General features: G+C 60.5%; 44 protein-coding genes, 1 tRNA gene, 1 other RNA gene and 2 pseudogenes (1 of these 48 running past the window's edge). 12 read left to right on the forward strand and 36 right to left on the reverse strand.

Annotation, left to right across the window (positions count from 1 at the left end):
• Positions 1-153 precede the first annotated feature (153 nt).
• A tRNA-Glu gene (locus tag GT495_RS06525) sits at positions 154-230 on the forward strand.
• A 636-nt stretch (positions 231-866) separates the two neighbouring features.
• Here the strand turns inward: GT495_RS06525 and GT495_RS06530 are convergent.
• The gene (locus GT495_RS06530; RefSeq protein WP_152074705.1) at positions 867-2954 is read right to left on the reverse strand and encodes a glutamine synthetase III; all 2088 of its coding nucleotides are present in this window, start codon (positions 2952-2954) and stop codon (positions 867-869) included.
• Positions 2955-3377: 423 nt separating this feature from the next.
• On the opposite strand from GT495_RS06530, the gene GT495_RS06535 reads away from it, so the two are divergent.
• The 6 genes from GT495_RS06535 (at position 3378) to GT495_RS06560 (ending at position 10759) form a co-directional block, all read left to right on the forward strand.
• The gene (locus GT495_RS06535) at positions 3378-4250 is read left to right on the forward strand and encodes a methylenetetrahydrofolate reductase (protein WP_161145377.1); all 873 of its coding nucleotides are present in this window, start codon (positions 3378-3380) and stop codon (positions 4248-4250) included.
• A complete protein-coding gene (locus GT495_RS06540) occupies positions 4250-5038 on the forward strand; it encodes a vitamin B12 dependent-methionine synthase activation domain-containing protein (RefSeq protein WP_161145376.1) in 789 nt (262 codons plus the stop codon). Before GT495_RS06535 ends, GT495_RS06540 begins: the two co-directional genes overlap by 1 nt.
• An 8-nt stretch (positions 5039-5046) precedes the next feature.
• Entirely contained in the window at positions 5047-7602 is a 2556-nt protein-coding gene (locus GT495_RS06545) for a homocysteine S-methyltransferase family protein (protein ID WP_192924163.1), read from the forward strand.
• Between the two features lie 108 nt (positions 7603-7710).
• The gene (locus GT495_RS06550; RefSeq protein WP_161162059.1) at positions 7711-9075 is read left to right on the forward strand and encodes a PFL family protein; all 1365 of its coding nucleotides are present in this window, start codon (positions 7711-7713) and stop codon (positions 9073-9075) included.
• Positions 9076-9551: 476 nt separating this feature from the next.
• Entirely contained in the window at positions 9552-10277 is a 726-nt protein-coding gene (locus GT495_RS06555; RefSeq protein WP_161162060.1) for a cyclopropane-fatty-acyl-phospholipid synthase family protein, read from the forward strand.
• 182 nt (positions 10278-10459) lie between these two features.
• Positions 10460-10759 carry a YhbY family RNA-binding protein gene (locus GT495_RS06560; RefSeq protein WP_117786383.1) on the forward strand — a complete coding sequence of 100 codons (300 nt, stop codon included), beginning with the start codon at positions 10460-10462 and terminating at the stop codon, positions 10757-10759.
• 69 nt (positions 10760-10828) lie between these two features.
• Here the strand turns inward: GT495_RS06560 and GT495_RS06565 are convergent, their stop codons facing one another.
• From GT495_RS06565 to ssrA, 8 genes are all read right to left on the reverse strand, one after another.
• The gene (locus GT495_RS06565; protein WP_161162061.1) at positions 10829-13828 is read right to left on the reverse strand and encodes a BTAD domain-containing putative transcriptional regulator; all 3000 of its coding nucleotides are present in this window, start codon (positions 13826-13828) and stop codon (positions 10829-10831) included.
• A gap of 444 nt (positions 13829-14272) precedes the next feature.
• Positions 14273-15001, reverse strand: coding sequence for a glucosamine-6-phosphate deaminase (gene nagB / locus GT495_RS06570; RefSeq protein ID WP_156598603.1), 729 nt, complete (start codon positions 14999-15001; stop codon positions 14273-14275).
• Positions 15002-15273: 272 nt separating this feature from the next.
• Entirely contained in the window at positions 15274-15741 is a 468-nt protein-coding gene (locus GT495_RS06575) for a PTS glucose transporter subunit IIA (protein WP_346969702.1), read from the reverse strand.
• A 101-nt stretch (positions 15742-15842) separates the two neighbouring features.
• Positions 15843-17180 carry a phosphoglucosamine mutase gene (glmM, locus tag GT495_RS06580; protein WP_161162062.1) on the reverse strand — a complete coding sequence of 446 codons (1338 nt, stop codon included), beginning with the start codon at positions 17178-17180 and terminating at the stop codon, positions 15843-15845.
• A gap of 122 nt (positions 17181-17302) precedes the next feature.
• Positions 17303-17698, reverse strand: coding sequence for a 30S ribosomal protein S9 (rpsI, locus tag GT495_RS06585; protein ID WP_022094634.1), 396 nt, complete (start codon positions 17696-17698; stop codon positions 17303-17305).
• 2 nt (positions 17699-17700) lie between these two features.
• Positions 17701-18144, reverse strand: coding sequence for a 50S ribosomal protein L13 (gene rplM, locus GT495_RS06590; protein WP_152074713.1), 444 nt, complete (start codon positions 18142-18144; stop codon positions 17701-17703).
• 242 nt (positions 18145-18386) lie between these two features.
• Positions 18387-19265 carry a patatin family protein gene (locus GT495_RS06595; protein WP_152076654.1) on the reverse strand — a complete coding sequence of 293 codons (879 nt, stop codon included), beginning with the start codon at positions 19263-19265 and terminating at the stop codon, positions 18387-18389.
• A gap of 617 nt (positions 19266-19882) precedes the next feature.
• Positions 19883-20246, reverse strand: a transfer-messenger RNA (tmRNA) gene (gene ssrA, locus GT495_RS06600).
• Positions 20247-20483: 237 nt separating this feature from the next.
• Here ssrA and GT495_RS06605 point away from each other — a divergent pair.
• Positions 20484-20924 (forward strand): hypothetical protein, encoded by a 441-nt coding sequence (locus tag GT495_RS06605; RefSeq protein ID WP_161162063.1) that lies wholly within the window; start codon positions 20484-20486, stop codon positions 20922-20924.
• A 57-nt stretch (positions 20925-20981) separates the two neighbouring features.
• Here the strand turns inward: GT495_RS06605 and GT495_RS06610 are convergent, their stop codons facing one another.
• From GT495_RS06610 to GT495_RS06635, 6 genes are all read right to left on the reverse strand, one after another.
• Positions 20982-21473: a PIN domain-containing protein gene (locus tag GT495_RS06610; RefSeq protein WP_161162064.1), complete on the reverse strand. Its 492-nt coding sequence runs from the start codon at positions 21471-21473 to the stop codon at positions 20982-20984.
• Positions 21474-21493: 20 nt separating this feature from the next.
• Positions 21494-21847, reverse strand: a complete 354-nt coding sequence (locus GT495_RS06615) for a hypothetical protein (RefSeq protein WP_161162065.1) — start codon at positions 21845-21847, stop codon at positions 21494-21496.
• A gap of 137 nt (positions 21848-21984) precedes the next feature.
• Positions 21985-24000 carry a heavy metal translocating P-type ATPase gene (locus tag GT495_RS06620; RefSeq protein WP_370457610.1) on the reverse strand — a complete coding sequence of 672 codons (2016 nt, stop codon included), beginning with the start codon at positions 23998-24000 and terminating at the stop codon, positions 21985-21987.
• A 77-nt stretch (positions 24001-24077) separates the two neighbouring features.
• Positions 24078-24323: a DUF6110 family protein gene (locus GT495_RS06625; RefSeq protein WP_156598591.1), complete on the reverse strand. Its 246-nt coding sequence runs from the start codon at positions 24321-24323 to the stop codon at positions 24078-24080.
• Positions 24324-24777: 454 nt separating this feature from the next.
• Positions 24778-26535, reverse strand: a complete 1758-nt coding sequence (locus GT495_RS06630) for an ABC transporter ATP-binding protein (protein WP_161162067.1) — start codon at positions 26533-26535, stop codon at positions 24778-24780.
• Positions 26536-28362, reverse strand: a complete 1827-nt coding sequence (locus GT495_RS06635) for an ABC transporter ATP-binding protein (RefSeq protein ID WP_192924164.1) — start codon at positions 28360-28362, stop codon at positions 26536-26538.
• Between the two features lie 120 nt (positions 28363-28482).
• On the opposite strand from GT495_RS06635, the gene GT495_RS06640 reads away from it, so the two are divergent.
• The gene (locus tag GT495_RS06640) at positions 28483-29481 is read left to right on the forward strand and encodes an AraC family transcriptional regulator (protein WP_161162068.1); all 999 of its coding nucleotides are present in this window, start codon (positions 28483-28485) and stop codon (positions 29479-29481) included.
• Between the two features lie 222 nt (positions 29482-29703).
• On the opposite strand, the gene gatB is transcribed toward GT495_RS06640, so the two are convergent.
• From gatB to GT495_RS10870, 7 genes are all read right to left on the reverse strand, one after another.
• Entirely contained in the window at positions 29704-31380 is a 1677-nt protein-coding gene (gatB, locus tag GT495_RS06645) for an Asp-tRNA(Asn)/Glu-tRNA(Gln) amidotransferase subunit GatB (RefSeq protein ID WP_161162069.1), read from the reverse strand.
• Complete coding sequence (gene gatA, locus GT495_RS06650) at positions 31380-32894, reverse strand: Asp-tRNA(Asn)/Glu-tRNA(Gln) amidotransferase subunit GatA (protein ID WP_161162070.1); 1515 nt, start codon at positions 32892-32894, stop codon at positions 31380-31382. The genes gatB and gatA overlap by 1 nt, the downstream gene beginning before the upstream one ends.
• A complete protein-coding gene (gene gatC / locus GT495_RS06655; RefSeq protein WP_161162071.1) occupies positions 32894-33205 on the reverse strand; it encodes an Asp-tRNA(Asn)/Glu-tRNA(Gln) amidotransferase subunit GatC in 312 nt (103 codons plus the stop codon). Before gatC ends, gatA begins: the two co-directional genes overlap by 1 nt.
• A gap of 208 nt (positions 33206-33413) precedes the next feature.
• Positions 33414-34757 (reverse strand): MFS transporter, encoded by a 1344-nt coding sequence (locus tag GT495_RS06660; protein WP_161162072.1) that lies wholly within the window; start codon positions 34755-34757, stop codon positions 33414-33416.
• Between the two features lie 273 nt (positions 34758-35030).
• Positions 35031-36479 (reverse strand): glycoside hydrolase family 1 protein, encoded by a 1449-nt coding sequence (locus GT495_RS06665; RefSeq protein ID WP_161162073.1) that lies wholly within the window; start codon positions 36477-36479, stop codon positions 35031-35033.
• Between the two features lie 561 nt (positions 36480-37040).
• Positions 37041-38480, reverse strand: coding sequence for a PTS transporter subunit EIIC (locus GT495_RS06670; protein ID WP_152078418.1), 1440 nt, complete (start codon positions 38478-38480; stop codon positions 37041-37043).
• A 118-nt stretch (positions 38481-38598) separates the two neighbouring features.
• Positions 38599-39180 (reverse strand): PRD domain-containing protein, encoded by a 582-nt coding sequence (locus tag GT495_RS10870; RefSeq protein WP_370457613.1) that lies wholly within the window; start codon positions 39178-39180, stop codon positions 38599-38601.
• On the opposite strand from GT495_RS10870, the gene GT495_RS10875 reads away from it, so the two are divergent.
• The gene (locus GT495_RS10875) at positions 39097-39300 is read left to right on the forward strand and encodes a hypothetical protein (RefSeq protein ID WP_240128131.1); all 204 of its coding nucleotides are present in this window, start codon (positions 39097-39099) and stop codon (positions 39298-39300) included. The two genes, GT495_RS10870 and GT495_RS10875, sit on opposite strands and share 84 nt — an antisense overlap.
• Positions 39301-39356: 56 nt before the next feature.
• Here the strand turns inward: GT495_RS10875 and GT495_RS11115 are convergent.
• From GT495_RS11115 to GT495_RS06710, 7 genes and pseudogenes are all read right to left on the reverse strand, one after another.
• A pseudogene (locus tag GT495_RS11115) lies at positions 39357-39443 on the reverse strand (CAT RNA binding domain-containing protein); the annotation flags it as partial.
• A 248-nt stretch (positions 39444-39691) separates the two neighbouring features.
• A complete protein-coding gene (locus GT495_RS06685) occupies positions 39692-40258 on the reverse strand; it encodes a histidine phosphatase family protein (protein WP_161162076.1) in 567 nt (188 codons plus the stop codon).
• Between the two features lie 203 nt (positions 40259-40461).
• Positions 40462-41766 carry a molybdopterin-guanine dinucleotide biosynthesis protein B gene (mobB, locus tag GT495_RS11045; protein ID WP_161162077.1) on the reverse strand — a complete coding sequence of 435 codons (1305 nt, stop codon included), beginning with the start codon at positions 41764-41766 and terminating at the stop codon, positions 40462-40464.
• A gap of 4 nt (positions 41767-41770) precedes the next feature.
• On the reverse strand, positions 41771-42826 hold the full coding sequence (gene moaA, locus GT495_RS06695) for a GTP 3',8-cyclase MoaA (RefSeq protein ID WP_370457611.1): 1056 nt from the start codon (positions 42824-42826) through the stop codon (positions 41771-41773).
• Between the two features lie 233 nt (positions 42827-43059).
• Complete coding sequence (locus GT495_RS06700; RefSeq protein WP_161162078.1) at positions 43060-44097, reverse strand: hypothetical protein; 1038 nt, start codon at positions 44095-44097, stop codon at positions 43060-43062.
• Between the two features lie 215 nt (positions 44098-44312).
• The gene (locus GT495_RS06705; RefSeq protein ID WP_161162079.1) at positions 44313-46211 is read right to left on the reverse strand and encodes an ABC transporter ATP-binding protein; all 1899 of its coding nucleotides are present in this window, start codon (positions 46209-46211) and stop codon (positions 44313-44315) included.
• Positions 46204-48033 carry an ABC transporter ATP-binding protein gene (locus GT495_RS06710; RefSeq protein ID WP_370457612.1) on the reverse strand — a complete coding sequence of 610 codons (1830 nt, stop codon included), beginning with the start codon at positions 48031-48033 and terminating at the stop codon, positions 46204-46206. Before GT495_RS06710 ends, GT495_RS06705 begins: the two co-directional genes overlap by 8 nt.
• Positions 48034-48292: 259 nt before the next feature.
• Here GT495_RS06710 and GT495_RS06715 point away from each other — a divergent pair, with 259 nt between their 5' ends.
• Positions 48293-49021 carry an MATE family efflux transporter gene (locus tag GT495_RS06715; RefSeq protein WP_161162080.1) on the forward strand — a complete coding sequence of 243 codons (729 nt, stop codon included), beginning with the start codon at positions 48293-48295 and terminating at the stop codon, positions 49019-49021.
• A 70-nt stretch (positions 49022-49091) separates the two neighbouring features.
• Positions 49092-49523: pseudogene (locus GT495_RS06720) on the forward strand (GyrI-like domain-containing protein); the annotation flags it as partial.
• Between the two features lie 57 nt (positions 49524-49580).
• Here the strand turns inward: GT495_RS06720 and ligA are convergent.
• From ligA to GT495_RS06755, 7 genes are all read right to left on the reverse strand, one after another.
• Complete coding sequence (gene ligA / locus GT495_RS06725) at positions 49581-51809, reverse strand: NAD-dependent DNA ligase LigA (protein WP_161162082.1); 2229 nt, start codon at positions 51807-51809, stop codon at positions 49581-49583.
• 449 nt (positions 51810-52258) lie between these two features.
• The gene (locus GT495_RS06730) at positions 52259-53725 is read right to left on the reverse strand and encodes a S1C family serine protease (RefSeq protein WP_161162083.1); all 1467 of its coding nucleotides are present in this window, start codon (positions 53723-53725) and stop codon (positions 52259-52261) included.
• 207 nt (positions 53726-53932) lie between these two features.
• Entirely contained in the window at positions 53933-54595 is a 663-nt protein-coding gene (locus tag GT495_RS06735) for a response regulator transcription factor (RefSeq protein ID WP_006234733.1), read from the reverse strand.
• Between the two features lie 50 nt (positions 54596-54645).
• A complete protein-coding gene (locus tag GT495_RS06740; protein ID WP_161162084.1) occupies positions 54646-55983 on the reverse strand; it encodes a glutamine synthetase family protein in 1338 nt (445 codons plus the stop codon).
• Between the two features lie 133 nt (positions 55984-56116).
• The gene (locus GT495_RS06745; protein WP_161162085.1) at positions 56117-56488 is read right to left on the reverse strand and encodes a DUF86 domain-containing protein; all 372 of its coding nucleotides are present in this window, start codon (positions 56486-56488) and stop codon (positions 56117-56119) included.
• A complete protein-coding gene (locus GT495_RS06750) occupies positions 56475-56969 on the reverse strand; it encodes a type II toxin-antitoxin system RelB/DinJ family antitoxin (protein ID WP_161162086.1) in 495 nt (164 codons plus the stop codon). Before GT495_RS06750 ends, GT495_RS06745 begins: the two co-directional genes overlap by 14 nt.
• 42 nt (positions 56970-57011) lie before the next feature.
• Positions 57012-57671: the 3' portion of a LacI family DNA-binding transcriptional regulator gene (locus GT495_RS06755; RefSeq protein ID WP_161162087.1), read on the reverse strand. It continues 363 nt past the right edge of the window; 660 of the gene's 1023 nt are visible here — the last part of the coding sequence; its start codon lies beyond the right edge, outside the window — the gene reads right to left on this strand; its stop codon occupies positions 57012-57014.

The raw sequence follows: 57671 nt of genomic DNA on the forward strand, positions 1-57671 counted from the left end.
CGGATTCGCGCCTCAGGACTCAGCGCAACGCGTTGCGCTGAGTCCTGAGGCTGTTGCAATGAAAATGACAATCAAGGTACTCCTGTGTGGTGGTTTTTCAATCTGCCAACGATATGCGAACAGATAAAAAAGTCTGCTATACTCTTTCCCGCTGTCCCCATCGTCTAGCGGCCAAGGACGCCACCCTTTCAAGGTGGATATCGCGGGTTCGAATCCCGCTGGGGGCACCATTTAAATTAAGCAGCCCGTTACCCCCGCGGTGACGGGCTTTTTTGCTATCCAAGCGCCGGGATTCGAACCCGACAGGGTGCGGAGCTGAGGAAACGCGCAAGCGTTTCCCAGCGCAGCACGCAAGGAGCGAAGCGACGCAGCGAAGGCGGGCGGCGCCAGCCGCACGCGGATATCCCGCTGGGGGCACCATTTAAATCGAGAAGCCCGTTGCCCACGCGGTGGCGGGCTTTTTGCTGCACATGCGCCGGGATTCGAACCCGACAGGGTGCGGATCCCGGCATCATCGCAAGGCCTGTGGGCAAAAAACAGCAAATATGAGTACTGTTACCATTTTAGTAACAGCGATTTCATGCCTTCAGAAGGCGATTTAGACGTCAGGCGTCCTACGGCGGAAGAATTACAGACGTTTATCAGCTAAGTACTTGGACATGTGTTGCGTAACACTGCACATTTTGCAAATTTATAATGCTACAGGAGTTGTGCCAGTACTCATATTTGACGTTTTTTGCCCATAACCCTTTAAACCTAGGCAAATCGGCGGCAAAACGGACTTCAAAGCTTCCTTCGCAAACAAAAACCGAGGCCCACATGAAGCGGACCCCGGCTCAATACCGTGACGATATGTCAGTTACGCTCTACACGTAGAACAGGATGTCGTCGTAGGTCGGGACCGGCCAGTAGTCGGCAGCCACGATCTCCTCCATAGCATCCACAGCGGCGCGCAGCGTAGCCATAGCGGGAGCGACCTCGTGCGCGTACACGTCAGCCTGCTCCTGGCCATCAAGAGCCTCGGCCTTCTGATGCACGGCATCGAGGGCCTTGATGGAGTCGTTGATGGTGGTAATACCGTTGCAGAGCTTGTTGAGCGTGTTCTGCTCGCACTGCATGGCGGCCTCGGCGCCGGCGGCGCGGATAGCCTCAAGGCCCTTAGCGACCTTGGTGGCATAGGCGGTGATGACCGGACGATAGGTACGACGTGCCTCGCGAATCATCGTGGTAGCCTCGATGTTCATGAGCTTGTTGTACTTCTCGAGCTTGCAGTCGTAGCGGCACTGGACCTCGGCCTTGGTCAGAACGCCCATCTCCTCAAAGAGCGCGATGGCCTTATCGGAAACAAAGGCGGGCAGAGCGTCGGCGGTAGTCTTGTTGTTGGCAAGGCCACGCTTCTCGGCCTCGACGGGCCACTCGTCGGAGTAGCCATCGCCGGAGAACAGAATGCGCTGGTGGTCGGTCAGGACCTTCTTGCAGTACTCGAGTGCGGCGTCCTGGAACTCGTCCGCAGGCGTGCCCTCAAGGGCATCGGCGAAGGACTTGAGCGACTTGGCGACAGCAGCGTCGAGGACCATGTTGGGGTCGGAAACGTTCTGCTCGGAGCCGCAGGCACGGAACTCGAACTTGTTGCCGGTAAAGGCAAACGGAGAGGTGCGGTTACGGTCGGTGTTGTCCTGCATGAGCTTGGGCAGGGCATCGGCGCCCAGATCGAGCACGCCGTGGGTGGCATGGACGGAAGCCTTGCCGTCGATAATCTTCTCAACGACCTCGGTGAGCTGGTCGCCCAGGAAGATGGAGACGATCGCCGGAGGAGCCTCGTTGGCGCCCAGACGGTGATCGTTGCCGGCCGAGGCAACGGAAGCACGCAGGAGCTCCTGGTAGTTATCGACGGACTCGATCACCGCGGTGAGGAAGACGATGAACTGCAGGTTGTCGAGCGGGGTATCGCCCGGATCGAGCAGGTTCTCGGACTCGGTACCGATAGACCAGTTGTTGTGCTTACCGGAGCCGTTGATGCCGTCGAAGGGCTTCTCGTGCAGCAGGCAGACCAGGTCGTGACGGGAGGCGATGAGCTTCATCTTCTCCATCATGACGAGGTTCTGGTCGATGGCCTCATTGACCTCCTCATAGACCGGTGCGAGCTCGTGCTGGCAGGGAGCGACCTCGTTGTGCTTGGTCTTGGCGGGAATGCCAAGCGCCCAAAGCTCCTCGTCCAGGTCCTTCATGTAGGCCGAGACGGTGGGACGGATAGCGCCAAAGTAGTGCTCCTCGAGCTCCTGACCCTTGCAGGGGTTGGCGCCAAAGAGGGTACGGCCGGTGATGACCAGATCCTTGCGCTTGCGGTAGGCGTCCTTCTTGATCAGGAAATACTCCTGCTCGTCGCCGACGGAGGGCACGACCTTCCTGGGGGTCTTACCGAAGAGAGCCAGGACGCGCTTGGCCTCGCGATCGAGCGCGGTCATAGAGCGCAGTAGCGGGGTCTTCTTGTCCAGGGCCTCGCCGGTGTAGGAGCAGAAAGCCGTGGGAATGCACAGGACCTCGTCCTTAATGAAGGCGGGGCTGGTGGGGTCCCAAGCGGTGTAGCCGCGGGCCTCGAAGGTGGCACGCAGGCCGCCGTTGGGGAAGCTGGAGGCGTCCGGCTCGCCCTGGATCAGGTTCTTGCCCGTGAACTTGGTAATAGCAGTGCCGTTGTGGTTGGGCTCCAAGAAGCTATCGTGCTTCTCGGAAGTAATGCCCGAAAGCGGCTGGAACCAGTGGGCGTAGTGCGTAGCGCCCTTGGAGATGGCCCAGACCTTCATGGCGTGAGCGACGGCATTGGCCACGTCCAGGTCGAGCGGCTCACCGTCCTCGAGGGTTGCAGCGAGGCGCTTCCAAATGTCCTTGGGGAGGTAGTCCTTCATGACTTCCTCAGAGAACACCATGGTCCCGAAGCGGTCAGTAAGATCGGCCATACGGAACTCCCTTCGTATCGGCACCGCGTGAGATGCGGTGTTGATTACTAACGAACGAGTCATAGATTAGGCTCGTCGTGTTTCCGCAACATTACCGTTATGTTGCTGTCACGAAACCAATCAATGAGGTTACCGCATCGCGGCGGCGTTGCCACCCTCAGCAGCCAATCAACTGTATAAATTGCAGACCTCCCCCCATGGTTTAACGGTCGTCAATCTAGGATGGGGCTCTATTAACTGGTATTTTGCATCAGATACCATTCAATATAGCCCCATCCCAAATTGACTGTTCTGTTATAGGAAATGCCGATAGCAAAACATCTTTGATTGGTATCCCTAAATAGCGAGTAAAACTCCACCGTGGCACAGTGGTGCTGTAGAATCCTTACAACACATTGCACTAAATATCTAAAGGAGCACGATATGCGCGTCGACGAGGTTTTTAAGCAGACAGCATCCCAAGGCACCACACCCGTTTCGTTTGAGATGTTCCCGCCCAAGGGTGAGCTGACCCTCGACACGGCTCGCAAAGTGGCGGGCAACCTGTGCAAGCTTTCACCGAGCTTTGTCTCGGTCACTTGTTCCGCTGGCGGCTCGGGTAACGGTGCCACCACTGCCCCCATCGCGCATATGATTTCGAGCGAATTCGATACGCCCTCGGTAGCGCACCTCACCTGCGTGGGCCGCACCCACGCCGACATCGCCGCCAAGATTGACGAGTATCGCTCGGCCGGCGTGGAAAACGTGCTGGCCCTGCGCGGCGACCTGCCCGCTGGCGCGACTGAGGACGACAAGCCCGCCTCCGACTACGCCTACGCCCGTGACCTCATCCCCGAGCTCGTCGACGCCGGCTTTTGCGTGGGCGCCGCAGCCTACCCCGAGGGCCACATTGCCTGTGAGGACCTCAACGTCTCGATCGAGCACCTCAAGCAAAAGCAAGACGCCGGCGCGAGCTTTTTTGTGACGCAGCTCTTCTTTGATAACGAGTACTTCTACCGTTTTCGCGAGCTTGCCGACAAGGCCGGTATCACCGTGCCCATCACCGCGGGCATCATGCCGTTTATGGGCAAGTCGCAGATCAGCCGCATGGTCTTTATGTGCGGCGCGTCGCTGCCCTCCCCCGTCATCAAGATTCTCGCCAAGTACGAGAACGACCCCGAAAGCCTGCAGGCAGCCGGTGTAGATTATGCCGCCCGTCAGCTTTGCGACCTTAAGGAGCACGGTGCCGACGGCCTGCACCTGTACACTATGAATCGTCCTGCGATCGCCGCAACCATTATGGAGCGCCTGGGATAATGGAAAAACCACACATCGATACAACCGTTATTGAAGTGCCGGCCGACCTTGCGTCGCCGGCGCTCTACCGTATCGATGCTGCCCATCGCCCCCGAGTCGACCGTGCCGAGATGCTGCGCTACCTGGGCTACGGAGGTCAGCGGATTGAGCCCGAGCTAGCGCAGCGTATTGAGCTTGTCGTTGAACGTCTGGAACTGGACATTGAGCCCCGTGGCGTGCGCCGTGTGTTTGCCGTCGATGCCACGGGCGAGGACGAGCAGGGCAAGCCTTGCATTCGCTTGGTCGGCACCAATGTTGAGCTACGGGGTCGCGATATCTATCGTCATCTTAAGGACGCCCGCATGGCCGCGCTGATGGCCTGCACCCTCGGCATGGGCGCCGAGCGCCGTTTGCGCACCACGGGAGCCCAACATCCCCTGGAGGGCGCCGTGCTCGACGCCGCGTGCTCCGCATACGTGGAAGCCGCCGTTGAGCAAATGGACCAGCAGGTCAAGGCTGCGGCGGCCGCATACGGACTCGCCGGTAACTGGCGCTTCAGCCCCGGCTACGGCGACTGCCCGCTTACGGCCCAGCGCTCAATCGTGGCTGCGCTCAACGCCACGCGGCTCATCGGGCTTACCGTCACACCTACCAACCTGCTCATGCCCACCAAGAGCGTGACCGCGGTGATCGGCCTGTTTGACGGCGAAGTCCACGACGCCCAGAGCCGCCCCACCTGCAATATCTGCCGCATGCGCGAGAACTGCCGCTTCCGTGCCGCCCACACCACCTGCTATTCCAGCCATTAGGAGCCCCGATGTTTACTCCGCTTATCACTCATGATCCGGACGGCGCCGCGCTGGCGGCGCCTGTTGATGCCGCACGCCGCAATGGCGCTGCATACAAGACGCGCGCAATCGACGACCTGCGCATTAAGGACGATCGCCTGCGCGCCGCCATCGAGGGCACGGGACACCTGCTGTTCGACGGCGGCATGGGCACCATGTTGCAGGCCGCCGGCATGAAGGCGGGCGCCCTGCCCGAGCTGCTCAACTTTGAGGAGCCCCAGGTTATCACTGATATCCAATGTCAATATGTCGAGGCCGGCTGCGACGTGATTACCGCCAACACCTTTGGCGCCAACGCCCACAAGCTTGACGGTGCCGCCACCGTGGCAGATGTCTTTGCCGCCGCCGTCGCCTGCGCCCGCACGGCCGGCGCCCGCTACGTCGCCGGCGACATCGGCCCCATCGGCGCGCTGCTTCGCCCCTTGGGTACCCTCAGCTTTGACGAGGCCTACGACCTCTTTGCCGAGGAAGTGCGCGCCGGCGTCGACGCGGGCGTGGACCTCTTTATTATCGAAACCATGACCGACCTTGCCGAGATCAAGGCTGCCGTCCTCGCCTGCCGCGAAAACTCAGACCTGCCCGTCTTTGCCACCATGACCTTTGAGGAAGACGGTCGCACCTTCTTGGGCACGAGCCCCGAGGTCGCCGCCATCACCCTCGACGCTATCGGCGCCGACGTTTTGGGCATCAACTGCAGCCAGGGACCGGCCGAGCTCCGAGGACTCGCTGCGCGCATGCTCACCGTTACCGACAAGCCCGTTATGGTGCAGGCCAATGCGGGACTGCCCCACGTGGACGATGACGGCAATACCGTCTTTGATATCCAGGCACCCGAGTACGCCGAGGCCGTCGCCGGCATGATCGAGGACGGCGTGAGCGTCGTCGGCGGATGCTGCGGTACCACGCCCACGCACATGGCGGCACTTCGCACCCTTATCGACAACCACACGCCCAGCCCGCGTCACCGCAAGCCCAGCATGTCGGTCACGAGCGCCCAGACGGTCGTGGACCTCCCCTGCGACGGCCACAAGATCGCCGTCATCGGCGAGCGTATCAACCCCACCGGCAAAAAGCGCCTGAAGCAGGCCCTACGCGACGGCGACCTGGGCTACGTCGTGAGCCAGGGCATCAGCCAGCAGGAGCAGGGCGCCGACATCCTGGATGTCAACGTGGGCCTGCCCGAGATTGACGAGGTCAAGGTCATCCAGCAAGCGACCGAGCAGCTCCAAGGCTCCACGCTGCTGCCGCTGCAGATCGACTCCACCGACCCCGCCGCCGTCGAGGCCGCCGTGCGTCGCTACGCCGGCAAGCCCATCATCAACTCGGTCAATGGCAAGCAGCAGATCATGGATGAGGTCCTTCCGCTGGTCGCCCACTACGGCACCAACGTCGTCGGCCTCACGCTCGACGAAGGCGGCATCCCCGATACCGCCGAAGCTCGCTTCGCCATCGCCGAGCGCATCGTGGCCGAGGCTGCCCGCTACGGCATCGGCCCGGACCGCATCCTCATCGACTGCCTGGTCATGACCGCCTCGACCAATCAACGCCAGGCCGAGCAGATCCTGCGCGCCATGTCCCTTTGCAAGGAGCGCCTAGGCGTCAAATGCGCGCTCGGCGTGTCGAACATCAGCTTTGGCCTGCCTGCCCGCCCGCTGCTGGGCTCGGTCTTTTTGGCCGCCGCCTTTGGCGCGGGCCTGGACGCCCCCATCATGAACCCGGGCTCCAAGCGCTTTATGGACACCGTCTACAGCTATCGCGTCCTGAGCGCCGAGGATGAGGGCTCGACCGGATACATCGAGCGCTACGCCGGCTGGACCGATCCGTACAAGATCGCCGCCAACCCGGCGGCGGCTCAGGCCGCATCGACCGACGCCGTGCCCGCTGTCAGCGCCACCGCAAGCGCCGATGACGACCCCATCCGCCACATGGTCGTCTCGAGCCGCAAGGGCGAAATCGCGGCCGAGACCGAGCGTCTGCTGGCAGACCACGACGCCATGGACCTCATCAACAATCACTTTATCCCCGCCCTCGACGAAGTTGGCGTCCTCTTTGACCAGGGAAAGTTCTTCTTGCCGCAGCTCATGGCCTCGGCCGAGGCGGCACGCGTGGGTTTTGACACCATCAAGCGGCTGATGCCCGCCGGCGAGATTGCCGACAAGGGCAAGATTTGTGTGGCCACCGTCAAGGGCGATATCCACGACATCGGTAAGAACATCGTCAAAATGCTGCTCGACAACTACGGCTACACCGTCTTTGACCTAGGCCGCGACGTCGACCCGCAAGAGGTGCTCAAAACCGTACAGGAACGCGACATTAAGCTCGTCGGCCTCTCGGCGCTTATGACCACCACGGTCGTCGCCATGGAAGAGACCATCAAGCTGCTTCATGCCGAGGTACCGGGCGTCAAGATCATCGTAGGCGGCGCCGTGCTCAACCCCGAATACGCCAAGCAGATCGGCGCGGACTACTACGCCAAGGATGCCGCCGAAAGCGCTCGTATCGCCGAAGAGGTCTTTGGGCAGTAACACAACGGAAACAACCGAGCACCAAAACGTGCCGCATGCGCCACTTGGCACGTGCGGCACGTTAGAATAAATAAGACTATGCTCGTTTTGGCAGATAGGAGCGCAAGGATGGCGATCACGCCCGCAGAAATCGCGGAAACCCGCGGCATGGTTGAGGAGCAGAACCTCGACATCAGAACCATCACTATGGGCATTTCGCTCATGGGTTGCGGCGACGAGAACCTCGACCGCATGTGCACGAAGATCTACGACCACGTGACGCACACGGCTGAGCATCTGGTCGAGACCGCCGAGCACCTCGAGCGCGAGTACGGTATCCCCATCGTCAACAAGCGCGTTTCCGTCACCCCGGTGGCGCAGATCGCGGCGTGCTGCAAGGATGAGGACCTCACCCCCATCGCGCATGCCCTCGACCGCGCGGCCGAGACGCTCGGCATCGATTACCTGGGCGGCTTCTCCGCCCTCGTCCAGAAGGGTATCGGCGACGCCGACCGCCGCGTCATCCAGTCCATCCCCCAGGCGCTCGCTACCACCAGCCGCGTCTGCTCCAGCGTCAATGTCGCCAGCCTGCGCGCTGGCATCAACATGGATGCCGTGCTCATGGCGGCTCAGACCATCATCGATGCCGCTAAACTCACGGCCGACCAGGATTCCGTCGGCGCTTCCAAGTTTGTCTGTTTTGCCAACATGGTCGAAGACTCCCCGTTTATGGCGGGCGCCGTCCACGGCGGTGGCGAGGCCGACGCCGTCATCAACGTGGGTGTCTCGGGCCCCGGCGTTATGGCCGCAGCCCTGGAGACGCTGCCCGATTCCGCATCGATGATGGAAGTCGCCGAGAAGATTAAGCAGACCGCCTTTAAGATCACCCGCGCCGGCGAGCTCATGAGCCGCGAGGCCGCCCATCGCCTGGGTGTCGAGAAGGGCATTGTCGACCTGTCGCTGGCTCCTACGCCTGCCGTCGGCGACTCCGTCGCGCGCATCCTCGAGATCATCGGCGTGGGCACCTGCGGTGGCCCCGGCACGACCTGCGCGCTCGCCATGCTCAACGATGCCGTCAAGAAGGGCGGCGTCATGGCAAGCTCCAGCGTGGGCGGCCTCTCGGGCGCCTTTATCCCCGTGTCCGAGGACGCCGGCATGATTGCCGCCGTCGAGGCCGGCGCGCTTTCGCTCGAGAAGCTCGAGGCCATGACCTGCGTGTGCTCCGTTGGCCTGGACATGATCGCCATCCCCGGTGACACCCCGGTCGAGACCATCGCCGGCATCATCGCCGACGAGATGGCCATCGGCGTCATCAACAATAAGACCACGGCTGTGCGCGTGATTCCCGCCATCGGCAAGGGCGTGGGCGACTGTGTCGAGTATGGCGGCCTGTTCGGCCGTGCGCCCATCATTCCGGTGAACCCCAACGCCGGCACCGTGCTTGCCCACCGCGGCGGACGTTTCCCGGCACCGCTGAACTCGCTGAAGAACTAGCTGAGGGGGACTGGCGAGGAGCCCCGGGGAGGGCAGATATATAAGGTCGCCTGCTCGGACAGTCCTGACTCGCACGGAGAGCACATTACGTGCTCTCCGGCTCGTGCGGAACTCGCGATCGACCTTATATATTTGCCCTCCCCGGGGCTCCCGCACATCTCAACCTTGGCTGGGTTCTGTCCCATGTTGCAGTTGCTTCGCTCCTGCACCACATGGTTGATACGGCGGTTTGGCGTTGGAGCGGTGCTTTCTGATATATGCTGGTTGCGGCTCTTCTTTTGGGAGGAATCGCTTTTTTGCTAGGAGGTTGGCCCGTGGTTGATGGGGATGCTCGCTCTGAGCTTCTTTCTGCTGATTGGAATCAGGAATGGATGCGCCTGCAAGCTGATCGGCGGCGGGCTGATGATCCTTTTGAGTGGGATAAGCGTGCTCGGCATTTTCGGCCGCTTGAGACTGCTCCGTATGCCCGGGACTTTATGAAGCTGTTAGCGTTAAAGCCTGGTGAATCCGTGCTGGATATGGGGTGTGGGGCCGGGTCGATTGCTATTCCGCTTGCTCAGGCTGGACATCCTGTGATTGCTGCTGACTTTTCCCCTGCTATGTTGGACACCCTTGATGCCGGCATTGAGTACTATGGGCTCGAGGACCGCATTACGCCGCTTGAGCTTTCTTGGGATGACGATTGGGATCTGGTTGGGCCGGTTGCCAAGGCTGTAGATGTTGCCTTTGCGAGTCGCTCGGTTACTACGAACGACCTGAAGGGGGCACTTGCCAAGCTTGACCGTACGGCTCGTCGGCGTTGTGCCGTCACGATGGTCGCCAACTCGAGCCCGCGCTATGACCTGCACTTGATGAATGCCATCGGCGCCTCGGTTGCCTGCAGTAATGGCTTTGTATACACCTTTAATATCCTCATTCAGATGGGTGCTCTGCCGCAGGTTGCGTACTTTGAATCGCCTCGTCGCGATACCTTCGATAGCCTTGAAGCGGGCGTGGCGGACTTCTCCCGCATGCTCGAGCACGGTAACGAGGATAAGTTCGACCGTCTGCGCGACTACATCGCTCAACACATGATTGAGAACCCCCATGCCGGTGAGCCGGGGTCCAAAGGGGTGCCGCAGGGACGCTACATACTCGACCACGTCCGCAAGGTCCGTTGGGCGTTTATCGCATGGGAGCCAGTCTCTTCGGGCCGTCCATAGACCGCTTTCGGCCGCCGTACACGTCCGCCTGTAACCCGCGCTGTTCTCCCGCTCGGCATCCGCATTCTTTTTGAACTGGGCAAACACGCCCCACGCCGCGCCGTTCCTGCGCTATCGTGAGACAGCTCACGTAGATTAAGGCCCCATCGCGGGGCGCCCCATAACATAGAAAGCGAGAACCCATGGCACTGACAGGAGCCCAGGTCAAGCAGCTTCGCAGCATGGCCCATCACCTCAACCCCGCCATCATCATCGGCAAGTCTGACATCAACGAGGGCACCGTCGAGCAGACGGTCGCCTACCTGGAGAAGCACGAGCTCGTCAAGTGCTCCGTACTCGATGGTTCCAGCCTTTCCGCCCGCGAGGCCGCCGAAGACCTCGCCGATCGCTGCCATGCCGAGGTCGTCCAGGTTATCGGCCGCAAGTTCTCGCTGTATCGCGAGTCCTCGCGCAAGGATATCGAGAAGATTAAGCTCGTCTAAGAGCCAACGATCCGGCGATCCAACATACATCAAGCTTGTGAGCGTCCGATCAATTCGGACGCTCATTTTTTATCGCTCGACGAGCACGCGGTTAAGCCTGCCCTCCACCAAGCGCTCGTACAGACGCCGCGTCTCGGGCTCGGGCACGCCATTGATCTGCTCCCTCAGGTGATGCATATGTCCACTGTACAGCTCGACGATATCGCGTCTTCGCCCCGCCGCGCCGTAGACGCGCATAGCGCAACGCACCATGTCCTCGCGCGCCGTCTCTTGCCGCAGCCCCGACTCCACCAGCCATACCGCCGACTGCAGGTCGCTTTCTTCTAGGGCGGCATTCGCGCCCCGAATCATGCAGTCGATATACTTCGATTCCATAATGCGCCGCATACGCAAAAAGTAGGTGGGATTACAGCCATTGGGAACATACAACGGGCCGGCGTAGAGCTGCTCGATCTTAAGGCACAGCTCGATCAGATGAGGTCCGCGCGCACCCGTGCGATTTCCCAAAACTTCGCGGCTTATCTGATCAAACAACCGCACGTCGGTCTTGACGTAATCGCCGTTAAGCCCAATGCACTCGTTTTGGATCAGCACACACGATTTGCCGTCCGGTGTCGGCCCCAAGGCCGAACGCAGGCGCGATATCGTCGAGTATAGATTGTTACGAGCGCTATTGAACTCGGCATGGGGCCACAGTTCCATAGCCAGCGTCTCGCGGTCGACCAGGGCATCCATGCCCAGTGCAAGCCGCTCGGCAAGCGTCGCCGCTTTCTTGCGGCGCCACATCTTATCCGTGATGGGAAACCCGTCGCGCTCGGCGCGAAACGCCCCAAACATGCGGATCTCGATATGGTCAACCACATCGACACCCTCGGCATCGCCGGCCTGGAACAGACGCTCGCCTTCGCCCTCAAAGTCGTCACGCAGCGAATACCGCGCCAGCTCGCGCACCGGGAGCTTCTTTCGAATTCTAGCAGCCGGCTCACCCAGACAATGCATCACAAGACGCGCAAACAGCCGATACGACGGATCCAAAATCCCTGGGCGGTTCATAGACATCCAGGCTGCAAGGTCGCTATCGCGGCCCGCGGAGGCCAAATGCAGCGCCACCATCCAAGCCTCGGCACCACCGACCTGCGTCCGACTCAAATCGAGCAGCTCCGCCTCTTCACGCACCGATACCATCGATGTATTGCGTAAGTACGCCGCGCGCTCTAGCAGCAGTGCGTTGTCGCGTATGTATCCAATCGATTCCTCGGCAAGCCTGAGCACCTGCACCGCACGGAATTTGGCATTGACCGGACGCCCCTCAGCCAGCGACTGCCAGCCTTCCAGTATCAAGCCAAATAACTGGACTTGATTGTCACGCACGCGTACGGCAAAACGGTCGAGCTCATTGAATGCCTGCTCGTCGGTCACTGGCATGCCGGCAAGCAGGCGCCGCGCCGATAATACCATGCGCACCCAGATGGCGAGCGCTCGGATTCCACGCGCTTCGAGTGCCTCGAGCTTCAGGGCCATCTCGTCATCACGCTCGTCAGTCCCTGCATATGACCCATCAAATAGCTCCGTCAACATGCGGTCCGCCCGCACAAACGTCCCCGCGACATCGAGCTCACAATCGTAGGCCTTATCCGTTTTGAGCCCCGCGAGGATCTCACCGCCCTTCGCCCGCTCGGTCAGCCCATGCTTTATCTCGACATGTGCGGACAGCATGTCGAGTGCGACACAGGACGCCTCACTTTCCAACGCTGCATGGCTTGCCGGAAGCCCCAGACCACTATCTCCATAACAGGCGGCCGTAAACGCGTGCGCCACCTTCCACGACACGGGATCGAGCTCGCAAATCGCTTGCTCGCCCGCACGCTCGATAATTGAGGCCATATACCGCGCGAGCTTTGTATTGGAGACGCTCACCGCCGCCAGATAGATGCCGAGCGCCTCGTCAGGCGTCGGCTCCGATGCCCGGCCATCTGCCTCGGTCTTTCCCAGCGCCGCGCGGCAGACATCCCCTCCATGCCCCGTCAGGGCCAGATCGACCCCATACTGCCCGGCAAGCTCCAACACCGCACTGCGGTCCAAAAACGCATCGGCGAGGTCCATCGCGGTATCGCAGCGCCCCGCTTTAATCAATATACGCGCCGCCCGCACAACGAGTTCGGGACGAATTTCGGCGACCAGCTTGCGCAATCGCAGGCGTGCTTTGTCCTCGGTACCCATGCAGGTAAAGCTCCGGTCTGCCGGATCAACGCCAAAAATGGGATAATCGCGAACAAGATAGGACTGATCAATCGCCGAAAGCCTAACACCGCAAGCCTCGAGCTCCGAAATATTGCCCTCACCCATTAAGACCATCAAGCATGCCACACTAAACAGAGCGTTGTTCTCGAGCGACGCCAGATCAACAAGTGCCGCACCGTAGATATTGACGATCTCGTTTTCGAGCGTCTGGGCAACGTCTCCCTGCCCGTATAATCCCGACTGCATAGCCGAGACGAGCTCGGGCACGCCCTGCGTAAGCTGATAGAAGTCGAGCGATGTGCTGATCGAAAACGCCGATGCCCACGCCGAATACTCATAGGCATGCACCTTGAGCATCTGCGCGTTGACTTTAATCGAATCGCCCAGTCCATGAATCAGCTGGCGATTCGAAGGACGGCAGCTCATAAGGACCCCGACCCCCATAGCACGCAGGCTTCGGATTCGGTCAATCAGCTCCTCGGTCTCGCTCTGGCTGAGGTTAGGCACATTATCGATTGCAATCAGGGAGTGCGGCTTGTCCTTAAGCTCTTCGGTAACGACCTCGAGCTGCATAAACACCTCGCGCCCAATGGCGCGGTCTGCCTCGATGATCCGCACGGGACCTCGCGTCGGATCGCTTTTAACCTCTTGGGCATACTGCAGCAGCACCGAGGTTTTCCCAAAGCCATCAGGTGCGTAGAGAACTACGATGCCGGCCTTTCGGCCCTTGGCGATAAGTTCGTTTATCAAGCGATCGCGCCGCACCATATAACTACTGCCCAGCGGCATAAGCTCGAGGTCGTCCATATTGCCCAACTCGTTAACCATACCCGCTCCTCAACTCGACCACATGAACAGCGTAACGTTAGACCATATGTATCGCTAGATGAATAACGCGATGCTACGGTATAGGATGTTTGTCGGTACGCAAATGGCAAGTTTTTGTTCAGCGTGGTCCGATTGAAACTTATCCCCCAACTAATCAATCTTTGCGCAGGTCAATGCACTTGCCAGCTTGTCCCATTCTTTGGCAGTGTACCTCAAATGAGCGATGTTCAATTATGTTGCGCAACTCACCTAACGCCAGCTACCGTCTGCGACCTTTTCGTAGCATTTATGCATAGTATCTGTTATGGAATGAATCATGCTTCACCAGACGCACCCGTCAAGTTCGCGGCAAGATTTTCGTCGGGCACACGGCGCGCGCTCAGCAAAAAGGCCCCCGCAAAGCGGAGGCCTTCGGCAAAGCTATGTCGAGGTGATAGGCTATCGCTACTCGCAGAGCGAAAGGGCGGCCTCGTCGGCAACGACAACGCAGTTGGTGTGCAGTTGCAGGATCGAGGCAGGGCACTCGGGGGTAACCGGACCATAGCACATGTCGTGCACGGCCTGTGCCTTGGCCTCGCCGTTGGCAACGACCAGGATCATGCGAGCATACATGATGGTCTGAGTACCCATGGTATAGGCCTGACGAGGCACGTCGTCGATGCTGTCGAACAGGCGGCTGTTGGCCTGAATAGTGCTCTCGGTAAGGTCGACACAGTGCGTACCCTTGGAGAAGTGGTCATCGGGCTCGTTGAAGCCAATGTGACCGTTGTTACCGATGCCGAGCAGCTGCAGATCAGGGTAACCGGCAGCAGCGACGATCTTGTCGTACTCAGAGCAGGCAGCGGCAGCGTCGGGATTGGAGCCATCGGGCACATGCGTGTTGTTCAGGTCGATGTTAACGTGATCGAAGAAGTTCTCACGCATAAAGTAGTGGTAGCTCTGGGGATCGTCGTGCGAAAGGCCACGATACTCGTCGAGGTTGTAGGTGCTGACCTCGGCAAAGTCGACATCACCCTTTTCGTACCAAGCGGCAAGCTGCTTGTAGGCGCCAATCGGGGTGGAGCCGGTGGCAAGACCCAGCACGCAATCGGGCTTAAGGATAACCTGGGCCGAGATGATATTGGCGGCCTTACGGCTCATATCCTCGTAGTCTTTAGCTTTAATGATCTTCATTACGCGTCCTTTCTCGTACAAGAGAGGCAAGGCTCCCCTTACAAGCACTTGCCCGCGGCCCGCGTCGGCCGCAACAAACGTGTGCGGCCACCAGGGCGAGGTCGCGTAATGTATATGTCTCGTGTCTACCCGCGTCGAGGCCCCTGCCCGTCCACGGTGACCCGAAGCCTTTTAGCCTCGGACAGTTTTCATCTTGCCACGGAGGGCGCCCTCTTTCAAGGGCGCCCTCCGTAAACGTGTTTGAATTGTAGGCTAAAGGCCGAGGGCACTCACTAGCGCTCGCGAGCAACGATAAGTTGGTCCATCTCCTCGACATGCTCGCCAATGGAGCCCTTGATGCTCGAGAACTCAACGGAGTTGCACACCAAGATAGGAACCGTCACATCGTAACCCTCGGCAGCAATTGCCTCGCGATCGAATTCGATGAGCACATCGCCCTTATGGACGACATCACCCACCTGGGCATGCACGTTAAAATGCTTGCCCTCAAGCTGAACAGTGTCCAAACCAACGTGGATGAGCACGTCTAGGCCATCGACCGTGTTGAGTGCAACGGCGTGTCCCGTGGGAAAAATGGCCTCGACCTTGGCGTCTGCCGGCGCAATCACGCGCGTGCCGGTAGGCTGAATCGCCACACCCTGGCCCAAAAGGCCGGTGGCAAACGTCTGGTCATTGACCTCGGACAACGGAATGACGTCGCCCGAGATGGGAGCATCCAACGTAAGGACTCGACCACGCATACCAAAAGACCTTAGGACTTTAGTGAACATGCTCCCCCTCGGACATACCAATCAATCACAATAGCGTTAACAGTTTACCACTTGGCACCCATTATTGACCATTAGGGAAGTTCGCGCTTGACAACCTCGACGATATCGTCGACGACGCGCTGGGTCAGCTCGTGCGTCTCCGCCTCGGCCATAACGCGAACCAGCGGCTCGGTACCGCTCGGGCGCACCAAGATGCGACCGCGACCATTGAGCTCCTTCTCGGCGGCAGCGACGGCGTCCCAAATGGGCTGGCAATCGTCCAGACCGGCCTTGTTGTCCGAATGCACGTTGACGAGCACCTGCGGGTACTTCTTCATGATGCCGGCAAGGTCGGTGAGCGTGCGACCGGTGCGCTTGAGCACGGCCAAAAGCTGCAGGGCCGTCACCAAGCCGTCGCCGGTGGTGTTGTGCTCCAGGAAGATGATGTGGCCGGACTGCTCGCCGCCGATGACGGCGCCATCCGCGAGCATGCGCTCCAAAACGTAGCGGTCGCCCACGGCGGTCTGCACCATCTCAAAGCCCTGCTCCTTCATGGCGATGGAGAAACCGAGGTTGCACATAACGGTCGAGACGATCTCGGAGTTGGCGAGCTTGCCGCGAGCAGCAAGGTCGGAGCCGCAGATGGCAAGAATGTAGTCGCCATCGATCTCGTTGCCCTCACTGTCCACGAACAGCACGCGATCGGCGTCGCCGTCGTGGGCCAGGCCGATATCGGCGTGGGTGCGCAGCACGAGCTCGCGCAGGGGCTCAAGGTGAGTGGAGCCGCACTCAACGTTAATGTCAGTGCCGCAGTAATCGGTGTTGATGGCATGGACCGTGGCGCCCAGGCGCTGCAGCGCGGCAGGCGTGGTCTGGCACGAAGCGCCGTGGCCACAGTCGACGGCAACAACCAGTCCGTCGAGCTTAAGACCGTCGAGCGTGCTGATGGCATGATCGATATAGGCCTTGCGGGCATCCTTCATCTTGATGATATGGCCCACACCGGCGCCGGTCGGCAGTGTGTCGGCAGCCATGGCCTCCTCGGACATCACCCAGGCGCTGATCTCTTCCTCAACCGCGTCGGGAAGCTTCATGCCCTTGCGGCTAAAGAACTTGATGCCGTTGAACTCCGGCGGATTATGCGAAGCGGAGATGACGATGCCGCCGTCAAGCTCGTTTTGAACGGTGAGCAGTGCCACGGCCGGCGTAGGGATAACGCCGCAGCAGTGCGGACGGCCGCCCTCGGCCATGATACCGGCGGTCAGTGCACTCTCGAGCATAGTGCCCGAAAGACGCGTATCGCGGCCGATGCAGATGTCCGGACCAAGGAACTTGGTCGCAGCGCGGCCCAGACGAAACGCGAGGTCGCACGAAAGATCGGCGTTGGCGACGCCACGGACGCCATCGGTACCGAAGATGTTCTGGGGCATAGGATCGCTCCTTCCCAAGTGGGCAAAACGCAGCCGCCCACCCTAGTCGAAAAGAAAAGCGGGACCCACCGAGCAGTCGGTAGGCCCCGCTTGTACATTGTATCTCGAAAGGAGATAAAACCTTAGCGCTTGGAGAACTGGGGAGCGCGGCGGGCCTTCTTGAGGCCGTACTTCTTGCGCTCGACCACGCGAGCATCGCGCGTAAGGAAACCGGCCTTCTTGAGGTCAGCACGGTAGTCGCCAGCGTTCAGAAGAGCGCGAGCGATGCCCAGACGCAGAGCGCCGGACTGACCGGAGATGCCGCCGCCATCGCACAGAGCGATAACGTCAAACTGACCGGCGGTATCGGTCACCTTGAAGGGAGCAAGGGCGTTCTCAACGAGCTGATGACGGCCGAAATACTGCTCGGCGTCACGCTTGTTGATGGTCACCTTGCCAGTGCCGGGGACGAGACGGACGCGGGCGACGGCGTTCTTACGACGGCCGGTACCCTGGTAAACAACGGTGTTCTCAGCCATCTTTAAGCCTCCAGCTCAATCTTCGTGGGGTTCTGGGCAGCGTGCGGATGCTCGGCACCAGCGTAGACCTTAAGCTTGGTCATCTGGGCACGGCCGAGGGTGGACTTGGGCAGCATGCCGCGAACGGCGCGCTCGATAACCTTCTCCGGGTGCTTCTCCATAGCCTGGCGGAAGCTCTCAGCCTTGAGGCCGCCGTTGTAGCCGCTGTGGCGATAATAGGTCTTCGTGTCGGCCTTGTTACCGGTAAGCTGGACCTTATCGGCGTTGATGACGACGACGAAGTCGCCGCAGTCGCTGTTGGGCGTGAACTGAGGCTTGTTCTTACCGCGCAGGATCATTGCGATCTGGGTGGCAAGACGGCCCAGGACAGCACCATCGGCGTCGACGAGAACCCAGTTGCGCTGGACCTCGCCCTGCTTGGCGTAGTGAGTCGATTTCGAAATCACTTAGACTCCTCCATGTACAGTACGTGTTGTTACAGAGATTCACGGGGCTCTGCAAGTAACCCGTCCATATTACCCCGCGCGACGCCCGAGTCAACAGGTATTTTGGCTCCGACCAGAGTTTCTGCACATGTCATCCACGCCCAGTGATTTTTCTGGGACGGGGCTTAAATAATCATGTAATGCGCGAGCGGTGCTTTGCCCCATGCGGTTTTACTTCACACACGGACCATAATGCCGCGAATCTAGCGCTCGACAAATGCCTCGATATCATTCAACAGGCGTTTTGCCTCCTGGCGACCCTGAATATACAGATCGAGCAACTTTGCCGGATCGCGTTCGACATGGCCGACCTCGACCGGCTTTTGCGGAGCGACGACCAACGCACGGCCCTCGCGCTCATACTTCCACAGGTGCATGCGCTGGATGTTGTAACGGTCGTGGCGCGTCTCGATAGCCTCGAGCAGATAGGGGTAGTCAGCATAACGCGCACGCGCGGCCGGCAAAAACTCGTAGGGCTTTTTTTCATACGAACGGTCCTGCGTAACGATGACGACCGCGCGGTCGAAGCCCGCCTCCTCGAGCACATACTCGATAGGAACCGAATCGGCCACGCCGCCGTCGACGTATTTGTGCCCGTCAATCTCGACCGGCGGCGTCACCAGCGGCAACGAGGTCGATGCTCGCACAGCGTCGAGATCGAGTACGGCGCTTTTAACCGGCAGGTAGGCAGCGGTTCCAAACAGCATGTCCGTCGCAACGGCGTACATCTCGATGGGGCTGGCGTCGAACGTCTCGTTGTCAAAGGGATCCAGGCGGTCCTGGACGTCGTTAAAGATAAAGTCGTAGCCGACGATAGAGCCCGTGGACGCAAACGACGCGGCGCCCATATAGCGGCTGTCGTTGCAGAAGGTCAAATTGACTCGGTTGGTGCGGCCGATCTGGTGCGACTTGTAGTTGACGCCGTTGAGCGCACCGGCCGAGACGCCGTACACCGCAGGGACCTCAACACCGGCCTCCATGAGGACGTCGAGCACGCCGGCGGTAAACTGCCCGCGAAAACTACCGCCCTCCAGGATGAGCGCGACCTTGCCGGCGTTCTTTGCCTTATCTTCTGCAGTCATTTTGACCTCCTGCGATTGCGTTTTGGCTTTCTTCTACCCAGTTTTGGAATGGAGGGCGCATAGGTTTTGGAGTTGAGGAGATGGAGCGGAAAGCGCGTCCCAGTCTGAGGCGGGGTTCTGGGATGCGCTTTCCGCTTGGACCGCCGTTGGGAAAGCGTGTCCCGTTCTGAGCGCGGATTCCGGGATGAACTTTCCGCCAACAATCCATCCGGAAAGTGCATCCCATTCTGAGCCGATAATCTGGGACACACTTTCCGTTGGACGACCGTCTGGAAAGCGCATCCCACCCTGCGCTGCCGCGACGTTTTCCTAACGCTCGCGCCCTGCACAGAGTTCGATTCTCCGCGGGTGGAGGGGATCCGTTGGTGCGGGGGCATAGTTGGCAGAAATGCCATCGGCAGCACATCTCTTTTGGGTTGGGGCATTGCGCGGAGAATCCGCGTATTTGCTTCGCAAATCCGCACCGGCTTCGGCCGCCTTCCGGCGTCCTCGCCCGCGGGCTAAAAACGCTTGCGCGTTTTCTTTACGCCCGCGCCCTGCATAGAGTTCGATTCTCCGCGGTACGGACTAGAAATAAAAAGGCAGGTAGATACGAATATCTACCTGCCTGTTACTTATGGTGGAGGCGCGGAGAATCGAACTCCGGTCCACGAAAGCCCCCTGATTGGCATCTCCAAGCTCAGTCGCTGGTTTAGTCTCGGACACTTTGCGCGCAGCGACACGCTCGCGGCGTCCTAACCGGTTCGGTCTTAGCCTGCGCCATACCGATTACGTGCGCAGGAGCATTCCCCTAACATGACGTCGCGCCGGTGTCGGGGAAATCACCGGGTTGACGCGCCGCTATAAACTAAGCAGCGAGAGCCATAGGCTCAAAAGAAGAGTTGTTGTCAATTCAATTTGACGGCACCCCTGTTTAACGAGGCGAGGAGACCTCGGCTTGCTTCCTCTCTCAGAGCTATCGTGTCGAAACCAGTCGCCCCCGAATGTCGGGAAAGTCTGGATGGTATTGGGCGCGAGTACCCAACAGCCGTCGACTTTTCAAGGAACATACGGGGCGAGCCCCGCTTGTGAAGTGCTATGTTACCACGTTCTCAAGTAAGACAGCTGTTCTATGCACGAGCTGTGAAGACCCCAATGTGCGCTGTACTTCGCACTTTTGCTACCGATCGCGTCACGTATATTTTCGCCAAGCACAATTGACCCGTCGAAAGGACCGTTATGGATACCAAGCAGCAACTCGTCAATGCCCTCGTGGGCCTAGGCTCAACCATTACCGAAGCTATGGATGTCATCGAGGGCTTTGTCCCCTGCGGACATCCTGCCCTCGTGGTCACGGGCGCCCTCAACGCGCTCACCGACGGCGCCGATGAGGCCACACTCGCCGAGCACGTTGAAACCGTCCGCGGCTTCATCGACCACGTAAGCGAAAACCGCGGCGTCACCGCGCATCACGACATCGAGCTTGGCGAGCTCACGGGTGCAAAGGTCGAACTCTTTGCCGAAATCAGCGCTATAGCCAACCTCACCAAAACCGCTGGCGTCAAGAACACCCAGGTCAACGAATGGCTCTACCGCAGCCTGGCAGCACTCGACAGCTCCGACGAAAAGGCAGCCGAGCAGCTCGCAGAAAGTCCCGCCATCAAGGCCGAGCTGTTGTAAATAGCAGACGCGGGTCCCTTGGCGCATCGTGTCCAAGGGACCCGCAAATAGTTCGCGTCAACCGATAGCCGCGCCACCACGTTCGGCCAAAGCCAGAATCGGCATCATTTGGCGCGGGGTCTTTGCTGCAAGATCAGCATGTTCGAGCAGCTTTCGATCGTTTGTCACCAAGTAATCTGCCCCAGCGCGTCTGCATGCCGCCAACACCAAGTTGTCCTCGTAATCGCGATGGAGCGCTAAGTATTTGTCGGCCAGCCAAAGGTCCGACGCATCTGCACCCACGGCCGTGGCGTTTTCGGTCATATTTCGAACAAACGCCAGCGCGGCCTCGCCTATCGCTCGTGCCGATGCTTCGTCGACCGAGCCTTTTTTAGCAATAACCCTGCGCTTGAGCTCGTGCTGGACAACATACAGTACATCCTTGGCGATATGCACCGGAAAGAGCAACATTGCACCAGATTCCGCAGCCCGTCCGATAAAAGCACGCGCGGCAAGCGACTCGGCATGGTCGACGCAAAACGAATCAACCCATACGTTGGCATCCACCATTATTTTGAGGAAAGCCCCGCTCACAGGATCATCCCCTTTTGGCGATAGTGCTCATCCATGGCTTCGGAATAGATTGTGTCCCAATCGCGATCGTCGGATACGGGCGACGTAGCGATGCCCAGGTCCGCGCAAAGCTGATCCGCCGCCGCCCACGATGCGACAAACGGCGAGATGGCACCAGCGCTGGGCTGTTGGTCGTCAACGGCCAACAGCACCTCTTCGCACGAACCACCGCCCTGCGCAACCTTTGCCACGACCTTTTTGATAAGCTCGGGAAGCGAGGTACCCGAAAGCCGCAACGCTTCCTCCGCACGGTCCTTGACCTGGCGATCAACACGAACATTCACCTGCGCCATACTGCTAACAGCACTCATCTCAACCCCACCTTCGACTTCTGCTAACCAGGCTAGCACAACTGTATATTGCTGCTAGCACACGGTCAAACGCAAAAAGCCTGCATTCTGGCGGCTGCAACACCGCCCAAATGCAGGCCAAAGCTTAAGTAAAAGCGCTAACGCAGATATGCCTTCGCGTTGCCCAAGCTATACGCAATCGTCGAGCCGTTGTGCAGCAGCGACGACGTCTGCGGGGCGATCTTGCCGGTAATACCCAATGCCAGCAGCACCGAGTTGGTGAGCATGACCTTGGCATACGAACTCGTCAGACGATCAATGAGGCCCTGGCTCATGCGGCGCAGGCGCACGATCGCGGCAAGGTCCGTATCGGTCAGGATGATATCGGCGACCTCCTTTGCGATGTCGCTTCCGCCACCCATGGCCAGCCCCACATCGGCCAAACCGAGCGCCGGCGAATCGTTGACGCCGTCGCCCACCATGGCAACGTGGCGCCCCTCGCTCTTAATGCGCTCTACATACGCGTACTTGTCCTCGGGCAGGAGCTCGGCCTTAAACTCATCGACGCCCGCCTCGCGAGCAATGCGCTCGGCCGTGCGCTCCGAATCGCCCGTGAGCATGACCACGTGCTTAACGCCCAACGCATGCAGGTCGGCGATGGCCTCACGGACCCCGGGCTTAAGCGGATCCTCGATGCCGAGCACGCCCACAACGATGCCGTCGACCGCCAGATACAGCGGCGACAGGCCCTGAATCTGGGACTCGATTTGCTCCTTGATGTCGGACTCGAGCTGCGCGCCCTCGTCCTCAAATACAAAGTGCGCGGAACCGATGATGGCGCGACGCCCTTCAATGGACGAAGCGATGCCGTGCGCCACAATATACTCGACCGCAGCGTGACGCTCGCGGTGCTCGAGCCCGCGCTCGCGGGCGGCGTTGACCACAGCGCGCGCCACCGGATGCGGGAAATGCTCCTCCAGACAGGCAGAAAGGCGCAGAACCTCGTCCTCGCTCCAGCCATCGGTGGTGAGCACGCAGGCAAGACGCGGCTGCGCCTCGGTAAGCGTGCCGGTCTTATCAAACACAATGGTGTCGGCCTTGGCAAACGACTCAAAGTACTTCGCGCCCTTGACCATGACGCCCATCTTGGCAGCATCGCTCATGGCAGTCATGACGGCGACGGAACCCGTGAGCTTGAGTGCGCACGAGTAGTCGACCATCAGCGCCGCTGAGGTCTTGATGAGGCTGCGGGTGGTAAGAGCGACAAGACCTGCAAGCAAGAAATTCCACGGGACGATCTTGTTGGCGAGGTCCTCCATGTGCGACTGGCCCTCGGACTTGAGCGAGTCGGCCGTCTGCACGAGCGAGACGATTGAGCGCAGTTTGGTTTGCGCCGTATTGGCGCGCACGCGCACCAAGATGCCGCCGTCTTCCACGACGGTACCGGCGAACACGTCATCGCCCACGCTGCGCTCGACGGCCAGCGGCTCGCCGGTCAGGGTCGCCTGGTTGACCATAGCGCTCCCCTGCTCGACAACACCGTCGATGCAAATGGACATGCCAGTGCGCACGGCGACCAGATCGCCGGGCTCAAGCTCGGTCGCGGCAACGCTTATCTCGGTGTCACCGACCACTTTTTGCGCCTTATCGGGCACGTCGAGCAGCGAGTTTATGAGCTCGTTTTCGCTCATGGCGCGGGTGTAGTCCTCGAGCAGCTCGCCCACGTTGAGCAGGAACATCGTCTGGCCCGCGGTGTCGAAATCGCGTTTGACGAACGAAATGCCGATAGCCGAAGCGTCGAGCACGGGAACGGTCAGGCGCGGCTGCGCGAGCTCACGGAGGGCGGCGCGCAAAAAGGTCATGTAACCGGCCACGATAAACACCGCACGTAGGGGCGTGGGCAAAAACCAGCGGCGCGCGTAGTGGGCGCCGATAAGTGTGGCAAGATCCACGACGAGCTTGTGCCTGCGCGGCTCGAGTTGCATCACGTAACCCGACTTGGCATCGGCGATAGCTTGAGCATCGAGTGCACCCAGGGCATCGAGCACGGCCGTGCGACGCTGCTCGTCATATTCGAGCGCCATCTGGCCAATACGGCCGTAGACACACACCTTGTGCACGCCGTCGATGTCGCCGCTGAGCTTAAGAAGTGCATCGAGATCGCTCTCTGGCACAGGACCCGCCAATTGAAGACGGGTCCTGCCGGGGATCTCGCTAATAATCGAGAATCTCATAGTTTGTGCCTGGAGTGCTACTCGGCTGCCTTGTCCGCAGCGGCCTCGCTCTGGGTGATGTAGGCAGCCTCGGCAACCATATCATCGACCTCGGCCTTGGCCTGCTCGACCATGTCCTGGTAGCCGTTCTTGACGCGCATGCCGCACGCAATGCCCTGCACGCAGGCGTTCTTTACCGGAGCGCTGGTGAGCAGCTTGATGCCGGCCGTACCAAGCAGAAAACCGCCACCGACAAGCAGGGTGTTAAACGTCGACTTCTTCATGTTGCTTCTCCCTTTTGCCGCACAAGCGCGGCATGGTGCCTTAGCACCCGAGTTCATTAGTTTGCTCGAGCACGCTTTTGAGACTAGTTTAGTATAACTATTGGGGTCAACAACGGCTAACTTTTGGAAAATATACGATCTAGACCGCCCGGTACTCGGCGGTTCACCCACCACGACGCAAATCCGCACCCCAAGGGGAATCCGCCCTCGTCCTTGCAAATCTAAGATGAATGGTTTTCCGCGAAGTGAACGAGCAAAATCGGACCCCCGAAGCATCCGCATTTTTCGCCAGCAAAACCGCAGGAAAAACTCGACAAAATCGCAGGAAACAAAGTCCCAAAAGTGTCGATGCTTTAGGGGTCCAAATAAGGTCGTCCACTTCTGGGGAAACCATTCACCTTCGATTTCCACAGCCTCGAATACATGACAAGGGGACGACCTCTTTACCTCTTTCCTACAGCTGCCAGGCAGCCGCTTCCTTTTGCAGCGCAACCATGCGGGCGAATTCTCCACCTGCCGCCTTGAGCTTCGCCGGAGTGCCCTGCTCGGCAACCACACCATCCTTGAGCACAACGATTTTGTCGGCATTTTCCACCGTACGCATACGGTGGGCAATAACGATAACCGTCTTACCTGCAAGCAGACGGGAGAGCGCCTGCTGAACCACGGTCTCGTTCTCCACATCCAAGCTCGCCGTCGCCTCGTCCAACAGCACGATAGGCGCGTCTTTGAGCAGCGCACGGGCGATGGAAATGCGCTGGCGCTCTCCGCCGGACAGCTTGGAGCCGTTCTCGCCGATCATGGTGTCATAGCCCTGCGGCATACGGCTCACAAACTCGTCGCAGTTGGCGGCACGCGCGGCAGCAAGCACTTCCTCATCGGTGGCATCGCGACGACCAAGACGGATGTTTCCCATCACCGTGTCGTCAAAGAGCAGCACGTCTTGGAACACAATGGCGTAGTCGCGCAGCAGCACCTCGGGATCCACGCTCGCAACATCCACGCCACCCACGGTGACTGTGCCTTCGGTGGCATCCCAAAAGCGTGCGGCCAGGCGGCTCACCGTAGACTTTCCGGAACCCGAAGGACCGACCAGCGCCGTAACTTCGCCTTCCTTGGCGGTAAAGCTCACATCGGTAAGAACTTTCTCGCCGGCGCGGCCGTCCTCGCCCGCACCATAGCCAAATGCCACATGATCGAACACCACATCGTGGCCCACGGGCTCAAATTTCTCGCTGCCCCGCGCCACAGGCTCTTCCATGATGGAACGCATGCGCTTGGCAGACGACTCGGCGACAAACAGCTCCGACACGAGCATAAGGGCCTGGTCAAAGGGCGCATAGATACGGCTCACCGTAAGCAGGAAGGCAAACATCACCAAAAAGTCGACCTGCCCGGAGGCGACCATCGTGGCGCCCGTGACCAGCGTGGTGGCAATGCCCAGACGCAGAATGGAGAAGGCGGAGTTGACCAGAAGCCCGTTGACGAGCTCGCCCTTGGTGGTCTCGCGCTCCTCGGCATCGATCACGGCGTTGAGCCCCTCAAGATAATGGGCCTCCTGGTTGGTGGCGCGGATTTCGCGCACGCAGTCGAGCGTCTCCTGGATCGCCTCGGTGACCTTGACCTTCTCGGCGCGCACGCGGTCGAACACCGGGGTCATGGGGCCGCGCGTCAGATACAGCACGGCAAAGGCCACGGGAATGCTCCAAAACGCCGCGACCGCCAGCTGCCAGCAAAAGAACAGCGACGACACGAACACGATGGCACTTGCGATGATGGCGCCCCAGAGTTCTCCCAGCACATGGCTGTAGGCGTGCTCCATAGTCTGAACGTCACCCATGATGGTCTCGGTTAAATCGGCCAGGTCACGACGACCAAAAAACGACAGCGGCAGTTTGCGCAAGCGCTCGGCGATCTCCATACGCTGCTTGCCGCACTCCTCGTAAAAGATGCAGTAGGTGTAGTAATACTGTTGCCAGTTAGAGGCAAAGAGCAACACGAAAAAGACCAGGAGGCCGCCCACGATCGGCAAGGCATCCGGCAGGTCAGCCCCGCTGGCGAGATGCTCGACAAAGCCGGCCATAACCAGGAATAAAAAGCCCATGCCGGCCATGGTAATAAGATTGGTGAGCGCGGTCCAGAAGATACCGCGTTTTACGCCGGCGATGCCTTTATCGGATAGGAAATACTTCTTTTGGAATGAGGCGAACATTTAGGCCTCGCCTCCCTTCGCGACGGCGGCATCCGCGGTCGTAGCAGTAATCTTCCAACTCGCGGCCTGCTCGTACTCGGCCCACATCTTGGCATACAGGCCATTTTGGGACAGCAGCTCGGCATGAGTACCCGACTCCTGCACGCTGCCCTGGTTGAGCACCACGATTTGGTCTGCGCCCACCACGGTCGAAAGCCGATGTGCAATCATAATGACCGTGCGACCCGCCGCCAGCTTGCTAAAGGCGCGCTGGATGAGCGCCTCGTTCTCGGGGTCGGCAAACGCCGTGGCCTCATCGAGCACCACGATAGGCGCGTCTTTAAGGATCGCGCGGGCGAGTGCCACGCGCTGGACCTCGCCGCCCGAAAGATATGCTCCGCCGGCGCCGAGCATGGTGTTGATGCCCTGTGGGAGCTTGGCCACAATGTCGTCGCACTGAGCTGCGGAGAGGGCCGCACGTACTTCGTCATCAGTGGCCGTGGGCTTGGAGGCGCGCACGTTATCGGCAAGTGTTTGCCGGAACAGCTGGTTGGTCTGGAACACGAAGGCGACCTGGTCCATAAGCTCGTGTGGATCCATATCGCGAACGTCCACACCGCCCACGAGCACTCGACCCGAGGAAACATCCCAAAAACGCGGGATCAGGCTTGCGCAGGTTGACTTACCGCCGCCCGAAGGACCCACCAGGGCGAGGGTGCTCCCCGCGGAAACGCTAAAACTCACATGGTTGACGGCAGGCGCTTCGGCGCCCTCATAGGTAAAGCTCACATCCTCAAATCGCACGTCGTTGCCGACAGGGTGCTTGGGTTGGGCGGGCACGGAGAGCTGCTGGGAATCCATGACGCTTCGGATGCGAGCCAGCGAATCGGCACTCATCTGAGAGGCCTCGCCCGCAAACATGAGCTTGGTCATGGCCGTCGGTACCACGGCCGAAAATATCGCGTAAAACGTGAAGTTTGCCATAAAATGCGCGAAGTCCGTCTCGCCCGGTGCCAACAGCAACGCCACGGGCAGCAGGAATGCCACAAGACCATTGAGCGCCGTAAGGTTGAGTACCTGCGGGCCTCGGCAGAACGTGCCCGAATAGTTTTGTGCCATATCGGCGTATTCGGCAATCGCATCGTGGAAGGCCTTAAAGGAGTAGACCGTCTGCTGAAACACCTTGACCACGGGAATACCGCGTACGTATTCGGTGCCGGTCTTGTTCATCTTGACCAGCGCTCCCATGTAGGCCTTCATAAACTCGGCGCCCTTGCCGCCCATCATGGTGGCCATGGCGCCAAACGAAACGACGACCGAGATAAGGCATGCAGCCCCCAGACGCCAATCGAGTGCGAAAAGCAGCACGAGCAGACCTGCGACCATGGCGGTGGCGCCGGCGATATCGGGCAAGATGTGCGCGAGCAGGGTTTCGGTGGAGGCGGCACATCCGTCTACAATACGGCGCAGCTCACCGGTGGCGTGCGTGTCAAAGTAGCCAAGCGGCAGCTTAAGCAGGTGTTCGCTCGCAGTCTTGCGGATATTGGACGCGCAGCGAAACGCAGACAGGTGCGTGCACATGAGGCCTGCGAAATACACTACGATGCTTGCCAGGGCAAAACCCACGGCCCACCAGCCATACATCGCGATATCGGTGGCTTCGCTCCAGTTAGGTGCCACAGCGATCAGGTCTCGCGCGACAAACCAGATGCACACGTACGGGCCAAAGCCCAGCAGCTGCGAGAGCGCCGAGAGCGCCATGCCCAAATACGTTAGGAATTTACGGTCGCCGGCATATGCAAGTAGCTCGCCGATACCGCCGCCTTCCCTTTTTGATCCCTTTGCCATGAGATTCCTTTCTAACGGCTTGAGAGTTAACCGTAATCAACTTATCATTGATATGTTAGCCAAGGCACACAATCGAGCCAGGCGTGGATGTTTCTGCAAAGGAAGGGGACGCTTTCGAAAATGCATCGGGCCGCGACCAACATAACCGAGCTATACGCACCACAGTTTGAGCAGTTTGGCCTGGAGCTTTCTGGCAAGGGCGCCGTCTTTACCGGCGAGGTGGCAAATGATCGGGCGCACGGACGCGCATGGATCATGCCCCTCTCCCCCACCTGCATCGTCATAGAGCATTTCATTACCCCGACGCACGATATGTACCTGACCGAATACACACCTGAGCCGTACGCCTGCGTGAGCGAGGTCAGCGCGCCCACACTTACATGCATGCCCGAGGCTGGCATAACGCCTGCGAACCTTACACTCTTGCATGGACCTTGGCCAAACAATGCCGTTTGCAGCTTTATCCAAGATAACTGTGGCGAGGAATTAAGCCCACTGTTTGCAGGGCAACTCTACCACTCGCGCTCGATGCTCTTTTTGCCTGGATATTTTGACGAACTGGAGCACCGCTATCCCACCGAGTTCGCGGGAATCTTTGAGGCGTTTGCCGAGCCGTGGCACGAGGAAGCGGCGTCTGCCATCTGCCACACGCTGCGCCGGATTAACGAGGAACGCGCCCGCACCGTAGGCGGACACGTCTATATGCAAGGTATCGTGGAGACCATGGTCGCCGAGCTCGCCTGTTCGCATGCGGCCCATAGACAGGCGCAACGGGCGACAGGCACGCACGCCAGCGTAACTATAGCCAAGGAAGCGTCTGCCCTTGTAGAGCGCTCGCTCGACAAGGGCAGACATGTGAGCATCCAGGAGGTGGCCGAGAGACTCTTCACGTGCCGATCCAAACTGTGCGCCACCTTTAAGGCCCAAACCGGCGAGTCCCTGGGTGCCTACATACGAAGGCGCCGCATGGAGCGGGCGCAGGAGCTTTTGGCAGATAGTTCGCTTACGATAGCGCAAGTGGCAGAGCGGCTCGACTACCCTCAGCAGGCCGCCTTCGCCCAAGCCTTCAAACAATACACCGGCACCACCCCCACCGCTTGGCGTTCCCAACATATATAAAGAATGAGGGCGCCAACGGCGCCCTCATTCACCAAATTTAATTCAGCTCGCCTGACCCGAACGGCCGAGTCGTTGCAGAACCCGGGAGCCCCGGCAGGGCGGGTGCTTGCTCAAAATGAGTTCCGCACGCAAAGAAGGCCACTTAATGTGGCCTTCGTCTTGCGCAGGACTGTTTGAAATTTTGAGGAAGCACCCGCCCTGCCGGGGCTCCCGGGTTCCCGCTTACGAGAGCGACGTTCTCAGCAACTCGTTGAAGAGCTTCGGGTTGCCCTTGCCGCGGCTCGCCTTCATGCACTGGCCCACCAAAAAGCCGATGACCTTCTGGTTTCCATCGCGGTACTGCTGCGCCTGCTCGGCACAGTTTGCCAGCACCTCGTCCACGATCGGCTGCAGCGCGCCGGCATCACTCACCTGACGCATACCACGCTCGTCGACGATCTTATTGGGATCGTCACCGGTCTGGGCCATGGCCTCAAAGACCTCGTGCGCCTGGTTGGAGCTGATGGCATCGGTCGCCAGCAGCTTGGCGAGTGCCGCCACCTGAGCCGGCGCGATACCGGACTCGGCGAGCGACGCGCCTGCGCTTTTAAGATAGGCGATCATCTCGTTGACCAGCAGGTTTGCGACCGTCTGGGCCTCCTTGCCGGCCATACCGGCAGCGGCGGCCTCAAAGAAGTCGGCAAACTCGGGGTCGCCGGCAATCTGCTCGGCGTCGGCCGTCTTGATACCGAAGTCAGCCTCAAAACGGACGCGCTTGGCATCGGGCAGCTCGGGAATCTCGCCACGGCAGCGGTCGATGAACTCATCGTCCAGATCGAACGGCGCCAGATCGGGATCGGGGAACAGGCGATAGTCGTCGGCCGTCTCCTTGACGCGCATGACCACGGTGCGCTTGCGGCTGGGCTCCCAGTGGCGGGTCTCCTGGTAGATGATTCCGCCCTCCTCGAGCACCTCGGCCTGGCGGCAAATCTCGTAGGCAAGGCCGTCATGCAGGCTCTTAAACGAGTTGAGGTTCTTGAGCTCGGTCTTGGTGCCCAACTTGGTCTCGCCGCGGCGGCGCAGCGACACATTGCCGTCGCAGCGCATGGAGCCCTTCTCCATGGAGCAGTCCGAAATGCCCAGCGTCACAAAGATGCGACGGAGCTTCTCCATAAACAGGCGAGCCTCCTCGGGCGTACGCAAGTCGGGCTCGGTGACGAGCTCAATGAGCGGCGTGCCGCAGCGGTTGTAGTCGACGAGCGACTCGGCCGCGGCGGTAATGCGGCCCTCGGCGCCGCCCACGTGCACCATCTTGGCGGCGTCCTCCTCCATGTGGATACGCAGGATGCGGATGGGCACCGTGTAGGAACCGTCCTCGCGACGCTCGGGCATCTGCAGGTTGGACGCGTCATAGCTGGCCAGATGGCCGGCACGCTGATTGCCCTCGCGCATGGTCGACGTCATGGACGTGGACAGGCCCTCGGCGTTGGCCGAGGCGCTCGCCAGGCTCTGGGCCTCGGTCTCGCCAAACGCGCAGTCGGGGCGCTCGGCGGCACCGCGACCGGTCACGTCCAGGTCCAGGTGACCGTACATGGCAAAGGCGACCGGACCCTGCGTGGTTTGGAAGTTCTTGGCCATGTCGGGGTAGAAGTAGTGCTTGCGGTAGAACATCGAGTGGCGCTGGATCTCGCAGTTGGTGGCGAGGCCGGCCTTGACGATGCTCTCGATGGCGCGCTTGTTGGGCACCGGCAGGGCGCCGGGCAGGCCCAGGCACACCGGGCACACGTTGGCGTTGGGCTCGTCATCGTGGCTGAGCCTGCAGTTGCAGAACATCTTGGTATCGAGTGCGGTGAGCTCGGTATGGATCTCCAGGCCGATCACGGCCTCCCAATCCTGCAGGACCTCGGAAAGCTCCTTCATTACAGCTCGCCTCCCTTCCCGGCAAAATCGGGCGCGACGGAAAGCGCGGGCGCACCCGTGGCGGCATCGGCAAAGCCGCGCTCCAGGGCGCGGGCAAACGTGAGCAGCTGACGGTCCTTAAAGGCCGGACCCACCAGCTGGGCAGAAACGGGCAACTGAGTATCCTCGCCCAGGCCCAGCGGCACCGAGATACCACCGTTGCCGCAAATGTTGAGCGAGATGGTGTACAGGTCGGAGAGGTACATCTGCGTGGGGTCGCTGATCTCGCCAAACGTAAAGGCCGTGCGCGGCGAGGTGGGCAAAAGGATAGTGTCCACCTTGGCATACGCGGCGTCGTAGTCCTGCGTGATGAGCGTGCGGGCCTTTTGCGCGGCGTAGTAGTACCTGTCGTACACGCCCGAGCTCAGCAGGTAAGCGCCGAGCATCTGACGGCGCTTGGCCTCGGCGCCAAAGCCGTGGGCGCGCGACAGCGAGCTCTGGTCGGACAGGTTGGCGCAGCCCTCCTCCTGGTAGCCGTAACGGATGCCGTCGAAGCGAGCCAGGTTGGAGAACGCCTCGGCCGGGCCGATGACGTAGTAGGCGGCGATGGCGGCATCCAGGTGCGGCAGGTCCACCTCGACCAGCTCGGCACCCTGGTTCTGCAGCGCCTGGGCGGCGCGCTGAACAGCGGCCTTGACCTCGGGCGTCAGGCCCTCGGCCTCCATAAACGCGGGGATGATGCCCACGCGCTTGCCCTCGATGCTGTCGTTGAGGTGCTCGGTAAAGTCGACGGCGCAATCCTGGCTGGTGCAGTCGTACGGATCGTGGCCCGCGCCGGTAAGCGCGTTCATGGCCAGCGCGACGTCCTCGACCGTGCGGCCAAAGGGACCCACCTGGTCGAGCGACGAGCCAAAGGCAACCACGCCGTAACGGCTCACGGCGCCATACGTGGGCTTAAAGCCCACCACACCGCACAGCGACGCCGGCTGGCGAATGGAGCCGCCAGTGTCCGAGCCCAGCGAGAGCGCGACCTCGCCCGCGGCGACGGCGGCAGCGGAGCCGCCCGAGGAGCCGCCGGGCACGCGCTCGGTATCCCAGGGGTTGTTGGTGCGGTGGAACGCCGAGCTCTCGGTGGAGCTGCCAAAGGCAAACTCGTCCATATTTGCCTTGCCCATGGGCAGGCAGCCGGCATCGAGCATGCGTTGGACGCAGGTGGCGGTGTAGACGCTCTGGTAGCCCTCGAGCATGCGGGAAGCACAGGTGGTGCGCGTGCCCACAAGGTTCATGTTGTCCTTGATGGCCAGCGGCACGCCCGCAAGCGGGGGCAGCGGCTTGCCTGCGGCACGGTCGGCATCCACGCGCGCGGCAGCCTCGAGCGCAAGCTCGGGCGCCACCTGCAGGAATGCCTGGACCCCGCCCTCGCGCGCCTCGATGGCAGCAAGGGAGGCCTGGGCCACCTCGGTAGCGGTAAAGTCGCCGGCGGCAACGCCCGCGGCGATCTGAGTGGCGGTAAGGGAATCGAAGCTCTGCGCCATTACTCGCTCTCCCCCTCTCCCAAAATGGACGGCACGCGGAAGTAGCGGTCGCGCACGCTGCCGGCGTTTTTAAGCGCGACGTCGAGCGGCAGATCGCGCTCGGGCTCGCGCAGGTCATCGCCCATCACGTTGGACAGGCTTCCGATGGGATGGAACGTGGGCTCCACGTCGGGTAAGTCATATTGCAGGACGGGCTCGAGCATCTGGACGGCGTCGTTCAGGTAGGACGTCATCTGGGTGAGCTCGTCATCGGTCAGTGCGATCTTTGCGTACTCGGCGATGCCGCGCACGTCTTTCTCGCTGAGTGCCATAGGCGCTCCCTTCCGCATAACAGTTAAACCGCTCTAGTATACAGGGCAACGCCGGCTTGGAGCAGGCACTTTACCCAAATGCAGCGAAAACGTAACGAGGGTGGCAACTGGCAGGGCGTGGTCCGGCGGTTATACAGCGAAACCGCACCGTCCATAGCGAAAACCGTCCCGTCCACAACGCAAACCGCGCCGTCCACAACGAAGACCATCACAACATTCGATGTTTTTCGCCAAAATCGAGATTTTCATCGAACGTTGTGACGGTTTTACTGCCGTGCGGAACAATCAAATGCCGGTGCCCAAACAACAGCAACGCCGCGGGAACCGCCGTCACAACCACGCCCGCCCCTACGAGCGTCTGCTGCACGCCAAACGTCGCCGCCAGCCACGGGGCAATCGCCAGCGGGGCCACGCCGGCGAACATGTTGCCAAAGCCCATGACCGAGTTCACGCGACCGAGCTGCTCGAGCGGAGCCGTCGTTTGCACGATGGTGTTATGAAGCGGGTTGACGACGCCCCAGGCCACGCCCAGTACAATCTGGCCGACAAGGGCCACGCCCACGTACGGAGTCCCCACGTAAATCAGGCTTCCCAGGCCCACGGACAGAAGCGCCACGAGCAGCGTCTTAAGGTTGACCAGGTGCGGCGGCAAACGGAGCGCGACCACGGCGCCCAGCACCGCGCCCACGCCGCAGGCAGACGAGAGCCAGCCCATCCACTCGACACCGACATGCAGAACATCACGGTAGAAGAATGACTCCAGTGGATCGAAGGCGCCATAGCCAAAGTTCGAAAGGAAAATAATGCAGAACAGCAGGGCGAGGACGCTGTTGGTAAAGACCGTCTTGATGCTGGTCGCGAAGGTTGCGCGGGTGGATTTACTGGAATCGGAGCTTTGACTGGCAGTACTTGCCGTTGTGCTGCTATCCGCGGGAGCACTTTCGCGCGCGACGGCGCGACCTGCTTGCGGCCTAAAGTCCCAACCGGCGGCGAGCGCCAGTACGGTAAAGAGCATCATGAGCAAAAATACCGCGCGCGACGACGCAGCCGCCGCGACAAAGCCGCCCAGCGTGGGGCCAACGACGATACTCACGTTTGAGAACATGGCGATGGCGGAGTTGATGTCTTTGAGCTCGACAGGATCGTCGGTGAGATACGCCGGATAGGACGTGGCGATGGGCTGGGCAAACCCCATCACAAAGCCCAGGAGCACCGCGCCGGCAAGGACTGTTCCGGTCGCGCTTCCAAAGGCGAGGATTGCCGCGCCGGTTGCCAACGTGCCGACGATACTCGCCCGGAAATGCCGGCACGGACCCCAAGCGTCGAGCACCGCGCCGCCCGCAAAGGACCCCAGGATCACGAAGACGTTCATAAACAGGACGGCCAGCGATGTCGCGACGACCGAGGCATCGTCCGCATAGGTGAGCGTTCCGATGACGCCGATAAAGTAGCTGGTCTGAAAACCGGTGTAGATGAGAAAGCGCATCGCCACCAGGCGCTTGGCCTGCACGGACAGCGATGATTGAGGCTTTGAAAAAAGAGATGCGAGCATGGAGATTCCTTGTTTCATACGAATACGGGCGGTGGGCATTCGCCACCATCTGTCAAATCAATCTATCCGCATGAAACATTAAGGACGCATCAGGACCCTTCTCTCCGTTTTTCGCTCAGTATGAACTACTTGGTAGATTGTAAGGCATGTCACAAGAATCTACCAAAGCAAAAACCACCACAAAGGCGCCTGGCCCCTCTGTGGTGGAATTGACGTTTGCCCAGATAAAACCTGCCAAAATAAACCTGTCCCTTTTTGGCAGGTTAGCCCCGGCTAGGCCAGGTCGGCGCCGTTGGACTCGATGACCTTCTTGTACCAGAAGAAGCTGTCCTTGCGGCTGCGGGCGAGCGTACCGTTGCCGTCGTTGTCCTTGTCGACGTAGATAAAGCCGTAACGCTTCTTCATCTCGCCAGTCGAGGCGCTCACCAAATCGATGCAGCCCCACATGGTGTAGCCCATCAGGTCCACGCCGTCCTCGATGGCAATCTCCATCTGCTTGATATGCTCGCGCAGGTAATCGATACGGTAGCCGTCGTGAATCGAACCGTCCGCCTCGACCTCGTCCACCGCGCCCAGGCCGTTCTCGACAATCATCAGCGGCACCTGGTAGCGGTCGTAGACCTCCTCCAGGTAGTAGAGCAGGCCCACGGGGTCGATCGCCCAACCCCAATCGCTCTTCTTGAGATACTCGTTGCCGGCACCACCAAAGATGTTGCCCTGCTCCAGCAGCACCGGGTCGGCCGTGGCCGTGGCGCTCATATAGTAGCTAAAGCTGTAGAAGTCAACCTTGCCGGCGGCCAGCGTGGCGGCGTCCTCGGGCGAGACCTCCACGTGCACGCCCTCGCGGCGCCACACGCTGGGCGCCCACGAGGGATACGCGCCGCGCACCTGAACATCGCCACAGTAGAAGTTCATCTCGCGCTGCTGCTTTTGCGCTGCCAGGACGTCGGCCGGGTTGCACGTGTGCGGATAGCAGGCATTGCCGGCAATCATGCAGCCGATCTTGTTTTGGGGGTCGATCTGATGGCCCATGGTGACGCACCTGGCGCTCGCCAGGAACTGGTTGTGCAGGGCATCGAAGCGTGCCTGCGGATCATCCCAATCGCAGTTGCCAAAGGTCATGGGCGTGTCAGTTGCCTCGGGCACCATGCCGCCGCCCATCACGCCGCCAAAACCGCCCATGAGCAGGCAATTGATCTCGTTGAAGGTGAGCCAGTAGCGCACCAGGCCCTTGTATTCGGTCATGACGGTGCGGGCGTAGTTGAGATAGAAATCGATGAGCTTGGGGTTCTTCCAGCCGCCGTAGTTTTTGGACAGGCCATAGGGCAGCTCGTAGTGGCTGAGGGTGACCATGGGCTCGATGCCCTGCTCCTGACAGGCCTGGAACACGCGGTGGTAGAACTCGATGCCGGCCTGGTTGGGCTCGGCCTCGTCGCCGTTGGGGAAGATACGGCTCCAGTTGATGGACATGCGGTAGCACTTAAAGCCCATCTCGCCAAAAAGCTTGATATCGTCGAGGTAGTGATGGTACATGTCCACGGCCTCGTGGCTGGGATAGTGGTACTGGGGCAGAATGCCGTCGGTAATGTGGCGCGGCTCGGAGACCGTGCCGCCGGTCATGATGTCGGGAACACTGAGGCCCTTGCCGTCCTCGTTGTATCCGCCTTCGCACTGATTGGCGGCAGTGGCGCCGCCCCACAAAAATCCATCGGGAAAAGCCATATTGGCTCCTTTCGTACGTGTTGGGAGGGTTCCACGGACGCTGGGGCGGCGTCCGCGGGGTAATTTGCGCCCCGCTCGGGGTCCGCACAAGGACCGCCGCCACGAAACCGGCCCATCTACTACGTTTTGCCGCGAACCCCCGACCACGCCGCAATTGGCAAAAATAAAACCGCAGGTAGATGGCTTGACGGTTCTCGGAAAACCACCGTGTGGTTGGCCCTTGCCACATAAACGTAGTAGATGGGCCGGTTTCGTGGCGAGGCATGTACTGAATGCCCCGCGCGAGGCCCGTTCGATCAAAACCATGTCGGTTTACTACGATGGATCGATAGCTCTCGAGCACACCGGAAATTGCAAAACTAAAACCGCAGGTAGGAGGCTTGACCATTTCCGAAAAATCACAGTGCGGTCGGCCCCTGTAGATTCATCGTAGTAAACCGGCATAGTCTTGATTTGGGCAGTTGCCCAAACGAGCGCATGCGCAGACCGTCTCGCCCATTTGGAAAAAGCCGGCGGGGCGCTCCCCCCCGCCGGCTTGGTACCGAGTCTTTGTCGTTTGGGCTACTTGGCAGCCTCGGGCTTGTAGGTGACAAACTCGATTGCGAAGCCCACGACGGCACCCACGAGCGAAGCAACGATAGCCCAGATCATGTGGTTGATGCCGTTAACACCGGAGGGGTCGATGAAGGACAGCCAGTTGAAGACGCCCAGACCACCGGACATGTACACCACGGCGCCGGAGATACCGATGATGAGGCCGCCCACGGCAGAACCGATGCTGGCGTTGATGAAGGCCTTCTTATCGGGCAGGGCGACACCGTAGATAGCGGGCTCAGTGACACCAAAGAAGAAGGCGGAGATCATGGCCGGCAGCGCGATGCCGCGGAACTTTTCGTCCTTGTTCTTGAGATACATGGCAAAGAGCACGGCGCCCAGCGAGAAGGAGTGGGCGATAACGGAGCCCAGGATGTAGTCGTGGCCCAGAGTGGACAGGTTGACCAGCGCGATAGGCACGAGCGACCAGTGGAAGCCAAAGATGACCAGGCACATCCAGAAGGCACCGACGAGGGTGCAGCCCAGGAGGGAGCCGATCATGGGCAGGCCAAACAGCAGTGCGAAGAACTCACCGAGCAGGTTGGTGATGAGCGTGGCGATGGGGCCAATGACCAGGTAGCCAAGGGTGACGGTGACGGTGACAACGATCAGCGGGGTGAAGAACATCTTCATAGAAGCGGGCATCCACTTCTTAACCCAGTGCTCGAGGGTAGAACCGAACCAGATCATGAGAAGGATGGGGATAACGGAGCTGGTGTAACCCGAGGCAGGCATGATGAGCGGCAGGCCCAGGAACGTGGTGTACCAAGAGAAGGTGCCGGCAAAGCCGAGCTGCACGGAACCGACAACCTCGCCCGAGGTCAGGGCAACCATGGTGGGATAGACCAGGGCAAAGGCGATGGCCATGCCGTTGAACTCGCTCATCTTGAACTTCTTGGCCGCAGTAAAGCCAAGCACCACGGGCAGGAAGTAGAACATGCCGTCAGCGACGGTGTAGAGCAGCGTATAGGCGCCGTCGTTGGCAAAGCTCGGGACCAGGAAGGTAGCGAGCGCCAGCAGGCCCTTCATGATACCGGCAGCGGCGAAGGTGCCGAGCATGGGGGCGAAGATGCCCGAGATGAGGTCGATGATCACATCGGTAACGCCCTTGGGAGCGGCATCGTCGTCATCGGCGTCGACGGCGCCGCCGTCGCTAAAACCGCCGGCCTTGAGAACGGCGTCGTAGACGTCCTCGACGATGTTGCCCACAACAACCTGGTACTGGCCGTTGGCGTGCATGACCTTGATGACGTTGGGCAGCTCGGAGATTGCCTCGTCATTGGCCTTCGACTCGTCCTTGAGCTTAAAACGAACACGGGTAATGCAGTGTGCGACGCATTTGACGTTGGACTTACCGCCAACCAGCTCTACGATCTGGGCAGCAAGATCGTCGTATTTACCTGCCATGATCTGTCCTCTCTTTTCCAAATTTCGACAAAAATATCCCCTACCGCGAGCCGGTACCTTGCCCGCAGTTAGAAACCAAAAAGAATTGTTGCGATTGCCGCCAGACTGGCGGCTTTACTCACTCGGTCTGCGAAGCCGATCGCAGACGGTTGATATGCATCATCAGATACAGAAGCTCCTCGTCCGAGCAGCTCTGCCTGAACTCTTTCTCGAACACGCGGTTGATGGCGTATGCGCACTGGTAGGCCTCGGGAAAATCGCGGGCGGCCTGCATAAACAGCGAGGAGTTCTCGGTCTGCGTGCACTTGCCCTTGCAGAGGCGACGAACCAAAAAACGCAGGTGCGCAAGAAAGCGAATATAGCTATACGACGCCGTGTCGAGCGAGCAGCCAAGCTGCTTTTCCACGGAATGAGTCACCTCGTCGAGCACGCGGGTGCTCTTCATGATGAAGTCCATGTCCTTGGCGCGGCCCATGCCGTCGACCTCGGCGTTAACGATGTGGAGCGCGACGCTCGTGGCCTCGTTCTGACCCAGCTTGACGCCGGTGTGCTTTTGCACGATAGCGAGCGCGGCCTGGCCGATCTCGAGTTCGCGCGGGTAGATGAAGGCCACCTCGTGCTCGAGCGGGTTGGGAGCGCTGAGCTGGTCGTCGTCGCGCTGAACGACAAACTGCAGGTGATCCGCCAGAATAAAGGGCAGGCCACCGGAAAGCTTACAGCCAAGCTGCTGCGACGCGAAGCAGGCAATGTCGCTCGCGGCGAGCAGGACGTCGTCGGGAAGGGTCCCACCATATCCTGCAGGCTTTCGGGAACGTTATAGAATTTGCGCTGGATGAGGGACTCATCGGCAAGTTTGTACGGCATCTCGTGAAAACCGATGCCCTTGCCAAAGACAACAACCTCTCGACCGTCATCGCTGGCGGCAAGAGCAACGTTATTGTTGATCTTCTTTAAAATGAGCATGAAAAAACTCCTCGGACATCGGCGCTAGACGACGGGGCGATATTCCTCGTCTTCTATTATGCGCAAGTGATGCCTCCCGAGGAGTAACAAACTTGTGAGCATGTGGGCGATTGTAGGCTGAAACTTGCATGCGGCGTAAGCCCCATTGGCGCGAAAGTCCGCCGAACGGTAAGAAATCGCCTGTAAACGGCAAAACCACCGCAAAGGTGCCTGGCCCCTTTGTGGTGGTTTTGGTTGATGCCTCAAAGTTACTCGCGCGGGGTGCCGTAGGGGTTGTACAGATCTGCGAGAGCGAATGTGCTGGTGGCGGGATTAAAGTCGAGTTCGAGCACACAGCAGTTGCCGATGCGGTTCTTCATCTTGAGCGGTTCCACGCCCACACCGCGCATGACCTGAGCCGCTGCGGCGCCATGGCTCACGCACAACACGCTCTCATGTCCGGGGCGCTGCATGAGCTCGATGATGGTCGCCATGATGCGCTCGCGAAACTCGTCTTCGCCCTCGCCGTCATACTGCTTGTAAAAATCGCCGTACGGCAGGCGCGGATTCAAATCCTCGCTCGCACCCTCAAACTTGCCAAAGTTCCACTCCTTAAGGCCCTTGACGCGCTCGTAAGGCTGATCAGGAAACGCAAGCTCAAGCGTGTCGCACGCACGCTCGGACGTGGAACTGTACGCATGGTCGAACGCAAGGCCACGCTCTCGCAGGGTCGCGCCGACAGTTTTAGCCTGCTCGATTCCCAGCTCGGTGAGCGGCGAGTCACACCAGCCCTGCTTGCGACGAAGCAAGTTAAAGAGCGTTTGGCCGTGACGCATAAAGTACAGTTTTGGCGGTACAGTTTTGGCATAAGACCTCCGTAATCGCAATCGTTTGTCAGCGATTATTACACCTAGAGGTAGGTTTAGGTCAAAGCCTCTTTGGCCAAAACCACCACAAAGGTGCCTGGCCCCTTTGTGGCGGAAATGACGTTTGCCCAGATAAAACCTGCCAAAATAAACCTGTCCCTTTTTGGCAGGTTTTAGGCCAGATGATCTTGGATGAGGTCGCAGATGGCTCGGGCGTCGTTGATGTTTATGGCTCGGGTCGCAAAGCCGGCATCGAATGCCTGGCGTGCCAGGGCTTCGTTGCAGGCAAGGGCTAGCGTGCGGCCGTCGACCAGGTCGAGTGAGCTCTTGCCGCGCAGACGGTCGACACCGGAGCGCGCGACGACGATGTTGTCGAACCCCTCGGTCTTGTAGCCCTCGATGATCACCACGTCGACATCGTTGTAGCGCGACAGCAGCTCGCGCGCTGGCATCTCGTCCTCCTCGCGCGTGTCGGCGTACTCCGCCCAGCGCGTGGCGCAGATGAGGCCCACGTGTTTGGATCCGGCCTGGTGATGGCGCCAGGTGTCCTTAGCGGGCACATCGATATCGAAGCCGTGATGCCCATGATGCTTGAGCGAACCCACGCGCAGGCCGCGGCGGGTGAGCTCGGCGATAACCTTCTCGACGAGCGTGGTCTTGCCCGAGTTTTGGTAGCCGATAAACGCGATCGCGGGGACGGCCGGGACGGGAGCTACGGGTGCGACCGGAGCAGGCGCGCTTGAGGGCGCGCTGCCGTCGACGCCCGCAGCCTCAACAGCAGCGGCCTGACGCTCTGCGCGATCCCACACGCCCGAGCGGCCGCCCTCCTTGTGCAGCAGACGCACGTCGACGATCTCCATGCCACGGTCGACGGCCTTGCACATGTCATAGATGGTCAGACACGCGGCACTCGCGCCGGTCAGGGCCTCCATCTCGATACCCGTCTTGCCCGTCACGCCGGCCGTAACCAGTACGTGAAAGCCAACCTGTCCGTCTGCGCGCGCCGGCACCCAGCCCTCGGGCACGCCCTCGGTAGGCATTCCTGCCGGAGCAATGGGCTCGATATCGCACTTGCTCTTGGTGATGAGCAGCGGATGGCACATGGGGATGATGTCGCTCGTGCGTTTGATGGCCATGATGCCCGCGACGCGCGCGCAGGCGAGTACGTCGCCCTTTTTGGCGCGGTCCTGCAGCACCATGGCCTGCGTCTCGGGGTGCATGAGGATGGTGCCCTCGGCGATGGCAATGCGATGGGTCTCGGCCTTGTCGGACACGTCGACCATACGCACCTCGCCCTTGGCGTCCACGTGCGTCAGCTCGTCGCGACGGGCATCGCGGGCGGGCTCGGAGACAGCGCTGAGAGTCGGCTGCGCGGACGCGTCGGCGTTGCCAGCATTCGCCGCAGCCGTGACTTTGTGGGCAGATATCGCGGCCCTGCGAGCGGCCTTGGTGGCATCGGCGTACCTGCTCTTGGCCATATGATCATCCTCCGATTTGGGACATAAATCGTTGCGTGCCCTCAATTATCGCGTGTTCCTGCGGTTTGCGGGCGACGGCATCGCGCCAAATCGAAAGTACCTGCATATCATCACCACGGCGCAGGGCGTCGCGCACCGAATACTCGGCATCGCTAAACAGGCACAGACGCACGTTGCCATCGGCCGTCAGGCGCAGACGGTTGCAGTTCGCACAAAAATGGTTGGACATGGCGCTAATGAAGCCAACCGTTCCCGCCGCACCCGGAAAGTGCCAGTAGCGCGCAGGACCCGCGCCGGCAGGAGCGTCGGTGATGTCGAGCGGCTCGAGCTCGCCCAGACCCACCGCGGCGGCCCCGGCATTGATGCGCGCCCGCAGCTCGTCGCTCGGCACGGTATCGCTCGCGTCCCACAGCGCCGGATTGAGCGCGGGTGCATGCGGGTCCACAGCGCAATGCGAGCTCGTGCGCTCGTCGCCGATGGGCATGTATTCGATAAAGCGCAGGTGGATGGGGCGGTCGAGCGTGAGCCGCGCGAGGGCCGCCACATCCTGGTTGAGACGGCGCACAACAACGCAGTTGACCTTAACGGGCTCAAAGCCCCAAGCCAGCGCCGCGTCGATGCCAGCCATGGTCTGTTCGAGCCGACCCAAGCGCGTGATCTTTCCAAAGAGCGTAGAATCGAGCGTGTCGAGCGAAATGTTAACGCGGTTAAGCCCCGCGTCTTTGAGCTGCGGCGCCAGCCTGGGCAGCAGGGCACCGTTGGTGGTGAGCGAGATGTCCTCGATCTGCGGAATCGCGCGGATGTCGCGAATGAGCGGAATGATGCGGCGGCTAACCAGCGGCTCGCCACCCGTCAGACGCACGCGGCGAATGCCCTCCCCCGCTACCAAGCGCACAAAGCGGGCGATTTCCTCGGCGCTGAGCAGCTCGTCGTGCGCGCGGGGTGCCACGCCATCGGCCGGCATGCAGTAAATGCAGCGGAAATTGCACTTGTCGGTAACGGCAATGCGCAGGTAGTTGATATCGCGGCCAAAGCCGTCATATTGCACGTGCCCGTCCACGCAGCCCTCCCCTCACGCGGCGTTTTATTCTTCGGAAAACATAATACCCCACGGGAGAATCATGCCGACACCCGTACGACAGGACAGGTCGCTTCGAGCAAAACGGACTTCCCAAGCCCATCCTCAACACAGACCATCACAACATTCGATGCTTTTCCCGTTTTTGGCAAAAAACGTCGAATGTTGTGATGGTTTGCCTGCCCACAGCACCCCGTAGAAGGACCGGAACGTCCCTAAAGGCCGCCGTCCCAGTGCCGAATCACAAATTCTCGCAGGTCGTTTTGCCGCTTTTGGAACGCTTCGCTTCGGTCGCACTTAAGGCCCATAGCGAGCGCAATGGCGTTCATCGCCCGATGCAATTGCAGCTGATGGGCAAACTGAGTCCCGGTGAGGACGATCATCCTAAAGCCCAGCGCGCTCAGCACGGTCATGCGCTCCGCGTCCGACGCGCTGCGCTGTTTATCAAGATGGTCCGAGCCGTTGTATTCAATCCCCGTACCGCTTGCAGGCGCATATACGTCGATCTCGAAATACCCGGCCTTTGCGAGATGCTTGAACTCGTTGGGAACATCGACCCTATGGTTGAGCTCGATCTTGGCGTATCCCAGCCCTCCCTGGGAACGTTTTGCTACGACCATGATTGCGGTGGCCGTCTCCATGGGCGACCGCGCGCCATCGTGCACGCGCTTGAGCACGGCGGTCGCGCGTACAGCCCCCTGACGAGATCGGTTCTCATTGCAATAAGCAATCAAGTCGGCAACGGTATACCTCTGCCCCATCTCGATATAATCGCCTGTCGACAGATGATTCAAATGGTATCGGGCGCAGATTTCGTAGCCATATTCCAGCTGTTCGGGCTCACTCATCCACGAACCCGCTTGGACAAAGCACATGACCTCATCAACCACTAGAAGGTCCTCTGCCACCTCGATAAGATGGCCTGGGGGTACCGGCGCTCCAAACACGTGGCACCTAAATCCAGCCGGCGTCGAGCGCTCAAAATCGAAGTTGACGAGCGTGTCGATATGATCGAGCTCTTCTCGTGGAATACCAAGCACAACCAGATAGTCGGTAACGATCCCGACTGCCGTTGAAGCCCTCAGCCCCTTGGCATCGAGTCCCAATTTGGGCAGGCTCGCGGTCGGCTCCGCCTCGTTAGCAAGCGAGTCCTCATCGTATAGGCTGCTTGCTCGCGAGAGAGGCTCGGACGGACGCACCACGTTGTGGTACAGCCAGGCGGTCTTATGAGATAGGACGATCGGCAGGTCCATGAGCCCTCCAATGGAGTCAGATAACCAACCTTATTCCCCTGCTCACGGGTCCGCACACCTTCGTGCGCAAGAAAGCGTTTCCGCCCGGTCGAGCGGCAGAAAAACCATCACAACATGCGATGCTTTTCCCGATTTTGGCAAAAACCGTCGAATGTTGTGATGGTTTGAGGCGAGGTGAGGGGCACGGAAGGGTCAGAGCATCGTGCTCGAACGGGTTAATCCAACTCTTTTAACCCGTGTGCCAGCTGCCAGTACTCGCCGTGCTGAGCGAGCAGCTCTTCGTGCGTGCCGCGCTCGATGATGCGGCCGTGTTCGAGGACCATAATGGCGTCGGCGTCGCGGACGGTGGATAGGCGGTGCGCGATCATAAACGTGGTGCGTCCGCGCATGATGCGGTCCATACCGCGCTCGATGAGCTTTTCGGTGCGCGTGTCGATGCTCGAAGTTGCCTCGTCCAGGATGAGCACCGGCGGATCGGCAACGGCCACGCGCGCGATGGCGAGCAGCTGGCGCTGGCCCTGCGACAGGTTGGCACCGTCAGCCGTGACCGGTGTATCGTACCCTCTAGGCAGGCGGCGGATAAACGAATCCGCGCAGGCGGCCTCGGCAGCAGCGCGCACCTCCTCGTCGGTCGCGTCGAGCTTGCCAAAGCGGATGTTCTGCGCAATGGTGCCGCTAAACAGGTGCGTGTCCTGCAGCACAATGCCAAGCGACCCGCGCAGGCTGGCCTTGGCGATGTGCTTGACGTCGATGCCGTCATACGTGATCTCGCCGTCATCGACCTCGTAGAAGCGGTTGATGAGGTTGGTGATGGTCGTCTTTCCGGCGCCCGTCGAGCCCACAAACGCGATCTTTTGCCCCGGCTTGGCAAACAGGTTGAGGTCCGTGAGCACACGGGTGCCCGGCACGTAGGAAAAGTCCACGGCATGGAAGCGCACGTCGCCGGCAAGCGGGACCAAGCCGCACGTGAGCTCGGTACCGTCGGCAGCCACCGCACGACCCGACTCATCAACGGCAGCCACATCATGCAAGTGCCCGTACGCGCCCACGCCCTGGCCCTCGGGAATCTTCCATGCCCACGCGGCATCGCCCGTCTGTACCAGCTCCACGCAGCCCTCGTCCACCTCGGGCTTAAGGTCCATAGCGGCAAACAAGCGCTCGGCACCAGCCAACGCGTTGAGCAAGAAGTTGCCGAGCTGCGTAAACTGGTTGATGGGCATGGCGGCCTGGCGCACAAAGACCAGATAGCTTGCAAGCGCGCCCACGTCGGCCAGGCCGTTGATGCAGAGCATGCCGCCCGCCACGGCGACGATGGCATAATTGACGTAGCCAATCACGACGGTCATGGGCACCATCGAGTTGGCATAGCTCACGGCGGCGGTGCCGGTGCGGCGAAGCTCGTTGTTGCGGCAGGTGAAGCCGGCGACATTCGCTGCCTCGCGGTTAAAGACCTTGATGACCTTTTGGCCCGAGACCATCTCTTCGATATATCCGTCCAGGTCGCCAAGCGATGCCTGTTGGGCGGCAAAGAAGCGCTTAGAGCGCGCACCCGAGTAGCGCGCATACAGCACAATGGCCGCATCGCACACGAGCGTGATAATCGTGAGCTGCCAGTTAAGGATGATGAGCATGGCCGTGGTGCCCACAACCTGAATGGCGGCCTGAATCACGTTGGCAAAACTGTTGTTGAGCGCCTCGGAGACGGTGTCGACGTCGTTGGTGAAAAAGCTCATGATGTCGCCCGAGCGCGTGCTGTCAAAATAACTGAGCGGCAGCGTCTGAATGTGCGCGAACAGGTCGCGGCGAATATCGGATACCACGCGTTGGGCCGCGCGCACCATGATCTGTGAGTAGCCCAGGGCCGAGAGCACGCCCGCGGCGTAGATGATCGCCGTCAGGATGACCTGCTTGGCGAGCAGTTCCTCCCCGCCCGTGGCCAAACCGTTAACGATGGGGCGCACCATGTAGGTGCCGGCGAGGCTCGCGATGGCGGCGACGGAGGCGAGCACGCCCACCGCGAGCAACGAGAACTTGGCATGCCCCATATAGGAGAGCAAGCGGCGCACAGTGCGCTTGAGATCGGCCGGGCGTGCTTGGGCTGCGGTCTTAGGCATGGCGCTCACCCCCTTCCAAGGTCGATCCGCTGGGGACGGAGGAAAACGGATCATTAGCGCAGCCATCGTCGCAGCCGTCGCCGGCGTCCGCGTTCCCCGCAAACTCCATCTGCGAGGCGTAAATCTCCTGGTATATGTTGTCGCCCGCCAGCAGTTCCTCGTGCGTGCCCACGCCGTGGACACGACCGTCGTCCAACACCACAACGCGATCGGCATCCATGACGCTCGCGATGCGCTGGGCGATGATGAGCACGGTCGTATCGGGAATCCGAGCGATGTGCTCGCGAATCTTAGCGTCGGTCGCCATATCGACCGCGCTGGTGGAGTCATCAAAAATGAGCACGCGCGGATGCTTGAGCAGCGTGCGCGCGATGCACAGGCGTTGCTTCTGGCCACCCGAAACACCGGCGCCGCCTTGGCCCAGCTCGCCGTCCAGCCCGCCGATGCGATCAAGGAACTCGTCCACGCACGCCGCGCGGCAAACCGCGAGAAGTTCATCGTCCGACGCCTGCGGATTGCCCCACTGCAGGTTCTCGCGCACGGTGCCCGTGAACAGCACATTCTTTTGCAGCACAATTCCCACCGCGTCGCGCAAGGTAGCCAGGTCGTAGTCGCGCACGTCGCGTCCGCCCACAAGCACGGCACCCTCGGTGGCGTCATACAGGCGCGCAATCAGCTGCACAAGCGAGCTCTTGCCCGAACCCGTGCCGCCGAGGATACCCACCGTCGAGCCGCTCTCGATGCGAAGGTCGATATGCTCGAGCACATCCTCGGCTGCATCCGCGCGGTATTTAAAGGAAACGTCGCGAAACTCGATGCTGCCGTCCGCTGGCGCCGCAGCCGCGAGGTCTCCCGCAGGGTTGGCGATAAAGGGCACCTCATCGAGCACCTCTGCGATACGGCCCACACTCGTGAGAGCGCGCGTGAGCAGCAAAAACACGCTGGAAATCATCATGAGCGAGTTCATGATCAGTAGCACGTAGCTCATAAAGCCCGCGAGCGCGCCCACGCCCAAGCGGCCTTCGATGATCATGCGGCCGCCAATCCACAGGATCGAGACCGCGGCAACATACATCGAGAGTTGGAACACCGGCAGGTTGAGCACGGCGGTGCCGAAGGTCTTGGTCGCCGTACCGGCGAGCTCGGTATTGACGGTGTCGAACTTGTCGCACTCGTGCTCGGCGCGCACGTAAGCCTTCACGGCGCGCACGGCGGTAAGGTCCTCTTGCACCACGCCGTTGAGGTGGTCCATCGAGGTCTGGAGTTGGCGGTAGAGCGGGCTCACGCGCACGGTAATGATACCGAGCACGATGGCGAGCACCGGCAGAATTACGGCAAAGACCGCCGCGAGCTCGCGCGAGAGCGCGAAAGCGTAGACGAGGCCCATGACCAGATTTACCGGGCCGCGCACCATGGGGCGGAAGCCGTTGCCCACGGCGTTTTGAATCACGGTGATGTCGGTGGTCATGCGAGTGACAAGCGAGCTCGTCTCGTATTCATCGAGATTGCCGAAGGCGAGGGTCTGGATCTTGCGGTACTCCGCGGCGCGCAGGTTGGCGCCCAGCCCCGAGGCAACGCGGGCGGACGCGCGCGCGTAGCCCAAGCCAAGTGCCAGCGAACATGCGGCGCACACCAGCATATACGCACCCTGCAAAAGCATGTAGTTGATGTCTCCCGCAGGCACGCCCACGTCGATGATATTTGCCATGATGACCGGAATAAACAGCTCGAGCGCCGTCTCGGCCGTCACAAAGAGCATGCCGAGTATGGCATCGCGTCGGTATGCCCCCAGATAGGAAAACAGAATCTTGAGATTGCGCACGCAGGTTCATCCCCCATCAAACGTTGTTCGCAAACCCACGTATTATGGCGCGCCGTGCGGCGGTGTCAAGTGTTACGAAATCGATTTCTGCAAGGTTAGCGTAGGCTTCATGCTCGCAGGACGCGCCCCTGTATTCAATTGGAAATGAACGCGTGCATGACTTTTTCGCCCCGTCGCCAACACAAACCTTGACTCTACAATCGCAGTAGGGTCTTCACTACACTGGTAGCTAAGCGAACCAAGCCAGAAGGCCCCATCCATGGAACACGACTTCACACGCGGCAATATCCTTAAGACCATCGCGGTCTTTGCCCTGCCCTATATGCTCTCGTACTTTTTGCAGATGCTCTACGGCATGGCCGACCTGTACATGATGGGACAGTTTAGCGGTGCCGTCGGCATCACCGCCGTGGGCAACGGCGCGCAGACGCTCTACATCATTACCGTGACGCTCGTGGGCCTGGTCGAGAAGATGATCAGCTTTTTGTTCATTGTGCCGAGTCCCATGGGCGCCACCGTCAGCGCACTCACGGCACAAAACGCCGACGCAGGCAAGGGCGTTCGCGCACGCCAGGTGCTCAGGTGCGCCATGACGATCTCGGTGGTGTACGGCTGCCTGATCACGGTGCTGATGTGGCTGGTGGCACCGGCGTTTATTGGCCTTTTTGCCAAGGGCCCCGCGGTGGTCGCGGCCGGTACCGGCTATATGCACAGTTATATTTTCGATGCAATCTTTGCCGGCATCCACATTTGCTTTAGCGGCTTTTTCGCTGCGTATGGAAAGAGCTACATCGGCTTTGCGCACAACGTGCTGGCCGTGGCGCCCATTCGCGTGCCCGGTGCGTGGCTGCTGTCGAACGCCTATTCCGATACGTTGTTTCCCATGGGCATCGCCTCGCCGTGTGGATCGATTTTGTCGGCGGTCATCTGTGTTGTCGCGTTTACCGTGCTCAACCGGCACGGAGCTTTTGACAAGCTGATGGCATAGCGGGGCGACGCAGGCCTAGCACCTCTCCCCTACTTTTTACCGAAAGGAGCGGTCCTGTGTCCCCGAGCTTCGCTACGCCGTGCTGCGCGAACGCGTCAACCCTACTGACGCCTATGCGCTGGAGTGGCAGATTCGTCAACTGCAGAAGGGCCAGCACGAGACCTTTGTCTTTCTGGGCAACCTAGGCGTCGGGATTAGCTCCGAGCGTCTGGTCGTCGGCGACTTTGACGGCTACGACGAGGTCTTCCTGCTGCTCGACGATACCGATGGCTACCAGGGCGACGTCGAGACACGACCCGCCGCACGCTGTTTGACCATTAGCTTTCGCGGCACGCACGGGCAAGCAGCCCCGCGCTATGAGCAGCTGCTCGGCTATATGCGCAAACACAACCTGGCGCCTGCCGGGCCCTCGCGCGAAATCGCCCTGATCGATGGCATCATCAGCGATGATCCAGCAACCTACGTGACGCAGATCACGGTGCCGGTTTCCCCAGCAAAGTAAGAACCGCCCGGAAGGCATCGTGCTTCCGGGCGGTTTTTCAATTTGCTTATCGATGCACTAAGCCTGGGGCACCTCACCGGTCGCAAGAATCTGCTCGAGTGCGTCCTCGTCCAACACGGGTACGCCCAGCTGCTCGGCCTTGGTAAGCTTGGAGCCCGCTTTGGGGCCGGCAACCAGGTAGCTCGTCTTCTTTGACACACTGCCCGAAACCTTGGCGCCGAGTACCTTGAGCGCCGCTCCCGCCTCGTCGCGGGTGCGGTTGACGAGCGTGCCGGTGAGCACGAAGGTCAGACCTGCGAGCGGCTGTGCGTCCGCGAGCTCGCCCGCTACGCCGGCATCGGCTGCGGCCTGTGCATGCGCGGCGCCCAAGTCGACCTCGAGCGACAGACCCGCCTGACGCAGGCGCTCCAGCACGGCAAGGTTCTCGGGCACGGCCAGGAACTGCTTAACGCTCGCCGCAATCTTGGGACCGATGCCCTCGCACTCGGCGATGTCCTCTTCGCTCGCCAAGATGAGCTTATCAATCGACAGGAATCGCTCGGCGATGACCTCACCCACGCTTTTGCCCACATGGCGGATACCCAGGGCAAACAGCACGCGACCGAGCGGCTGGCTCTTGGACTTGTTGAGCTCGGCGATGACTTTCTCGGCCGTCTTAAGGCCTACCGGAATGGGGTCGCCCTTCTTGACGCCCTTTTTGCTGTTGGAACTGGCATAGATGCGGCCTGTGTCCAGGCCTGCGATGTCGTCGACCGTGAGCTGGTAGAAGTCCGCGACATCGTGAATCAGACCGGCGGCGATCATCTTGTCGACGATCTCGTCGCCCAGGCCGTCGACGTCCATGCAGCCGCGGCTCACCCAGTGGAGCAAGCGCTCCTTGAGCTGCGCGGGGCAGTCGATGGAGACGCAACGGTAAGCGACCTCGCCATCCTCGTGGACCACGGGGCTGCCGCACACGGGGCAGACCTCGGGCATGTGCCAGTCAACCGAATCGGCCGGGCGCTTATCGAGCACCGGGCCCACGACCTCAGGAATCACGTCGCCCGCCTTGTGCACGATGATGGTGTCGCCCTCGCGCACGTTTTTGCGACGGATCTCGTCGATGTTGTGCAGCGTGGCGCGCGCGATGGTGGAGCCGGCGACCGTCACCGGGTCGAACTCGGCAACCGGCGTGAGCACACCGGTGCGGCCCACCTGGATGCGTATTTCGCGCAGGACGGTCTGCTTTTCCTCGGGCGGGAACTTAAAGGCAATGGCCCATCGCGGCGCGCGGGCGGTAAAGCCCAGATCGAGCTGTTGCTGAAAGCTGTCCACCTTTACGACCACGCCGTCGATGTCGTAGTTCAAGTCGCCACGGTGCTCGAGCGCCTGGGCACAGAACTCGTGGACCTCGGCCGGCGTGGCGCAGCGTGCCACGTTAGGGTTGACGCTAAAACCGGCGCTGCGCAGCCAGTCGAGGAACTCGCGCTGGCTGTGAACGTGCAACGGGTCGGTATCGGCGATGGCGTAGATAAAGGTGGCCAGGTCGCGTCGCGCCGTGACCTTGGGATCCTTCTGACGCAGGCTACCGGCGGCAGCGTTGCGCGGGTTGGCGAAGGAGTCGCGGCCCTCGGCATCAGCCTCTTCATTTAGGCGAACAAAGCTACCCTTGGGCATATAGACCTCGCCACGTACTTCGATGGTACGCTCGCGGTCGGTGCCCATGTGGGTGAGCGCTGCCTCGGACAGATGCATGGGCACATCCTTGATGGTGCGCACGTTGAGCGATACGTCCTCGCCCGTGGTGCCGTCACCGCGCGTGGCGGCGCGTACGAAGGTGCCGTTTTGGTAGGTAAGCGCCACTCCCAGACCATCGATCTTAAGCTCGCAGGTATAGGTGACGCTACCGGCACCGAGGGCATCCTCAGTGCGCTGGAGCCATGCGTCGAGCTCGTCCAGACCCATGGCATCGTCCATGGAATACATGCGTGCCATGTGCGTGACCGGCGTAAACTGCTCACTCACGTAGCCGCCCACGCGCTGGGTATAGCTGTCGGGCGTCACCAAATCGGGGTAGGCCGCCTCGATCTGCTGGAGCTCAACGAGCATTTTGTCAAAGGCGGCATCCGTGATCTCGGGCGCATCGAGCATGTAGTAGCGATAGGCGTGGTAATCGAGCTCGTGACGTAGCTCGGCCGCACGCGCAGCCGCCTGGGCACGGGCATCGGCCGGTGCGGTGGCTTCCGCGGTCGTGGGCGTTTTGGTATCGATGTCCACGCCGTCACCAAACAGGCTCGATTGCTCCATAGCGGCACTCCTTCGCTCGATTTCAAACGGATACAAGAGTACCACCGGTCGCAACGGGGCCGAATAGCGGTCTCAAACCGCACCGAATCGGCAGCCGCCGGACCGGACTGGACAGTTAGTTCAGATACGTATAATTCTGCGAGCCTGGTCGTGTTCAGACGTCACCATTCCAGCCAATTTGGCCGCCCCGGGGGCTGCACGACCGGCTCGTCCCCCTTCTAAACTCCCATCCGAACCCCTCCCCCATCCCAAACAGCTCAAAACGCATGCTGAACCGCCTCGGGTTTATACGTATCTGAACTAACTGTCCAGACCATTCCGAACCAGGCCTCTTGTCAGCTCCATGTGATCCGTTTTCCTCCGTTCCCAACGGATTAATAAGAAAAGAGGGGGCTGTCCCGCGTTGGCGTGACAGCCCCCTCTGGCTTCGATATGTGTGGAGTGGCTCGTTAGTAACCCTGGCCGTAGCCTTGACTCTGGCCCTGCCCTTGCTTGCCCAGCAGTTCCTCCAGGTACTGGCGCAGCTGCTCATCGGTGATGCCGCCGTTGCCGGTGTCGGTCGCGCTGTCGTCCTGCTGCTGGTTCTGCAGCTTCTCATCGGAACCCAGCTCGACGGTAACCTTTTTCTCTTCCTTGCCGCGCATGAGCGTGATCTCGACCTTCTCGCCCACCTCGTGGCTGCGCAGCGCGATGATCAGGCCGTCGGCGCTCGTGATCTCGTCGTCGCCCAGCTTGGTGATGACGTCGCCCTCCTGGATACCAGCCTTGGCGGCGGGGCCATCCTCGACGACGCTCGCCACATACGCGCCGCTACCGGTGCTCAGCTTGTTGGTGCGGGCGTTGAGCGCGTTGACGCTCGAAAGCGTGGCGCCCAGGTACGGATGCACCGGCGTCTTGCCGTCGATGATCTGGTCGGCAATGTTCTTGGCGTAGTTAACGGGAATAGCAAAGCCCACACCCGAGCTGGAGCCCGAGTAGCTCTCGATGAGCGAGTTGATGCCCACAAGCTCGCCGTTGTCGTTGACGAGCGCGCCGCCGGAGTTGCCCGGGTTGATAGCGGCATCGGTCTGGATCATGTTGGCGTAGATGGTGTTGCCGCTGGTAGAGCTCATAGCCGTGGAGCGATAGAGCGCCGAGACAATGCCCGTGGAGACAGACTGCTCGTTGCCGAACGGCGAGCCAATCGCCATAACCCACTCGCCCACGTTGAGCTTGGAGGAATCACCGATCTCAATCGGCGTGAGCTTGGAGGCGTCAGCGTCCTTGAGCTTGATGACGGCTAGGTCGCTCGAGGCATCGTTGCCCACAAACTCGGCCTCGTAGGTGGTGCCGTCGTCCATGGTCACCACGTACTGATCATAACCATCGACCACGTGGTTGTTGGTGAGGATGTGGCCTGCGGTATCGAGCACCACGCCCGAACCGACGCTGCCCGAGCTATTCGACTCATCAGCAGACTGCGAAAGCGAGCCATTCTGGTTGCCGCTCGAAGTGGCGGTGATGGAAACGACGGAGGGTAGGGCCTTGGCAGAAACGGCCTCGGCCAGCGTGGTGTCCTCGGAGTCGATCGAAATCTTTTGCGTCGACGAACCCGAAGCACCCGCCGTCACGGCGTTCTTTCCGCCACCAATGTTGAGCGTGCCGCTCATAATGAGCGCGATGACCAGCAGGGCACCGCAGGCACAACCGGCAAGCGCCGTAATAAAGATCGGCAGCTTTTTGGTCTTGGTCTTGACCACCGTGTGCTTGTTTACAACCTGCTGACTGTCCAGCGGCTGGCCGGTCTGCGTGTCGTAGGCCTGCACATAGGGAATGTTGCTGTCGGCAGGCGTCGACTCCACCTGCACGCGTGGCTGCTGCTGGGTCTCGCCAGCGCTGCCCGCATCCTGGGGACGCTGGGAATCGTTCTCGCTCATAGCTGCGATCCTTTCGTCTAATAACCAAAGGCCCGCCAAACATGTGGCGGGCCATCATTGTTCATGTTGAGTTGTACCCCAATATGCGGGTGCACGTGTATGAGAACGCAATCTTTTAGGAAGGCTTAAGTTCTGTTGCAGGCCCGAAAAGAATCCACGCATGCGGCAAAGCCACCACAACGATGCCTGCCCCCTTGCGGTGGAAATCTAGTCCTTAAACAGATAGCCCACGCCGCGGACGGTGGTGATGTGCGCCGCGATCTGCGGGCCCACCTTGGAGCGGATGCGTCGGATGTGCACGTCGACGGTGCGCGTGCCGCCGCAGTACTCAAAGCCCCACACGCGGTGCAGCAGCACCTCGCGGCTGTAGGCGCGGTTGGGGTGCGTCGCCAAAAAGCTCAGCAGCGAGTACTCCATCAGCGTCAGGTCGATGGGCTCGTTATCGAGCGTCACCTGGTAGGTGGCCAGGTTGATCTCGAGGTTATCGATGTTGAGCACATCGTCGGCGGTGACGGTCTCCTCCTCGCCCATCAGGCGCTGCGCGCGGGCCTTGAGCTCGTTGGGCGTCGCCGTTGGGCATACAAAGTCGGCATGCGCGTGATTGGGCAGGCGCAAGGTACCGAGCGCCTCGTCGTCGACAATCACCAGCATGGGGACACCGCCGCGATCGTCAAGCCATTTGGCAATCTGATCGATGCGGTCGCTGCGGATGCCATCGGAATCGAGGATCAGCAGGTCAAAGTCGTGCGCCGCAGTCGGCGAATCGGGAGTGGCCAGACTCACCTCGACGCCCAGGGTGGTCGTCAAGCTGCGGGCAAACTCGTGGAAGCGCGTCGTGCGCGCCATGAACAGGGCACTCTTTTCGGACATATCGGCCTCCAAAGAAATGAGCTCAATCGTACTGGAACAAGCCAGCGCGATTAGGAGTTCGCCAGGTAGTGCTTAATCTCCCACTCGGTGATCGTTGACTCAAACTTATGCCACTCGTCGCGCTTCTTTTTAAGGAAGAAGCCGTGAATGTGCTCGCCGAGGGCATCCTTCATAAACTGCGAGTCCTCAAAGACGTCGAGCGCCTCTTTAAGCGAGCGCGGCAGCGGTGTGTAGCCGGCCTCGAGCATCTGGCGGTCGGTGAGCTTGAGCGTCTCGGCCGTGGCCTCGGGCGGGAGCTCCAGCTTGCGTTCGATGCCGTCGAGTCCAGCCGCCAGCGTGACGGCGTTGACCAGGTACGGGTTGGCCATGGGGTCGGGGCTGCGAAGCTCGATGCGCGTGGACAGCTGCTTGCCGGGCTTGTAGACCGGAATGCGGATCATGCTCGCGCGGTTGCGCAGGCCCCACGTGGCGTACTGCGGCACGGAGTCGCCGCCGGTGGTAATGCGCTTGTACGAGTTGACCGTAGGGTTGGTGATGGCGCTGATCTCGCGGGCATGCGCCAGGATGCCGGCCATGTAGTGTTTGGCGATGTCGGAAAGATGGTACTTCTCGTCGTCCTCGCCCCAAAAGACGTTGTTGCCGTCGTGGTCGAACAGCGACTGGCACAGGAACATAGCACTGCCGTCCTCGCCTGCCAACGGCTTGGGCATAAAGGATGCGTGGCAACCGCTCTCGTAGGCCTGCTGCTTAATGATGAGCTTTGCCGTGGTGATGGCGTCGGACATGCTCAGGGCCTCGGCATGGCGCAGGCTCATGCCATGCTGCGAGCGGCCGGCGGCGTGGAAGGTGTACTCCACGGGCACGGACATCTTCTCGAGCGTGAGGACCGTGTTGCGGCGCAGGTCGCGGGCGGCATCGCTCACCGAAAGGTCAAAGTAACCCACGTTGTCGAGCGGCTCGGGCGTATGCTCGTCGGGGAAGTAATAGTACTCCAGCTCGGCGCCCACGTTGAGCAGGTAGCCGGCCTTCTCGGCCTTATAGAACATGCGGCGCAACGCATCGCGTGGATCGCCGGCGAAGGGCTTGCGGTCGGGGGTGCACACATCGCAGAACACGCGGGCAACGCCGTTATGGCTCGGACGCCACGGTAGGATCTGGAAGGTCGAGGCGTCGGGGAACGCGAGCATGTCGGCTTCCTCGGGCGTGGCAAAGCCCTCGATGGCGGAGCCGTCAAAGCCAATACCCTCCTCAAAAGCGACCTCGAGGTCCTCGGGGCTGATGGCAAAGTTTTTGAGGCGGCCGAGAATGTCGACAAACCACAGACGCACAAAGCGGATATCACGCTGCTCTACGGAGCGAAGTACGTAATCGATGTTCTGCTGGTTCATGTCGCTCCCCTTTCTTTCGGGCGGGTTTCGACTGGTCTATATCGCAGATACTATCGCAGAAAAATGTTTCCGCAGGGTTAAAGCGTATCAAGCGCTCAAAAAACGTGCGCGAGCAGGCAGGTGTGGCAAGTAACTATCGCTCGGATTCGGAGACAATTTGCCTACAGGCTCGTTCCAGCGCAGGGAACTCCATCGTCACTGCATCCCAAACAACCGAGCGGTCGACATTGCCGTAATCATGCGCAAGATAATTTCTCATGCCGATAATTCCACGCCACTCAATTTCGGGATGAAGCCGCTGCGAGCGTTCCGACAGCTTGCCCGCTTCTTCCGTCACTCTAAGCGTACACATCAAAAGGGAGTCCGCCAACGCCCTCGTCCGCACGTCATTCGCATGCAGAAACTGGTCCTCAGTGATATCAAAAGCCTTGACGCGCTCGTTCATTTCAAAGATGGCTTCCAAAACCTCTTGGGCGCGAAGGCTATCTGACTTACGCGCGATCATAAAGGACCACTCCTTCGCGCTCGATTACCGCGGCAAAATCGTCATCAAGATAGTCACTCGAGACAAGGTCGACCCGCCTCCCGGTTTCTTTGCGCACCGCCTCGCCAAACGCCGACAGCGCGAAAAGACCAAATCCCTGCTCACGATCGACTTCGAGACGCAAGTCAATATCACTATCGGCATGTGCCTCGCCACGGGCATACGAGCCAAAAAGAATCACGGATTTGATGGCGGGGATTTGACTGGCCGCCTCGCGAACGGCGGACTCAATCTGAGCAGGGTCCAAAATGCCCGCCGAGGCGCTTTCGCTCGCATAGCTTTTACCAAGTGAAGGAACAAACGGCAGCGAGCGCTCGCGCAGCATCTGTCTCATAAACATGTTGACCGCAACAGACGAAGTCATGCCAAGTTCTTCGCACAGCTCGGCAAATGAATCTTTAATTGACGAGTCCACTCGCACACTCAACACAGACGCAGCCATGGATACCTCCTGTATGACATTGTCTATACATTATCACACATACTAGCGTGAGGTCGAAGCGCGGTGTTCGATGCGGCCGGGGACCTCGATGCGCTTAGGGGCGAGCTTTGCGGCATCGCCCACCGTAGTGGTAACGATGTCGATGTGCTCGGAGAGGAGCTCGACTACGCGCTCGGCAATGGTGAGGGTGTCTTGCGCGGCCGTGGTCACGCCGCCAAAGAGCACGTGGTTCCAGGGGTAATCGTCAAACGTCGCGATCTTGAGGCCAGCCGGCAACGAGGGTCCCAGCTGTGCCAGCGCCTCGGTCAGGCGCAGAAAGACCAGGCCGTTGACGGCAATGAGGCCGAGCTTTTTACCTGCATATTCACGGATAGCTCCGTCCAGACGGCTGACACCCGTGGCGCCACCGTCGGCCAGGGTGACGACCTCGCCCGCAAGGCCGCGGCGCGAGAGCTCGTCGGCAAACGCCTCGGCGCGCTCGCGACGCACGGGGCTGTCGTCGCTTGCCTCGGTGAGCAGGCATAGGCGTTCGCTGCCCGCAGCAGCCAAGGCGTCTACCAGGCCGGCAACCAGCTCGCGGTTGTTAGAGGTCACCAGATCGATGCCACCGTCGGTAACGTCGCGGTCGAGCAGCACAACGGGCAGGCGTCCCGCTGCCGTGGCGATCATCTCGTCATTGCCTCCGCAGGTGTTGACGACCAG

It is taken from the genome of Collinsella sp. BIOML-A6 (assembly GCF_009875845.1).
GTDB lineage: Bacteria > Actinomycetota > Coriobacteriia > Coriobacteriales > Coriobacteriaceae > Collinsella > Collinsella aerofaciens_H.

Bases quoted from the DNA above. Each gene is read 5' to 3' on its own strand.
- GT495_RS06530 (WP_152074705.1), bottom strand. From the start codon at position 2,954: ATGGCCGATCTTACTGACCGCTTCGGGACCATGGTGTTCTCTGAGGAA.
- GT495_RS06535 (WP_161145377.1), top strand. From the start codon at position 3,378: ATGCGCGTCGACGAGGTTTTTAAGCAGACAGCATCCCAAGGCACCACA.
- GT495_RS06540 (WP_161145376.1), top strand. From the start codon at position 4,250: ATGGAAAAACCACACATCGATACAACCGTTATTGAAGTGCCGGCCGAC.
- GT495_RS06545 (WP_192924163.1), top strand. From the start codon at position 5,047: ATGTTTACTCCGCTTATCACTCATGATCCGGACGGCGCCGCGCTGGCG.
- GT495_RS06550 (WP_161162059.1), top strand. From the start codon at position 7,711: ATGGCGATCACGCCCGCAGAAATCGCGGAAACCCGCGGCATGGTTGAG.
- GT495_RS06555 (WP_161162060.1), top strand. From the start codon at position 9,552: ATGAAGCTGTTAGCGTTAAAGCCTGGTGAATCCGTGCTGGATATGGGG.
- GT495_RS06560 (WP_117786383.1), top strand. From the start codon at position 10,460: ATGGCACTGACAGGAGCCCAGGTCAAGCAGCTTCGCAGCATGGCCCAT.
- GT495_RS06565 (WP_161162061.1), bottom strand. From the start codon at position 13,828: ATGGTTAACGAGTTGGGCAATATGGACGACCTCGAGCTTATGCCGCTG.
- nagB (WP_156598603.1), bottom strand. From the start codon at position 15,001: ATGAAGATCATTAAAGCTAAAGACTACGAGGATATGAGCCGTAAGGCC.
- GT495_RS06575 (WP_346969702.1), bottom strand. From the start codon at position 15,741: ATGCGTGGTCGAGTCCTTACGTTGGATGCTCCCATCTCGGGCGACGTC.
- glmM (WP_161162062.1), bottom strand. From the start codon at position 17,180: ATGCCCCAGAACATCTTCGGTACCGATGGCGTCCGTGGCGTCGCCAAC.
- rpsI (WP_022094634.1), bottom strand. From the start codon at position 17,698: ATGGCTGAGAACACCGTTGTTTACCAGGGTACCGGCCGTCGTAAGAAC.
- GT495_RS06595 (WP_152076654.1), bottom strand. From the start codon at position 19,265: ATGACTGCAGAAGATAAGGCAAAGAACGCCGGCAAGGTCGCGCTCATC.
- GT495_RS06605 (WP_161162063.1), top strand. From the start codon at position 20,484: ATGGATACCAAGCAGCAACTCGTCAATGCCCTCGTGGGCCTAGGCTCA.
- GT495_RS06610 (WP_161162064.1), bottom strand. From the start codon at position 21,473: ATGGTGGATGCCAACGTATGGGTTGATTCGTTTTGCGTCGACCATGCC.
- GT495_RS06615 (WP_161162065.1), bottom strand. From the start codon at position 21,847: ATGAGTGCTGTTAGCAGTATGGCGCAGGTGAATGTTCGTGTTGATCGC.
- GT495_RS06625 (WP_156598591.1), bottom strand. From the start codon at position 24,323: ATGAAGAAGTCGACGTTTAACACCCTGCTTGTCGGTGGCGGTTTTCTG.
- GT495_RS06630 (WP_161162067.1), bottom strand. From the start codon at position 26,535: ATGTTCGCCTCATTCCAAAAGAAGTATTTCCTATCCGATAAAGGCATC.
- GT495_RS06635 (WP_192924164.1), bottom strand. From the start codon at position 28,362: ATGGCAAAGGGATCAAAAAGGGAAGGCGGCGGTATCGGCGAGCTACTT.
- GT495_RS06640 (WP_161162068.1), top strand. From the start codon at position 28,483: ATGCATCGGGCCGCGACCAACATAACCGAGCTATACGCACCACAGTTT.
- gatB (WP_161162069.1), bottom strand. From the start codon at position 31,380: ATGAAGGAGCTTTCCGAGGTCCTGCAGGATTGGGAGGCCGTGATCGGC.
- gatA (WP_161162070.1), bottom strand. From the start codon at position 32,894: ATGGCGCAGAGCTTCGATTCCCTTACCGCCACTCAGATCGCCGCGGGC.
- gatC (WP_161162071.1), bottom strand. From the start codon at position 33,205: ATGGCACTCAGCGAGAAAGACGTGCGCGGCATCGCCGAGTACGCAAAG.
- GT495_RS06660 (WP_161162072.1), bottom strand. From the start codon at position 34,757: ATGCTCGCATCTCTTTTTTCAAAGCCTCAATCATCGCTGTCCGTGCAG.
- GT495_RS06665 (WP_161162073.1), bottom strand. From the start codon at position 36,479: ATGGCTTTTCCCGATGGATTTTTGTGGGGCGGCGCCACTGCCGCCAAT.
- GT495_RS06670 (WP_152078418.1), bottom strand. From the start codon at position 38,480: ATGGCAGGTAAATACGACGATCTTGCTGCCCAGATCGTAGAGCTGGTT.
- GT495_RS06685 (WP_161162076.1), bottom strand. From the start codon at position 40,258: ATGCGTCACGGCCAAACGCTCTTTAACTTGCTTCGTCGCAAGCAGGGC.
- mobB (WP_161162077.1), bottom strand. From the start codon at position 41,766: ATGGCCAAGAGCAGGTACGCCGATGCCACCAAGGCCGCTCGCAGGGCC.
- GT495_RS06700 (WP_161162078.1), bottom strand. From the start codon at position 44,097: ATGGACCTGCCGATCGTCCTATCTCATAAGACCGCCTGGCTGTACCAC.
- GT495_RS06705 (WP_161162079.1), bottom strand. From the start codon at position 46,211: ATGCCTAAGACCGCAGCCCAAGCACGCCCGGCCGATCTCAAGCGCACT.
- GT495_RS06715 (WP_161162080.1), top strand. From the start codon at position 48,293: ATGGAACACGACTTCACACGCGGCAATATCCTTAAGACCATCGCGGTC.
- ligA (WP_161162082.1), bottom strand. From the start codon at position 51,809: ATGGAGCAATCGAGCCTGTTTGGTGACGGCGTGGACATCGATACCAAA.
- GT495_RS06730 (WP_161162083.1), bottom strand. From the start codon at position 53,725: ATGAGCGAGAACGATTCCCAGCGTCCCCAGGATGCGGGCAGCGCTGGC.
- GT495_RS06735 (WP_006234733.1), bottom strand. From the start codon at position 54,595: ATGTCCGAAAAGAGTGCCCTGTTCATGGCGCGCACGACGCGCTTCCAC.
- GT495_RS06740 (WP_161162084.1), bottom strand. From the start codon at position 55,983: ATGAACCAGCAGAACATCGATTACGTACTTCGCTCCGTAGAGCAGCGT.
- GT495_RS06745 (WP_161162085.1), bottom strand. From the start codon at position 56,488: ATGATCGCGCGTAAGTCAGATAGCCTTCGCGCCCAAGAGGTTTTGGAA.
- GT495_RS06750 (WP_161162086.1), bottom strand. From the start codon at position 56,969: ATGGCTGCGTCTGTGTTGAGTGTGCGAGTGGACTCGTCAATTAAAGAT.